Origin of the sequence: Type-D symbiont of Plautia stali (assembly GCF_001485335.1) — a bacterium.
GTDB lineage: Bacteria > Pseudomonadota > Gammaproteobacteria > Enterobacterales > Enterobacteriaceae > Pantoea > Pantoea vagans_C.
The window spans coordinates 1-56,860 of record NZ_BBOC01000019.1 but is presented as its reverse complement, the minus strand read 5'-3'; the positions used below and the strand labels follow the sequence as shown (position 1 = coordinate 56,860).

Here is a 56,860-nt window from a genome sequence, read left to right as displayed (position 1 = left end):
AAATTCAGGCACAGAAAGAAGAGTTGCAGGAAAATACGTTTTATCAGGTTTACGCAAAAGCGGCGTTAGCCAAATTGCCAAAATTAACGCGTGCGAGCGTTGATTACGCTGTAAATGAGATGGAAGAAAACGGATATCCGTTCGACAAGCGCGCGGCAGGCAGTTCAACCAAGTATGCGATGTCGATTCAAAACATCATCGATATCTACCATCACCGTGGTGTGCCTAAGTATCGCGATCGCCATCAGGATGCGTTCACGCTATTTGTGGGTAACTTGAAAGGCGGCGTGTCCAAAACGGTATCGACCGTGTCGCTGGCTCATGCTTTGCGAGCCCACCCGCATCTGCTCTATGAAGACTTGCGAATTCTGGTTATCGACCTCGATCCACAGTCTTCCGCCACCATGTTCCTTAATCACGAACGCTCGGTTGGGCTGGTAGAAGCGACCGCTGCTCAGGCGATGCTGCAAAATGTCGGGCGTGAGGAATTGCTGAACGAATTTATTGTTCCGTCAATCATCCCAGGCGTGGATGTCCTGCCTGCTTCCATTGACGATGCCTTCATTGCGTCCCGTTGGGAAGAGCTTTGCAGCGAGCATTTACCGGATCAGAACGTCCATGCCGTGTTGTATGAGAACGTTGTGGCCAAACTGAAGAAAGATTATGACTTTATTTTCATCGACAGTGGTCCGCATCTGGATGCCTTCCTTAAGAACGCGATTGCCGCTTCTGATCTGTTGATGACGCCGGTTCCACCTGCACAAGTGGATTTCCACTCTACTCTGAAGTATTTGACTCGTTTACCAGAGCTGATTGGCATTATTGAGGAATCGGGCGCAACCTGCCGCTTGCAGGGCAATATTGGTTTTATGTCTAAGCTCTCCAATAAAGCCGACCACAAGCTGTGTCACAGCCTGGCGAAGGAGATCTTTGGTGGCGACATGTTGGATGCCGCATTACCCCGTCTGGATGGCTTTGAGCGCTGCGGAGAGTCGTTTGATACGGTCATTTCCGCTAACCCATCCACCTACGTGGGCAGCACCGAAGCCTTGAAGAATGCCCGTTCGGCTGCGGAAGATTTCGCTAAAGCCGTGTTTGATCGTATTGAATTTATCCGCCTGAACTGAGGTTACTATGAGCGCAAAACGAATCACGATTGGCCGAACCTTCAGCCAAACACCTTTGCAAACTGAGGATGCTTCAGAAGGCCATTCTCAGACGTTTATCCTCTCGACCGGTAAACGTGCCCTCTTCACGCTTGAGCACATTGCGGCGAAAGAAATTGAAGAAAAAACCTATGTGGTGATGGAGACCAATGGTCGCGACCAGTCTGGTCTGACGCCTGAATCGCTACGCGATATTATTCGCACTATCAAATTGCAGCAATTTTTCCCTGCCATTGGCGTTCAGCGTGGCGACCGCATCGAAATTCTTGACGGTTCACGTCGCCGTGCAGCAGCCCTACACTGCAAAACCGGGTTGGATGTGCTGGTCACAGAAGTGGCTATCTCTGCTGAAGAAGCGCGTCGTTTGGCGCAAGATATTCAGACTGCTCGTGAGCATAATCTGCGTGAAGTGGGCATGCGCTTGTTGTCGCTAAAAGAGAGTGGCCTTTCGCAGAAAGACATCGCACAGAGTGAAGGGCTCTCACAGGCCAAGGTGACGCGCGCACTGCAAGCTGCCAGCGTTCCGCTGGAGTTGGTCACACTCTTCCCCAATCACTCTGAGTTGACCTATCCCGATTATAAAACGCTGCTGCAGGCTTATGAGAAGTTGCAGGAGACGGGTCAGACAGTCGATGCTTTGATTGATACCATCGGGATGGATGTTGATTCTGTTTGCGCGCGTGATGGTCTGGCTGAAGATGAAGTGAAAAACGGTATTTTACGTCTGGTGCGCAATGGTAGTCAGACGCTGATTCAGTCTCCCGCCAAAGATAAAGTCGTGGCTACACCATTGTGGACTTTTGCGGACAAAGACCGTTACGCACGTAAGAAGACGCGTGGCCGCATGTTCAGTTACGAGTTTAACCGTCAGTCGAAAGAGTTGCAGGAAGAGTTGGATCGGGTCATCAACGAAACACTCAGCAAGTACCTTAATCAATAATCGAAATGCCGCCTCAGGGCGGTTTTTTTCGTCCTTAACGGGCACTTCGCCAGCCTAATTTCATCGCTAACTGTATGAAAATTAACTGGCATGCGTTGAAATTTCAGGCTGAAATCGCCACTAATTTCATCATCCAAGTTTGTCACTGCCGCCTTCAATCGCTTCCAGCCAGATCGGTTGCAGCTAAAGTAACCAGCTGAAAATCAAATCGCCTAAACAGCATTCAAGCGGAAATCCAGATGAAAATACGCCTGCAATTCACACTGTTCGCCGTACTGATTTCACGCATAACGATATGAATTTAAAGTGTTTGTTTTTAAAATTTCAGGGTGAAATCGCCAGATTTCACTAAGACTACAACGTCTGCCAGAAGATACAAAAGTGGTTTAGTCAGATGATATTCAATGATTTATCCACAGAAAAGGTGGATAACTCTCAAGGTTGACTAAGCCGTTAGCGTCAGCGAAGTAGAAAACTGCCAGACAGCATCCCGAACCCTAACAGGCTTATTAATCAAACCCAAAGCATAGAAACGATCGGCGATAATCTGCTGCTCTTTAATCACTTCAAATGCCATGGCCCGGGTTCTGTGGCTACGGCGGCTTAGCGCTCTTTCTACAGATGCTAATTCCAGTCCCAACTCCTCAGCGAGCAAGCCCGCCGCCTCCTCTCGATGGCTATCAATGAAGAGCCCGGTTTGCTGTAAGCTTTCCACCAGTTGCTGTACCACATCATCATGCTGAAGTACGTAATCACGGCGAGCAAGATAGAACTGGTGGTTACGCACACGTCCTTCGCCATTTGCTAAAACTCGCAGTTCAGCATTGTACTCAGCTGCACTCAAAAGTGGATCCCACATCATCCAGGCATCCACCGCCAGATAATCACTGGCGGTTAAAGGGTATTTGGGCGGCGCATAAACGACTTTGACCTCATCCAGCGCGATGCCGGCTTCTTCAAGCAGTTGCAGCAGAAGCCAGTGAACGTTTGAGCCTTTATTAATTGAAATGCGCTTACCGCGTAAATCCGCAAGGGTTTGAATATCACTGTCATACGGCACCACCAGACCCACGCTGTTCGGTGCGGGAGGTTCCCAGGCAATATAGGTCACGGCATTGCCCCCAACCTGAGCAAATATCGGCGGGACTTCACCGGTGGTACCAAAGTCAATTTCGTTGTTTTGCAGCGCATGGAGTAATTGTGGTCCGGCTGGATATTCACTCCACAACACGCTGACGCCTTGCTGAGAAAAGCACTGCTCAAGGCTTTGGCGGGCTTTTAACACCCCCAGGTTGCCAAATTTCTGATAACCAATACGCAGTTCACGTTCCTTACCGTTCGCAGACACAGATGTGACTGGAGCGCTGCTGGTGGTTTTTCGACGGCCTTTAATCATGCCCTGATGGGCAAGTTGAGTACGTAAGGTGTGACGACTGATGCCGAGTAAAGCCGCAGCCTGAGTCTGATTCTGATCCGTAAGTTCAAGCGCATTATTAATCAAGCTGGCAACCACACGATCAAACAGTTGATGCGGTTCTGACGAAAGTTGCTGACGCAGAAAACTGTCCAGCGTTGAATCTGACGAAGAGATAAACCGATGTTCACTGTAACCTGCAAGCCGCAGTTCTGCCGGGGTCAGCGTTTCATCACGGCTGAGCAGTACCGCGTTATGCAGGGTGTTTTCAAGTTCACGGATATTGCCCGGCCAGCTGTATTCGTGCAATGCCTCAAGCGCGTCGGGCGAAAGCCGCCGTGCAGGACGCCCCAAACGTCGTGCGTACAACGTCAGAAAATGTTGTGCCAGAAGAGGAATATCATCCCGGCGCTGCCGCAAAGGCGGCAATGGCACCACGGCGATATTGAGTCGATAAAAGAGATCTTCCCTGAATCGACGTTCGCGGATCGCCTGAGCTAAGTCCACATGTGTCGCTGCAATGACGCGCACATCCACTTTAATCGCTTTACGCGAGCCGACGCGGTTAATTTCTCGCTCCTGCAGCACACGCAATAATTTAACCTGCAATGGCGGGCTAAGTTCACCGATTTCATCGAGGAGCAGCGTGCCGCCCTGTGCGGATTCAAACCAACCTGGATGTGCCTGCGTCGCACCGGTGAAAGCTCCTTTCTCATGACCAAAGAGCTCAGCCTCCGCCAGACTCTCGGTCAGCGCTCCACAGTTCACGGCCAGAAAGGGGCCATGGCGGCGCGCGCTATGGTGATGTAGATAGCGGGCGACAACTTCCTTGCCGGTGCCGGTTTCACCCACTATCAACACGGTGGCATCCGTGGGGGCAAATTTATCGAGCAGTGATTGAAAAGCAAGAGAAGCCGGGTCGACTAAACGAGGCGAATCGGTATGGTTGGCGTAGGTGTTGAGCATGGTTTGATTTCCTTTCAGGAGCATCATCACACGCTAACCATTCAGGTTCACTGTGAACAGCAGGAAAAAAGCATAAGCAGTTGCATTTGCAGCAATAGCTGTTGACGTGAAGTTGTGAATGCAACAACGCTTAACGGAGTAATTAGAGCTAAATGGCTGAAATCCCGTAATTAAGGGCAAATACCAAGCTGGCACGCTTTTCGCTAATAGCCATATAACTAAATAAACAGTCAGAAATGACCTATTTCGAATAAAGTTATATAGGAAAAGCATAATGGCCGATTCCGCAAACAACGCTATCAATGTCTTCTGGTTTCTCCCTACTCACGGCGATGGCCGCTATCTGGGCACCACCGAAGGAGGTCGCCCGGTTGATTTAGCCTACTTACAGCAGGTGGCTTTGGCTGCCGACAATCTCGGATTCTACGGTGTGCTGATTCCAACCGGTAAAAGCTGTGAGGATTCATGGCTGGTTGCGTCAGCGCTGGCACCGATTACGCGTCGGCTGCGCTATCTGGTTGCGGTGCGCCCAGGCTTACAGCCTCCCACGCTGGCGGCGCGCATGGCCACCACGCTAGACCGTTTGTCTGAAGGGCGTCTGTTAATCAACGTGGTGACGGGCGGCGATCCGGTTGAGAACAAGGGCGACGGCATCTTCCTGAGTCACAGTGAACGTTATCAGGTGACCAAAGAGTTCCTTGACGTCTACAGCCGCTTAATGCGGGGTGAGAAAGTAGACTATCAAGGAGAGCACATTCATGTGGAAGGAGCCGAAGTTCTGTTCCCGCCGGTACAAGAAAATGGCCCACCGCTCTACTTTGGTGGATCTTCTGAGGCAGCGATAGACGTTGCGGCACAACAAATTGATACCTATCTGACGTGGGGCGAGCCACCGGAGCAGGTGGCGGAAAAAATCGCGGTCGTGCGTGAACGTGCCGCCGCACGCGGACGTAAGCTTGAGTATGGCATTCGCTTGCACGTCATCGTGCGGGAGACAGAGGAGGAAGCTAAAGCCGCTGCAGACAAGTTGATTGGTCAACTGGATGAAGAGACCATCGCGCAGGCGCAAAAGATCTTTGCCCGCATGGACTCGGCAGGGCAGGCGCGTATGAGCGCGTTGCACAAGGGGTCACGCGATAATCTCTACATTTCGCCAAACTTATGGGCGGGCGTGGGGCTGGTGCGCGGCGGTGCCGGAACGGCACTGGTGGGCAGCCCGCAGCAAGTGGCAGAACGCATCCGAGAATATCAGGCGTTGGGTGTGACCAACTTCATCTTGTCAGGCTATCCACATCTGGAAGAAGCCCATCGTGTGGCAGAATTGTTATTACCGCTGCTGCCGTTGGCGCACGGACAACAGCAGCGAGCGCGCACGTTCAATACCGGGCCTTTTGGCGAAACCATCGGTGGCGATAAGCGTCCATCGAAGCAAACGAGCGCCAGCTAATGCAGGAGAAGGCAATGGCGATAGCACATGTGATGATTGTCGGTGGCGGCTTTAGCGGCACGGCGCTGGCTATTCATCTTGCGCGTACCGCAGCCAGCCGATTACTGATTACAGTGGTCGAGCCGCGCGATCGCCTTGGCGGCGGTGTTGCCTACTCGACGCAGGAGCCTGCGCATCGTATTAACGTGCCCGCATCGCGTATGCAATTAAGCGGCGATGAGCAGGGTGCATTTGACCGCTGGTATCGCCAGCAGCCGGAATGTTCACTGGACTCAGCAGCCCATTGCACCGACGGGTCGGTCTATCCTCAGCGCGGGTTGTTTGGACGCTATCTGGCGGAACAGTTTGCGCTCGCCGCACAAGCGCATCCACTTGTGACGCTACGACACATTAAGGCCAGCGCCATCGCATGGGAGGGGCAGCAGTTGCTACTCAGTGATGGTGAAACCCTGAAGGGCGATGTGCTGGCTTTGGCGATTAGCCATCCACCGCCTTCATTGCCAAATTCATTACAGCCCCTGGCACAGCATCCGGCCTTGATCGCCAATCCCTGGCAGCAAGGCGCACTGGATGCTATCGATCCTGACGCATCGGTGGCGATTATGGGCACCGGGCTGAGTATGGCTGATGTGGTTGCCTCACTGGCCACCCGTCACCATCGTGGCCCGTTGACCGCTTTCTCACGCCGTGGGCAGCTTTCACGCGCTAATCTGACAGGAGAGTGGCCTGAATGGACGTTAGCGCCGCAGAACGCCGCAGAGACGCGTTTGTGGCTACACCATATTCGTGCCGAGGTGGATCGTGCCGCGCAGCAGCAATTGCCCTGGCAGCGCGTACTGGATGAAGTCCGTGTGCAGGGGCAGCGTATCTGGCAATCATTGCCGTTACGCGAACAGCAACGCTTTGTGCGTCATCTGCGCTCCTGGTGGGATGTACACCGTTACCGCATTGCACCCCAGGTGTCGGCGGTCATCACTGAGCGTCAGCAGCAGGGCAGTTTGCAGGTGCTGGCGGCCAGATTGCACGCTATCACTGCGCGCGGTCATCAGCTGGAAATCACACTACACACTCGGCAAGGTGAAACACAGACGCAGCTACTGGACCATCTGATCGTCACTACCGGTCCAGGTCACGATGCTTTGACCCATAGCCAGCCGCTATTACATTCGTTGAGTGAGCAAGGTTTGATACGTGCCGATGCACTCGGTTTCGGTCTGGATGTGGATGAACAATCCCATGCCCTTAATCATCAAAGCCAGCCTAATGCCCGGTTGCTGGTGGTTGGCCCCGCTGCACGCGCACGCTTTGGTGAGCTGATGGGATTGCCGCAAGTCGCCGACCATGCCGCTGCCGTGGCGCAGCAAATCTTGAAAGAACTGCATATCGCTCATGCCGAGCGATGTCCCCCTTCTGATTCTTAATCTCTCAACATCTTAAAAATTAACTGACGAACGCCGGGTCGTAGCACGGTCACGGCCTCGCTATGGAGATTGCTATGCCATCGCAACGTGAAATTCGCTTGAATGCATTTGATATGAACTGTGTCGGACACCAGTCACCCGGCCTGTGGGCCCACCCGCGCGACCGCTCCTGGCAGTACAAAGATCTGGAGTATTGGGTCGATTTGGCGCGCCTGTTGGAGCGGGGGAAATTCGATGGGCTGTTTATTGCCGATGTGCTGGGCATCTATGATGTGCTGAATGGTAACGGCGATGCCGCCATCCGCCAGGCAACGCAGGTGCCGGTCAACGATCCGCTGGCATTGATTACGCCGATGGCGCTGGTGACCGAACATCTCGGTTTTGGCCTCACCGCATCGCTGTCATTTGAGCATCCTTATCCTTTTGCGCGCCGCCTCTCCACCCTCGATCACCTCACCAAGGGACGCATTGGCTGGAACATTGTCACCTCGTATCTGGAGAGCGGCGCTCGCAATATTGGTCACCAGGCACAGACCGATCACGACAGCCGTTATGACTATGCCGATGAGTATCTGCAAGTGGTCTATAAACTGCTGGAGGGGAGCTGGGAACAGGATGCGGTTCTACGCGATCGCGAACGTCGCATCTTCAGTGACCCTCGCAAAATCCATCCGATTAATCATCAAGGCACCTTCTTCAATGTGCCCGGTATCCACCTGTGCGAACCCTCGCCGCAACGGACACCGGTGTTGTATCAGGCAGGAGCTTCAAGCCGCGGTAAGCAGTTTGCCGCTGAGCATGCAGAGTGCGTGTTTGTGGCGGCACCGTCTAAGGTGCTGTTGAAGAAAACCGTGGCCGATATTCGCCGCCGTGCAGAAGAAGCAGGACGCGATCCGCGCAGCATTCTGATCTTCAACCTGCAAACGGTGATTGTCGGGGAAACCGATGCGGCGGCGCAGGCAAAGTGGAGAGATTACCAAAGTTGGGTCAGCTACGAAGGTGCGTTGGCGCTGGTGTCCGGCTGGACCGGTATCGACTTCGGACAGTATCAGCCGGATCAAGTGTTGAAGTACCTGCACACCAATGCCATTCAATCTGCCGTGGAAACTTTCTCGACTGCCGATCCTGATCGTCAATGGACGGTCAAAGCGTTGGCGGATTGGGTGGGTATTGGTGGCTTTGGCCCGCTGATTGTCGGCAGCGCCGCAACCGTGGCGGATGAACTGCAAAGTTGGGTCGAAGACACCGATGTGGATGGCTTCAACCTGGCCTATGCATTAACACATGAAACTTTTGAGGACGTGGTTGAACTGCTGATCCCTGAACTGCAAAAGCGCGGCGTCTACAAAAAGGACTACGCACAAGGCACGCTGCGCGAGAAGCTGTTTGATGCCGGACCTCAGCTAACCGCACCGCATCCGGGCGCAGGCTATCGCGTGAAAAGCCGTGTGCAGCAGGAGGTCTCATGATCGAGATTGAACAGCTGAGCAAGCAGTATCGCAGCACTGATGGCCGCGTGACAGAGGTGCTGAAAGCGATAAACCTGCAGGTGCCGCAGGCCAATATCACTGCCGTGGTAGGTCCAAGCGGAGCCGGTAAATCGACGCTGGCAAAATGCATCAGCCTGTTGGAACAGCCCAGCTCCGGTAGCATTCGCGTGAACGGCAGCGATCTTTCCAGACTGGATGGTGAGGAACTGCGCCGCGCACGTCGATCGATTGGTACGGTGTTTCAGTCATCTGCGCTGCTGCAACGCAAAAGTGCGTGGGAAAATATCGCGTTGCCATTGCGCTATCTCGGCGTGGTAGAGCGTGATATTGCCGCGCGCGTCGGTGAGTTACTGGAGAGTGTCGGCCTGAGCCACAAAGCCAACGCCTACCCTGGGCAGCTTTCCGGTGGTCAGCGCCAACGGATCGGTATCGCGCGCGCACTGGCATTGCGTCCTTCGGTGCTGTTGGCCGATGAAGCGACCTCAGGACTCGATCCTGAGGCAACGCTAACCGTGCTCGATCTGCTTAAAAAACTGCGTGACGACTATAAGTTGGCGATTGTGTTGATCACCCATGAAATGGATGCGGTGCGCCAGGCAGCCGATGCGGTGGCCGAAATTCGCAATGGGGAAATTGTGCAGTACGGCGTGGTGAAAGACTTACTGGCTGAACCGGATTCTGCGCTGGGGCAACGCCTGTTCCCGCTGGTGGCTAAGCCGGGTGTCGCAGAACTGATCCTGCAACTTAGCTATCGCACCGATGTGCCGGTCGCCAGCGACTGGATTTCGCGGCTTAGCCAGCAGTTTGCGATGCGCATTGATCTGCTCGGCGCGCATATCGAACAGGTCAATGGCATTCAGGCCGGACGCTTGCAGGTCGGTATTCACTTCCAACAAGAGCGCGTGCCGCTTACACGGTTACTGGCGCAACTAGAACAATTCGGGTTAGTCGCCAGTGTCTCTGGCAGCGTGCTGCCATTACGGGAGGCGGTATGAGCGTCTCCGTGATGAGTCAAGACACGCCATGGCTGGAAATCCCAACCTTGATGCTGCCTGCGTTGGGCGAAACCGCGTTAATGGTGGCAATCGTGATGCTGTTTGTCGTGACCTTCGGCGGCATGGTCGGTGTGGTGCTGTTCAACACCTCGGCTCGCGGGCTGTTTCCCCATCGCGGCGTGCATCGGGTGTTGAGTTGGATCGTTAACATGGGGCGCTCACTGCCGTTTCTGGTGCTGATGGCCGCGATCATTCCGTTCACCTTCTGGCTAACCGGCACCACCATCGGTATTCCTGCCGCGGTGGTGCCGATGATTGCCGCTGGCATCCCGTTCTTTGGTCGGCTGGTGGATAACGCCTTGCGCGAGCTGCCTGGCGAGGTCACTGCGGTGGGGCTGGTGTGTGGTGGCTCGCGTTGGCAAATCATCCGCTCGGCGCAACTCAGTGAAGCCTTGCCCGCCATCGTTGCCGCTATCACGCTCAACCTGATTTCGATGATTGAGTATTCGGCGATTGCCGGCACCATCGGCGCGGGCGGCATTGGCTATCTGGCCGTGGTGTACGGCTACCAGCGCTTCGACAACCACATCATGATCGGCACCATCGTGGTGTTAATCGCTCTCATCCAAACCATCCAATTTCTCGGTGACCGACTGGTTACCGCATTGCGCCATCCTCAGGGGACATCCATATGACAACACAAGAGTTTGAATTACGTAAAACCCGCCGCTGGCCATGGCTGCTACTGATTATAGTGGTCATTGCACTGGCCGCTGCGGCTTGGTTCTGGCGCAGCCAGCAGGCACAAACGGTGGTCTTTGGCAGCACCTTGCAGGTGCACTTTGAGCCAGCAATGGCCGGTGAACAGAAGTTGATTGAGTATGTCGGCGAGCATATCGCACCTGACTACGGCCTGAAGCTGCAAGCTGTGGGTGTGCAGGACCCGGTGCAAGCTGACCGTGCCGTCGCCGAAGGACAGTATGCGGCCACGGTTTATCAACATCAGTGGTGGCTGAAGCAGGTGGTCGATGCCAACGGCTTTAAACTCACTTCTGCTCTACCGCTGTTCCAGTGGGCATTTGGTATCTACTCGGACCGCTATAAATCGGTGGCCGATCTACCGCAGGGCGCTACCATCGTGGTTCCCGATGACGGCGCCAACCAAGGTCAGGCACTTTGGTTACTGGCACGTCAGGGATTGATCACGCTTGACCCCAACGTTGAACCGCGTACCGCCAAACTCAAGAATATTGTGGGCAATCCGCACGGCTTCGTTTTTAAAGAACTCGACTTGTTAACGATGCCGCGTGCGCTCAATTCTGTCGATGCCGCGATTGGCTACGTCTCACAGTTTGATGCCGGCAAAGTCCCGCGTGATAAAGGCATCCTCTTCCCGCCAGCACCGCGTACCTTTGCATCGCAGTTGGTGATTGGCACACCGTATCTGGAGCAAGAAAATATCGTCAAACTCAAGCAGGCGTTCTCCGATCCGCGCGTTCAACAGTGGTTAAAAACCACCGATGACCCGCTGGTAAAAGGTGTGCTGGTGCCTGTCTCTGCTGAGTAATCCCCTCGCTTTTAATACGCTCCCCGGACTCGCGCTGTGCGTCCGGGTTTTTGTGCTTGTTTTGATTTTATCTTATTGATATATAACACATTAATATCACTATTTGTTGTTTTGGTCCTGTCAGTTAAACGTTTATAACAACCTCACCTGCATAACTAAAAATAACGTGAGGCGTTATGAGTACTCTTCCTTTAGAAAACACCTTGCCGGCTTCCGAGCCGGTGCGTTCGGTCAGTGATGTGGCAAGGCTGATCAACACCCGCAGTGACAAAAATAACTATGCGCGCATGATTGTGTTCCTCGCGCTCGGTGGCGTCTTCCTTGATGCTTACGATCTCACCACGCTCTCCTACGGCATTGATGACGTGGTACGCGAATTCCAGCTAAGCCCTTTCATTACCGGGCTGGTGACCTCTTCGATTATGGTCGGCACTATCGTCGGCAACCTGATTGGTGGCTGGCTCACCGACAAATATGGCCGCTACTCGGTGTTCATGGCCGATATGTTGTTCTTCGTCGTCTCCGCTATTGCCGCCGGATTAGCGCCCAATGTCTGGGTACTGATTGGCGCACGCTTCCTGATGGGGATTGGCGTCGGCATCGATTTGCCGGTGGCGATGTCCTATCTGGCGGAGTTTTCTAAGTTTGCGGGCAAAGGTAACAAAGCGGCGCGTCTGGCTGCCTGGTGCCCGATGTGGTACGCCGCTTCAACGGTGTGCTTCCTGCTGATCTTCGGCCTCTATTTCCTGTTACCGAAAGAACATCTCGATTGGTTATGGCGCGCTTCGCTGCTGTTCGGGGCGGTGCCTGCGTTGCTGATCATCGCCGTGCGCAGCAAGTTTATGAACGAATCGCCATTGTGGGCCGCCAATCAGGGGGATCTGAAATCAGCGGTGCGCATCCTGCGGGATTCTTATGGCATTCATGCGCATGAGGCAGAGCCGGAAGCGTCACCAGCAGAAGCCGCGCCGAAGGTGAGTTTCCGCGTGCTGTTCCAGAAACCCTGGCGTGAGCGCACTATCGTCGCCGGTGTGATGAACATCTGCATCTCATTTGAATACACGGCCATCGCGTTCTTCCTGCCCTCAATTCTGGCGCAATTCCTCGGCGCTGGCGTGTTTGAAACCATCTCTGCTTCGCTGGGCCTCAACGCCTTGTTCGCCTTTACCGGCGGTTTGTTAGGCATGCGTCTGGCATGGAAATATCCGTCACGCCACGTGGCTATCGCCGGTTTTGCCTTGCAATTCTTTGCCCTGATCGCGCTGGCGCTGATTGGGCATCCTGAAGCCATCGCCGGGATTGTATTCGCGATACTGATGCTGGGCTTGTGGCTGTTTGCTGAAGGTTTTGGTCCTGGCGCACAACTGATGGTCTATCCGGCGCTCTCGTATCCCACCTCCATTCGTGCCACCGGCGTGGGCTTTAGCCGCGCGCTTTCCGGTATTGGCAGTGCGCTGGCGCTGTTTATTCTGCCGATTTTGCAGTCTGCACTGGGCACCAACATGTTCTGGGTGGTGTCACTGGCCGCCATCATCCCGATCTTTTTCCTGCTGGCGGTCCGTCACGAACCGACTCGCCATGACATCGACGATCTTTCTCATCAGGAGTGACCATGAGCTTACTTTCAACAGGTACTGATTACGCTGCGCTGGCAGCCCATTTCCGTCCGTTGTTTGCCCGTATTGCCGAAGGCGCAGTGGCGCGCGAACGCAGCCGCACCTTGCCGCATGAAGCCCTGACGTGGCTGAAAGAGGCTGGCTTTGGCACTGTGCGTATCCCCAAAGAGAAGGGCGGTTGGGGCGCATCACTGCCGCAACTGTTCCAACTGCTGACTGAACTGGCGGAAGCGGATTCTAATCTGCCGCAGGCGCTGCGTGCGCACTTCGCTTTCGTCGAAGACCGCCTGAACCAACCTGACAGTGCAGAGCGCGATCGCTGGTTCGGCCGTTTTATCGACGGAGAGCTGGTGGGCAGCGGCTGGACGGAGACTGGCGTGGTGAAACTCGGTGATGTGATCACGCGCGTCACGCCGGGGGCAAACGGATGGACCCTAAGCGGCGAGAAGTTTTACAGCACTGGCACGCTATTTGCTGACTGGATTGACGTCTATGCGCGTCGCAACGACAACCAGGGTGACGTGATCGCTCTGGTGAGCACTCACCAACCGGGTGTAACGCGTGAAGATGACTGGGATGGTTTCGGCCAGCGCTTAACCGGGAGTGGTACCACGCGCTTCGATAATGCGCATGTTGAACAAACGCATGTGTTCGATTTCGCCACGCGCTTCCGCTATCAAACGGCGTTCTATCAGCATGTGTTACTGGCTACGCTGGCGGGGATTGGCCGTGCGGTGGCACGAGACGGCGCGCAGGCGGTTGCGGCTCGCAACCGCATTTACAGCCACAGTAACGGTGGTGCGTCACGCGACGATGTGCAGGTATTACAGGTGATAGGCGAGATCACCAGCCTGGCATTTGCTGTTGAAGCCACGGTGATCCGTGCAGCACATTCACTGCAGTCAGCGTATGAAGCCCACTTAAGCCACGATGAAGCACAGCTTCTCGCCGTGAATGCGTTGGCGGAAGCGGAAGCCGGGCAGGCACAGGTGATCGCCAGTGAACTGGTGCCGCGTGCTGCTACTGAGCTGTTTAATGCGCTCGGTGCGTCGGACACGCGTATCAGCAAAGCGCTGGACCGCCACTGGCGTAATGCGCGTACGGTGTCATCACACAATCCGGTGATCTATAAAGCGCGTGATATCGGTGGCTGGAAGGTGAACGGCACGCCGCCAACCGGGATTTGGCAGATTGGCCGCGGAGGCGAATAAAAGCCTGTAGGGAGAGGCGGCCTTCAGGCCGCCCATTATGAAAAAAGCAATCTACTTCTTATCCAGCGACCAGGTCGCACTGCGCACATCCACTTTCACCGGCAGCAGTCCTACGCGGGTAAACGTATCTGCCAACGCTTGTTGCTCGTCGAATACCTGCGGAGTCATGCGCGTGGCACCGTAAGGCAGCCGTTTTAAGGTGGTTTGCCAGATGGTTTTATCCAGCCCGGTGGATTTTGATAAAATCGCGGCTGCCTCATCCTGATGCTGGTTCGCCCAGTCACTCAGTTTGCTTAACTCATCCACCACCTGTTTAGCCGTATCCGGGTGGCCCTCCGCAAACGGGCGGCTGGCGAGATAGAAGGTGTAATGCGGCACTAACCCTTCGGCATTGCGAATTTCACGGGCATCGGCGTTGGCTTCCACTTCAGCCAGGAACGGATCCCAAATCACCCAGGCATCAATCGCCCCTTTCTGGAAGGCGGCACGCGCATCGGCGGGTGGCAGATAAACGGGTTTCACATCTTTGTAGTGTAAACCGGCATCTTCCAGCGCCTTCACCAGCAGATAGTTAACGTCAGATCCTTTATTCAGGCCAACGCGTTTACCTTTCAAATCTGCCACGCTTTTAATCGGGGAATCTTTAGGCACCACAATCGCTTCGGTTTTTGGGTTAGCAGGGGAGTGGCCAAGGTAGATCAAATCGGCTTTGGCGGCTTGCGCGAATGCTGGAGGGGCATCGCCAGTGGCGGCCAAATCAATGCTGCCGACGTTCAGCCCTTCCAGCATCTGCGGACCGGCGGGGAACTCCACCCAACGCACATTGATGCCTTCTTTTTTGAAGGTTTCATCCAGCGTGCCGCGATACTTTAGTAGTGCGAAGATATTGGCTTTCTGATAACCAATGGTGACGGTTTCTGGGTTGGCGGCAAAGGCATGCGCAGAGAGCAGGCCGATGCTAAGGGCCAGAGCGCTCAGAACAGGAATTTGAGTTTGCATGATGAGTCTCTCGTGGTTTTTTCTCACCATAACAAAGCGCTTATATAACCAATAAATAACTAATTTCGATCGCTTATAACCTAATTTTTGTGATCGCGATCATTCACTGTAATCAGTATGTCATCTCAATTTGCATAGATGCCCAGATAATTAGCACGGTAATAATTTGTATAACAAATCAAAATGTCATATCGATAGTCTTCTGTCAGGATAGGCACTTACGTTGCCTGCTATGGGTTGCTTTCGCTCTATGAAGTGGTTTTCACAAAGTGCAGTGTTGTTCTCTGCCAAAACATGTATTGCTGCCTTTCTGGCTTTTTACATCGCTCTGGAACTCAATTTAGACAAACCGGCCTGGTCACTGACTACAGTGTACGTTGCCTCGCAACTCTATTCGGGGTCCACCGTTTCGAAATCGATATTTCGCTTCTTTGGCACCGTGCTCGGCGGCTTGTTTACCTTGCTGATTTATCCCACCACCGTCGAGTCACCGATGCTGTTTAGCCTGTGCATTTCACTGTGGGTGGCGGTGTGTCTTTATCTGTCCCTGCACGATCGCACACCGAAAAGCTATGTGTTTATGCTGGCAGGTTACAGCGCGGCCATCATGGGTTTCCCCGATGTCACTGCGCCCACAGAAATCACTTATACGGTGATTTCACGCATTGAGGAGATCACGGTTGCCATCATCTGCAGTAGCCTGGTACACCGCTTGATCATGCCAGTGTCGATGCGGAATCTGCTGGAGCAGAGTGTCAGTCAGTGGTACCAAAACGCGCGCAAACTGTGCAGCGAATTAGTGACGGCAATGCCTGCTGAGAAATCGCTGGAGCGCGAAGATATCCTGGTGCAGATGGCTAACTATCCGCTCAATGTCGAGACGCTGATTACCCACTGCGTGTACGAAGGCGATGCGGCGCGCCGCCTGGTGCGACTGGTCAGCGTGCAGTATCAGCATCTCTCTTATCTTATTCCTACGCTGACAGCCATTGAGTCGCGACTCAACCTACTTGCACAGCAGCAAATCCGCTTTCCTGAGCATGTTGCAGAGGCTTTCCAACAGTTTTTGTTATGGCTGAATGGCGATGATAGCGTGCCGGTGCGCGATATTCTGACTGTGTCACAAGCGCAGTTAAAACAAGCCTGGCAGGAAGGGCGCTTAAACAGCGAAGAGAGTATTTTGCTGATTGGTTTACTGGAGCGTTTGCTTAATTTCGTGCGCATCGCGGATGCCTATCAAAGCGTCAGCGAGCGCGTGAGTGAGTGGACACCCACCGTGAAGGCGGGCAAACCTGCACGCGCGCACAAGCACGTTGATAAGGGATTACTGCTGCTCTCTTGTTTCACGGCCTTCTTTGCCACCTTCGCCACCTGCCTGTTCTGGATTGGCAGCGGCTGGAAAGATGGCTCGACGGCACCGATGATGGCCGCAGTGCTCTGTTCCTTCTTCGCGGGAATGGATAGCCCAATAGCGCCGATGAAACTGTTCCTGAAAGGGGTGCTAATCTCCATGGCGATTAGCCTCCTCTACGTCACGGTGTTGATTCCGCAAGCGGTGACATTTGAGGCAATGGTGATATGTCTGGCTCCCGGTTTGTTTGCTTTGGGATTAGTGATTGCTAATCCTTCGACCAATCTGATTGGTTTGATCGTGGCGACACAGATTCCCGGTTTGATCGGCATGAGCCATCACTTTAAGCCAGATCTTCTGCTTATAGTGAACGCGATGATTTCGACGCTGGTGGGCATTGTTATCGCCCTGGTGCTCACGCTGCTGATCCGCAACAAGCGCCCATCCTGGACGGCGAAACGCGCGGTACGTAAAGGGATTCGCGATTTACTGCAGTTCATCGCGGTGCTGCGACTGAATACCGTCACCATGACGGCCCGCCAGCAGTTTGTCGCGCGGACGCTGGATAAGGTCAACATCATCTTGCCGCGCAAACGCGTTGATCCTTCACCCGACCTGATATCTGGCGGGAATCTGATTGCCGAAGCCTGGTTAGGGGCTAACTGTTATGACTACTACACCCGACACAAGGCGCTGTTGACCGCAAATGGAATTGAAAGTGCGGCTATGTTCCATGAGCTAAGTGTGTTTCTAAAACAGCGTCTGAAGTCATTGCACACGCAGCCTCAGCCCGCGCTTTTAGAGGAGCTGAATCGTCTGTTACTGCGTCTGGATGCGGGTGCTCGCCAGGAGCAGGCCCTGTTCGCGCCGATGTTCCATCTGTTTAATGTTCGCTTATCGCTGTTTCCTTCAGCGCGCTGGCCAGAAATCCCGTACAGTGCAGAACAAGCTCTATAAAGGATGATGACAAATGAAAATGATTGGCTTAATCGGTGGTATGAGTTGGGAATCAACGGCGCTCTATTACCGCATTATCAATGAACAGGTAAAGCAGCAGCTCGGCGGATTGCACTCGGCGCGTAGCCTGATGTACAGCGTCGACTTTCAGGAAATTGAAAAGTTGCAGGTTGCGGGTGAGTGGCAGCAAGCCGGTGAGATTCTGGCGGATGCGGCGCGCAGTCTGGAGAAGGGTGGGGCAGATTTTATCGTGCTCTGTACCAACACCATGCACAAAGTCGCCAGTCAGATTACCGATGCGGTGGGTATTCCGCTGCTGCACATTGCGGATGCCACGGCGCAGCGCATCCACCAGGCAGGCGTTAAACGCGTAGGGCTGCTGGCGACCGCGTTTACCATGGAGCAGGATTTCTACAAAGGTCGTCTGGCGCAGTCTGACATTGAGGTGCTGGTGCCTGCTGCCGAAGGGCGCAAAGCAGTGCACGACATCATTTATCAAGAGCTTTGCCTCGGTATTATCCGGGAGGAATCGCGAGCACGTTACCGTGAGATTATTGCTGAGCTGGTGGACCAGGGTGCCGAAGCCATCATTCTGGGCTGCACGGAAATTACTTTGCTGGTGAAGGCTGAAGATGCCAGCGTGCCGCTGTTTGATACCACATTGATCCACGCCGAAGACGCGGTGAAACTGGCTCTGGCAGGAAAATAACTAGCCTGCTAATTATAATTTGTGTTATTATTTATTCATTGAAGGCACAACGTCTGACCCCACATGGTCGTACAGGGATGTGCCAGAACTGGCTGCCAGTGTTGGCAGCCTTTTTTGTGGTCAGAATGCTGTTTCCAGTGAATCTGTGACGCAATATTGGTCATCCACCAGCGGCAAATAACGCCATTTATCGAATGCCGTGCAGGGATGTGAGATACCGCATCCTACCCAATCCCCCGGTTGCAGCGTTTCATCATCAGGCAACAGTAAATAAGCGTGCTGATCATTCACGTCACTGATCCTCAGGTGGGTTGCGTTGCGTGCTGCACTCCCATCAGCGTTGCGAATCCATAATGGATTAGGCAAGTCCTGATCAAAAGGCACATCACGGCGACCAAAATCAACAAATGCCAGTCCCGGTTCAGGGCGGGATAACACGCGTCCCCAAATCTCCAGCGCCGCTTCAAAATGGTGATGAGCGCCAGGTTGCGCGAACGGCGCGATACGCGCATACAAACCGCTGTCGTGCGCCATGTAGGCGCCGGAGCGAATCAGTGGTGTCATCGGCAACGGCAATGCAGCTGCGGTAAAACACTCCGTCACCACATCAAACCACGCGCCGCCGCCAGCACTCAGAATGATGTGTTTACTGCTGAACAACTGTTTCTCCGCCAGCAGGGCGGCCGTGTTCACCATCATCTGGCAGTAATCTTTGACCTTTTGCATTCCCGCCGCATCGCGGCCCGCCCCGAGCGCGCCTTCGTAACCGGCTACACCCACCAGATTCAGCGAGGTGCTGGCCTGGATTGCCTTGGCAATCGCCAGCGCTTCCGACTGTGAACGGCATCCTGTGCGCCCACCGCTGACCGATATTTCCAGTAGCACGGAAATGCTCGCGCCACCAAGATGCTGCTCCAGCAGTTTGACGCCCTGCAGTGAATCGACGTAGCACAGGAATCCGTGATCGGGATGCTGCTGTTGCCATTGGCCTATCCAGCGTATGCCTGCCGGATCGACCAGCTCGTTGGCGAGAAACACGTTACGAATGCCGAACTGGCGCAGCGCTCGCACTTGCGCTGGCGTCGCGGCACCTAATCCCCATGCGCCACCTTCAGCAATGGCGCGGCGTAAAATGGCGGGAGACATCGAGGTTTTGCCGTGTGCCGCTAACATAACCCCCTTTTCCCGACAAAAAGCTGCCAGTTGGTGCAGGTTATTCTCCAGCGCTGACTGCTTCATGATCATCAACGGTGAGAACACCTCATCACTGCTGAAAATGTCGGTGCCCTGCGCTAATGGCGCGTTACCTGTCCCCGCGACAGATTTAAAACGCGGTGCGGATTGCGGGGCATCCAGCAATCCGTCCGCGTGCAGTGGAAATTGAATCGACATGCTCTCTCCTGTTAGTGCTCAAGCACGCGCGATAAAAATTGCTGGGTACGCGGGTTCTGCGGATTAACAAAGATCTGCTCCGGGGAACCCTGTTCAGCGATGACACCCTGATCCATAAACACCACGCGGTCAGCGGTTTTGCGCGCAAAGCCCATCTCGTGAGTTACCACGACCATGGTCATCCCCTCGCGTGCCAGGCTGCGCATCACTTCCATCACCTCACCGACCAGTTCCGGGTCCAGCGCTGAGGTGGCTTCATCAAAGAACATAATTTTGGGTTCTACCGCCAACGCACGCGCAATGGCCACGCGCTGTTGCTGACCGCCGGAAAGCTGCGCTGGATAGTGATGCGCGCGCTCGGCGAGTCCAACACGCGTCAGGGCAGCCATGCCGCGTTTGTTGGCTTCGGCTTCAGACAGTTTTTGCGCTTTAATCAACGCCAGCGTGACGTTACCTAACGCGGTTTTGTGTGGGAACAGATTGAACTGCTGGAACACCATGCCCACGTGGCCGCAAATCTCGCTGCTGCGTTTACGGTCATGCAGCGGCACTTTATTCACCCAGATTTCACCGCCGTCGGCCGTCTCCAGGCCACTCATGATGCGCAGCACGGTACTTTTACCGGAACCGGAAGCACCAATCAGCACCAGCACTTCGCCGGGTGAAACATCGAGGCTGATCTCTTTCAGTACTTGGGTCGAGCCAAAGGATTTGGTAACGCGGCTCAGCGTAATCGCGGATTGGCTCATGATAACTGGCTCCTGGTTTGATGATGTTGAACCCAACGTGACAGTGGGAAGCAAATGGCGAAGTAGAGCAGGGCCACCAGACCGTAAATCACCACCGGCTGCCCGATGCGATCGACAATCGCCTGGCCTTGATGCATCAGTTCGGACATGCCGATCATGCTGACGATCGAGGTGTCCTTAATCAGCGAAAGATACTGACCTGCCAGCGGCGGTAACACGATGCCACGTGTTTGCGGCAGCACTACACTCATAAAGGTTTGACGTTTGGAAAGGCCAAGAATCCACGACACTTCCCACTGACCTTTTGGTACGGCTTCAATCCCGGCACGGAACACTTCGGCGATATAAGCGCCTTGATAAATACTCAGTCCCAGGATCCCGGCGGCAAACAGGTTAATCTCGTAACCGAAGTAAGCGACACCGAAGTAGATAAACATCAGGGTGATCAGCACCGGCGTGCCACGAAACAGCTCGGTGTAGAGCACAGCAATCTGTTTAGCGACCGGCAGCCGACTGGTGCGCAGCACCGCAGCCAGCAAACCGAGCAAGGTACTGCCGATGATCGCAGCGATGGACAGCAACAGCGTGATACCCAACCCCTTGAGCAGGATGGGGAAAGAGCTGATGATTAATTCGCTCATAACGCATTCTCCCGTTTCACTGGACTAGTCAGCCATTTTTTTGCCCACCACCAGGCGGACTTTTTTACCGGTGTCACCAGCGGCGGATGGAACATGCGCCGTCCTGCTACCGTGCCCAGCCAGGAGAACAGATTGCTCAGCACCAGATACACCAGTGCGACGACGCTAAAGGTCTGGATATAAAGCAGAGTACGGGCATTGATCACCGTCGCGGTCCCGGTCAACTCTGGCAGCGCAATGGCTGAAAGCAGCGAAGTGCCGAGCAGCAATTGAATCAGGTTATTGATAATCGCGGGCCACACCGCACGTGCTGCCTGAGGTAACACCACGCTGATAAAGATCTGCCGACGCGGAATGCCGAGAATATAGGCGGCTTCCAGCTGTCCTTTTGGCACCGACTGAATCCCCGCGCGGAAGGTTTCGGACAGGTAGGCCCCGACGTTGATCCCTAGCGCCAATATGCCCGCTGTAAAAGCACTCATGGTGATACCGAGAGAGGGCAGGCCGAAGAAGATGATGAAAATCTGCAACAGCACAGGCGTATTACGGATAAATTCGACGTAGCAGTGGCTGATCCAGCGTAGTGGGGCAACAGGCGACGACTTCGCGAGTGCCGACAACAAACCCAGTGCCACCGCCAAAATGAAGGCCAGCAGCGTCACCTGTAATGTCAGCCAGGCGGCTGCCAGAAAGGTGTCAGCGTAACGCCACAGGGTTAGCCATTGATAATTCATGGTTTGACTCCTTCGAGCGGCGCGATAGCAGCTATCGCGCCGGGGCAATCAATTAAAACTGCGGGTTCAGCGGGTAACGTGGTTTGCTGCCAAACCATTTCTGATACAGCTGGGCGTTCTCACCTGATGCGTTGATTTCAAACAGGAACTCATTGAGGTAGTTGGTCCACACCTGATCACCCTGTTTCACGCCAAAGGCGTTATATTCCAGCGGTACCAAGGCTTCGTTGGTCACCGTCAGAGTGGGGTCGAGTTTGGCCTGATAGGCGAGGAAGTTGTTATCTTCGATCATCGCATCAGCCTGGCCTTGTTTAACGGCGAGGATGGCGGCCTGCGATGAGTCGTACTCTTGAATTTTCACATCAATGCCGAGGTTGCGGACTTCATCACCATTGGTGGAGCCTTTCACGGTGGCAATCGTCTTACCTGCCATATCGTGTGCAGATTGAATGCCGCTGTTTTTACGCACCAGCATCGCTTCACTCGCCACCACATACGGGTTGGTGAAACCGATCTCTTTGGCACGTTCCAGATTGCGCGTGAAGTTACAGAACACCACATCAACTTTGTTAGTTTGCAGGTTAGGAATGCGGTTCGCGCTGGTGGTGTTCACCATCTCCAGCTTCACGCCCATCTCTTTAGCCAGTGCTTTCGCGAGATCCACGTCATAACCATCCGGGTTGCCGTCTTTATCGTAAAAGCCAAACGGGGCAAAGCTCAGGCAGTCACCCACACGCAGCGTGCCGCGTTGTAGTACGTTCTGCAAAGCAGATTGCGGCGCGGCTCCCGCCTCTTTTTTCTCTTCAGTCGGGGTGCAGCCTGCTAAAACCAGTAACGCCAGCGCAGCCGCGCCGAATTTAAGCGATGTTGTGTTCATTTCATGCTCTCTTATAAAATTTAGACGAGACGGCTTACACCGATATTTCACAGAAAAATGAAAAGCATCAATTAATAACAGGCTGTCCTGGTGTGGGCGAAGAAATAAAAAATACGCCAGCCTGTTTTAACCGTAATAATTATTTACGATCGGCGCGGAAGCACTTCATGTCGACTTCCACTTTGCAGTCGACCACTAAATCCTGCACGCTACAAATACGTGCGGGTGGGTTTCCGCTAAATATCTCACTGAATACTTTATTAAAGGAGCTGAAATAGCGCGCGTCGGTTAATACGGCTGTGACGTGCACTACATCTTCCACGCGATAGCCCGCCTCGCGCATGATGTTCAGGCAGTTATCGAACGCCAACTGCGTTTGTTCAATGATGCCGCCTTCTACTACTTCACCGTCGAGCATGGGGGTCTGACCCGAGATATACAGCCAGCCATCGGCTTCTACGGCGCGCGCGAAGGGCAATTTTTGCCCACCGGTGCCGGTTCCGCCTTCAATGCCATAACGTTTAATCGCCATGCAATTCTGCCTCTGTTTCCGTGTTGATTGGTTGTCCGGTATATCAGACTGCAATCTGCAATACCGGATAGGGCAAGATTTGCACAGGAAATTGGCTTTTGCAATATGTGACGCGCTATTTAATTTTTTGTGATGTCGGCGGGATCGCAAAATAAATCTCTTTGCATAATTTTGCTTAACAGGAATGTGACCGTTGTCGTGATTTCCCATTTATAAAAAATAAGGCGTGCGCCAAAATGAGGCCCCATAATAGGTCGTCATAATATAACGGGCGTGACGACTTTTTATTTTTACGGGGATGGGTAATTGTTGCATTGGGGTGTATGATGCATCTCTTTTTTAGCGTATTCCATTCGCAGACATGCAACAGGGGAGTGAGCGTATGCCGGATGAAAAACCGTCCCGGGCGCGCGGCGTTGACCGGGTTATTGATATTTTTCGTCAACTGCATATTGCCCGTCAGCCGATGGCGATGCGGGATCTGATTGATGCCACCGGCGCACCGCGTTCCAGCGTGTATGAGCTGGTAAGCTTATTGAGTGAAGCGGGTCTGGTGGAGTTAGATGCTGAAGGCGCGGTGTTCTTTGGTCGTGAAATGCACTATTACGGTGCGGATTATATGGCGCATAACGATCTGATCCGGCGCGCACATCAACTGATGGTTGAGATAGTGGCACGTCACGGCGAAACCATTCAGCTTTGCATGCTGGAAGGGGATAAATACACGGTGGTGCTGTCTGAAAGCAACGCTCACCCGTTCAAGATCAGCTCCGATATTGGTGTGCGAGTGCCGATCACCTGGACGGCAACGGGACGTTTACTACTGAGTAACTGGTCGGACAGCGCCATTCTCGATCTGATCCCAGAAGAGGATTATCGTCTTGCCAGCGGCCAGATTCTCGATAAACAGGCCTTTCTTGATGAGATCCACCATGCGGGCAAACTGGGCTACTGCATGACGGAAGGGTTATCCGAGAGTTTTACCTGCTGCATGGCGGCACCAATCCGTTCGCGTAGTGGTCAAGCGGTGGCCGCAATCTGCTTTATGGTCAGCCGCGATACCCCGCAAGAGCGTCGCCAGATGTTGTTGCAGGAGCTGATCACCTCTGGGCAGAAGCTGTCCGATTTTACGTGATGCTGTTTTCCGGTGCGCATCAATGCGCACCCTACGAAAACCGCGATCGATCGTCGTAGGGTTGCCATTTATGGCAACCGAAAAGCGCTTAGCCGACACGCCTTACGCCATTGATGGCGACCCTTATCATTCCCACTCTTTGTCGCATTCCGTTACTACCCATTGCCCTGACGTTTATTTTCACTGCTTAAGGTTGTGTTAAGGTAATTGATAATAATAACTATTCTTTTTACCACGGAGTTTTAGGATGAAAACGCGCCTGCTACTGGCAATGGGGTTACTGGCTTCCACCGCGGCTTCGGCCACGACTTACCCGCTCACCGTCACCGACATGGACGGTCATACGCAAACCATCAATAAAGAGCCGCAACATATCATCCTGCAGGATGGTCGCGATATTCTGACGCTGGCACTGCTGGACCGCGATGATCCTTTTAAACGCGTCGTCGCGTGGAATAACCTGCCGAAAAAACAGGACACCCAAACCTGGGATCTGCTGAAGGGCAAATGGCCGGAAGCGACCAAAATTGTTGATATGGGCTTTAGCGATCAAGGCCAGGTGAATCTGGAAAGCGTGTTGGCGCAAAAACCCGACATGATGATTGCTCAGCTGCGCGCAAAACCGGCACTGGAGCAGTCTGGCGTGCTGAATACGCTGAACAACCTGCATATCCCGGTGGTGTTCGTGGATTACGAACTGCATCCTGCGCAGAATACGGCACCCAGCGTAACGCTGCTGGGTAAGATCCTGAACCGCGAAAGCCAGGCCAAAGCCTACACCGACTTCTACCAGCAGAAGTATGATCACATCATGAAAGGCGTGGCTGAGGTAAAGAACAAGCCGACCGTCTTTATTGAGCCGATTGCAGGTAACAGCGATAACTGCTGCTTCACGCACAGTCACAACGGCTGGGGTGGGTTAGTAGAAGCGGTAGGTGGCAAGAATATTGGTTCTGAGCTGCTACCGGGCAATGCCGGATTTGTAGCACTGGAAAAAATCATCGCGATGAAACCTGATGTTTACATCATGTCAGGCTCTAAGCGTCCAAACACCAATGTGCTGCCATTCGGTTATGGCGTGCAGCCGAAAGAGATCAACGCCACTTTCCAGACGCTGCTGAAACGCACGGGTCTGGCGCAGATTGAGCCAGTAAAAAATGGTCGTGTATATGGCGTGTACCATCATTTCTATAACCATCCGTACAACATCATCGGAATGGAAATTTTGGCGAAAGACCTCTATCCGCAGCAGTTCGCCGATCTCACGCCTACCGCTGATTTCCATACTATTGTGAAAACCTTCACCAAGTTGCCAGACCAAGCCATTGACCTGAGCTACCCTGACAACAAGTGATTCTGTTGAGTGGGAGGCTGAGGGCTCAAGGCTTCTCATCTCTGCCTTTGTGGTCGCCATTATTGGCGACCCAACCACCAATAAAAAATCTCTGACAACATGACATTCGATATTGTTATGTTATAACATAACAATAAACAGGGTTGCGATCAGCTCGCTGACGCAACTGGATTGGTCATTTTGAAGGAGTTGCAATGTCATCACTACCCCCAGACTTTAAAAAATTGCCCGTCACGGTGCTCTCGGGTTTTCTTGGCGCAGGAAAAACCACGCTGCTCAACCACATTCTTAATAATCGCGAAGGTCGCCGCGTGGCGGTGATCGTCAACGATATGTCGGAAGTCAACATTGATGCAGCGCTGGTGCGAGAGGGCGGGGCAGAGTTGTCACGCACCGATGAGAAGCTGGTTGAGATGAGCAACGGCTGCATCTGCTGCACACTGCGGGAAGACTTATTACTCGAAGTGGATCGTCTGGCAAAAGATGGTCGCTTCGACAATCTGGTCATTGAATCCACCGGGATTTCTGAACCTCTGCCGGTGGCGGAAACCTTCACCTTTGCCGACGAAGAAGGGCAGAGCCTGTCAGAGGTCGCGGCGCTCGACACCATGGTGACCGTGGTGGATGGATTCAATTTCCTGCGTGATTATGAATCCAGTGAGAGCATTCAGTCACGTGGCGAATCCATGGGTGAAGAAGACGCGCGTACCGTGGTGGATCTGCTGGTGGATCAGATTGAGTTCTGTGACGTGCTGATCCTGAATAAAACCGATCTGATTGATGAGGCGGAAAAAGCGCGCCTGATGGCGATTCTGCGTTCGCTAAATCCTCGTGCGCGCATTGTCACTTCTGAATTTGGCAAAGTGCCGCTCGATCAGGTGCTCGATACCGGTTTATTTGATTTCGAAGCGGCTTCGCTCGCGCCCGGTTGGTTGCAAGAGCTGCGCGGTGCACACACGCCAGAAACCGAAGAGTACGGGATTCGCAACTTCGTATTTCGTGCGCGTCGGCCATTTCACCCCCTGCGTTTTGCTAAGGTCATCGAAGGTGATCTGCAAGGGGTGGTGCGCTCGAAAGGCTACTTCTGGCTCGCCAGCCGCCCACACCATGCCGGTTCCTGGTCGCAGGCGGGCGGTGTGTCGCGTCAGGGGTTAGCGGGTTTGTGGTGGGTAAGTGCGCCAAAAGAGCGCTGGCCGCAAGACGCCGAAACGCTGGAATACATCATGGAAAACTGGGTGGAAGGCAGTGGTGATGCGCGCCAGGAGTTGGTGTTTATCGGTATTGAGATGGATGAATTGGCTCTGCGCAGCAAGCTGGAACAGGCGCTACTCACCGACGAGGAGATGGCACAAGGAAAAGAAAAGTGGGCAGAGTATCTGGACCCGTTTGAGCCTTGGTTTCAGTGAATAAAAGCCGCTTCGGTCGCCATAAATGGCGACCCTACAATGATTGTGCGCTGTTTTCGTAGGGTGCGCATTCATGCGCACCGACATTAATATTCACTTTTTGCACTGATTACTGTGAACGTCCCAACCACATTGATACTTCTACACCGTCATTAAAGGGCAGAGACATATAGCCGCGTCCGCTCTGCACACGCTCCAGATACTCGGGGCTGAAATCGGCATCATCGGCGATAACCAGCGCGCCTGGGCGGAGATGTGGCTCGACCAGCGCCAGTATTTCTGGGTAAATCGCCTTCGCGCCATCCAGCACCAACATATCGATCACATCAGGCAGATCGCGGCTCAAGGTGTCGAGCGCATCACCAACGCGTACTTCAATCAAATCACTCACACCGGCATCGGCGAAATGGTTACGTGCCAGCGCGACTTTTCCCGGTTCGAATTCACTGGTGATGATCTGACCGCCGCCGTTATCGCGCACAGCGGCTGCCAGGTGCAGCGTCGAAATACCAAATGAGGTGCCAAATTCCACGATGGTTTGCGCGTTGCTGCTGCGCGCCAGCATGTACAGCAGTTTGCCGGTTTCACGCGATACCGCCAGCGGCACATTTTTCAGATGACCATAAAGTTCGAGGTAGTCCGTTTTACTCTGCATCAGGCGATTTTGCTCTTCATCAGACATGACGCGAAAAGCTTCATTGGTCGGATGCGCCATGTTGTCAGCCAGCTCGAACAGATAGTTGAGCAAAGGGGCTAAGGGCGCAGACGTTAAGGTATTCATGATGTTTCTCCGTGGATTTCTCTGTGCGAACAGAATACGATGAATCATTCGCATTTCACTATTCGTGTTCAGGAGCGAGCGATGGCTGAGCGTCGTAACACTAAGATTTCAGAGAGAAAAAGGCCGCAACAGGCACGCTCCAGCGAGCTGGTTTCTGCCATTTTGCAAGCCGCTACTCAGGTTCTGGAGCTGGAAGGTGCTATACGATTCACCACGGCACGTGTCGCGGAGCGTGCGGGCGTCAGTATTGGATCGCTCTATCAATATTTCCCCAATAAAGCGGCTATCCTGTTCAGACTTCAAAGCGAGGAATGGCAGCGAACCGGCGATCTGTTGGGATCGATTTTGCGCGATCGCAGCGTTCCGGTGCGTGAACGGTTGCACCAACTCACACGTGCTTTTTTGCACTCAGAGTGTGAAGAAGCGGCGATGCGCACCGCGCTCAACGATGCAGCTCCCCTGTATCGTGATGCGCCGGAAGTGGCGGCGGCGCGTGCGGCGGGCGAAAGTGTAGTGGGTGATTTCCTGCAGGAGTTGTTGCCAAATCTGGATGAACATGCGCGCCTCAGGGCGGCAGATTTGATCAGCAGCACTCTGGGTAATGTCGGTAAACATTTTTCCGAAACGCCGCGCTCTGATGCCGAAATTCAAGCCTATGCCAGCGATATGGCAGACATGTTCTGTGCCTGGATCAGGGAATTGGGGGCAGAATTGCAGTAAAACATGGGCCTGGAAATCTCTGAAAGCAGTAAACAATCTGATTATTCGCATTCTCATTAATCCACACCGCGAGTAAGCTTTATGAAAACCTTTTCACAGCCGGATGGAAACACGGCCAGCAGATACGGGAGAGCAAAATGGCAGTAAAAATGATTGCAGTGGATATGGATGGCACTTTTCTCGACGATAACAAGCAATACAACGCACAGCGCTTTTCGCGTCAGTATGCGTTGCTGAAAGAGAAAGGCATCCGTTTCGTGGTCGCGAGTGGCAATCAGTATTACCAGTTACAACGCTATTTCCCTGAGATCAAAGATGAGATCGCCTTTGTTGCCGAAAATGGCGCATGGGTCTCTGACAGCAATGAAGAAATTTTCTGCGGCCAACTGGCACCCGAGCGTGTGCATCAAATTCTCGATATCCTCGCTAAAGAGCCGGACATCAGCACCGTAGTATGTGGCCGTAACGGCGCGTATGTGCATACCTCGATGCCTGAAGAGGTCATTGCGATGTTAGCCAATCACTACCATCGCTTGGAAAAACGCGACAATCTGTATGACATCGATGACACCATCTTTAAGTTTTCGCTTAACCTAGCGCACGAAGGGGTGGATGCGTTACTTGAGCGCCTGCACGCTGAGCTGGGTGCGATTGAAAACATCATGCATCCGGTCTCCAGTGGCTTTGGCTTTGTTGATTTGATCATTCCCGGCTGCCATAAGGCGCACGGCATTGCGCTGCTGCAGGAAAAATGGGGCATCGATGACTGTGAAGTGCTGGCGATCGGTGACAGCGCCAACGACCTCGAAATGCTGCGCCAGGCCTGCTACAGCTTTGCGATGGCCAACGCCGCCGAAGCCGTCACCGCTGTGTCGCGCTATAAAACCGACAGCAACAATGACGAAGGCGCACTGAACGTGATTGCCCGTTTGCTGGCCCGCGAAGAGCCGTTTGGGTAAATATTCCAGGTGCGCATTAATGCGCACCTTACGAAAACCGCGTTCGATCGTCGTTGGGTTGCCATTTATGGCGACCGGAAAGTGCTTAACTGACATGCATGGCAGTTTTACCTCAGGAAAAATAACCCGCTTCGCGCATATCCTGCAGCAGACCTGGCCCTGTCGGCTGCCAGTCAAAGGTTTGGCGCGTCCATTCACTGGAAGCTGGGTTATCCACGGAGGCAAAGAAGGCCATCCAGCCGAGCCACGTTTTAGCCTCTTCCTGCGTCAGGCTTTTGACCGGCAAGGATAAGCCGGTGCCAATGGTTTCGGCGATTTGGCGAAACGCGATGCCTTCCTCCTGAATCGCATGCAGAATTGTCCCGGCTTCTGCTTTCTCCGCCGCCAGACAAAACAGCTCAGCAGCATCATCACGATGCACCGCGGGCCAGCGATTGCTGCCATCACCGATATAGACCGCCGCCCCTTTCTCCTTCGCCATATTGATGATCATCGGCACAAATCCGTGGTCTCCCGCGCCATGCACGGTAGGTGGCAAGCGTACCAGCGACACGCGAACCCCTTTGTCGGCCATCGCCAGTGCAGCGATATTAGAGTCAGAGCGGGGATGACCGCCGGAAACCGGTTGGGTCTGTTCAACGGCGAGACGGCCGGGCGACACCAGTGCGGTGCCGGTGGTGACGACCAGTGGGCGGTTAGATCCGGCGAGCACCTCGCCCATGGCCAGAATCGCTTGTTGATCGATCGCCGCCGCATGATCCATGCGGCTGAAGTCATGGATGTAGCCGGCATGAATCACGCCGTCACTCTGTTCAACGGCGCTGCGTAAGCTGGCAATATCCTCTAAATCCCCGCGTATCACCTGTACACCCTGGTGTTGCAGTTTTTCGGCGGACGCGTCACTGCGCGCTAACCCGAGTACGTCCACGCCACGCGCCTGTAATTTTTTCACAATGGCAGAACCGATAAATCCGCTCGCGCCGGTCACAAAAAGTCGCATATTGGTACTCCTCTTTCTGGCTGTTGAAGCACTATGATAAAAGTCTGCGGCGCGGCGAAAAGTCGTGAGCTTATACAGGTATATGCACTAACAGGATAACGCCATGTCTCTGCAAGACGACAATCTGCTCGGAAACTATCTGCGTGAACGCCGCCAGCGGCTGGATGCCGGCAAACTCGGTTACCCGCTGCTGCGACGTCGCACGCCCGGATTACGCCGTGAAGAAGTGGCGGTGCGCGCGTGCGTCAGTACCACCTGGTACACCTGGCTGGAACAGGGGAGAGGAGGCGCGCCCTCAGAGGAGGTGTTGGAGCGTTTAGCCAAAGCGCTGGAGTTGAGCGCCGCCGAGCGTGACCACCTGTTCCTGTTGGCACAAAATCGGTTGCCGGGCGTGACCTGGCAGGCGGGTGTGGATGTCTCACCCTCGTTACAGCGGGTGCTGGATAGTATGACGCACACTCCTGCGCTGGTGAAAACCGCAGAATGGCAGGTGGTGGCCTGGAACCATGCGGCAACCAAAGTGTTTGTGGATTACGCGCAACTGCCGCCGGAGCAGCGCAACATTCTGCTGATGATGTTCAGCAATGAAGAGATGAAAAAGCGGCTGCCGGATTGGCATCAAGTCACGCGTGGCATGGTGGCAAACTTTCGCGCTGACGTCGCCCGTACCGGCGCAAGTGAACATGTGCGGGCGCTGGTGGACGAACTCTGTGAAATGAGTGAGACCTTCCGCCAACTGTGGCAATCGCAGGAGGTGAGCCAGCACGGTGAAGGGATCAAACAATTGTGGTTACCCGACGAAGGCGTGCTGGAGTTGGAGTACAGCACCTTCGCCGTTGAGGGTAAACCCGGGTTAAGTATGGTGGTGTTCAATCCTCGCTTGCAGAGGGATGGTGAGACGGTTGCACGCTTGATGGCGCGTCCGTAGCGGCGCGTAAGTTGGCTTCCATGGCATCCAATGCGACCTGATTTTCCAGCCCCCACTGATACATCTGCTCAATAGGTTGCGCGAAGGTCAGCCCCAGCGGCGTTAAGCGATAATCCACTTTGGGGGGGATCACATCATAAACGTGGCGCGCAATCAGGCCACGCTGCTCCAGCTCTTTCAACGTTTGAAACAGCATTTTCTTGGAGATGCCCTGCAAGCTACGCTGCAGTTCGCCGGTGCGCGCTCGCCCATCGGGCCAGTGATAAAGCGCATGAAGTACCATGCTGCTCCACTTCAGCGAGAACAGATCCATCAGGCGGCGCGGCGGCGAATCCGCGAAAAAAAACAGCTTTCCATCGACCCATGCTGGCATGGAAATCTCCTCTTATGGTTACCATTTGGTAACTACTATCATTATCGAACCAGGTTGACTATAGTCTGCCGCCTTCCATTCAATAACGCCAGCTCATGGCGGAGGCAGCATGAAAATCAACGCATTAGTCGCACAAGACGCAGCTAAACCTCTGGTATCCAGCCAGATAGCGTTGCGCCCACTGCAACCCCAGGATGTCAAAATCGATATCCTTTACTGCGGCGTATGCCACTCCGACCTGCATATGGCGCGCAATGAGTGGGCGGTCAGCCGCTATCCGCTGGTACCTGGTCACGAGATTGTGGGTCGGGTAAGGGAAACCGGTGCTGCGGTAACTAACTTCAAAGTCGGTGATGTGGTGGGTGTCGGGGTAATGGTCGATTCCTGCCGTGAATGTCACTTCTGTCAGCTGCAGGAAGAGCAATACTGCGAAGCCGGTTTTACTGCCACCTACAACGGCATTGATAAACACACGGGCGACAGCACCTGGGGCGGCTACGCGCAGAATGTGGTGGTCGATCAACATTTTGTGGTGTCAGTCCCACAGAACTTGCCGCTGGCAGGCGTCGCGCCATTACTGTGTGCGGGCGTCACCGTTTGGTCGCCGCTGCGTCATTTTAAGGTTCAGGCGGGTGATAAAGTTGGCGTGGTGGGCTTGGGTGGTTTGGGCCATATGGCGGTGAAGCTGGCGAGCGCGATGGGTGCGGAAGTCACGTTATTTACCACTTCACCACAAAAGGGTGCGGATGCGAAACGTCTGGGCGCCAGCCGTGTGGTGGTATCGCGGGATGCAGAGCAGATGGCGGCAGCACAAACCTCACTCGATTTCATCATCGACTGTGTTTCAGCACCACACGATCTCGATCCTTATCTTGCCACGTTGAAAACCAATGGTCGTTTAGTGCTGGTCGGTATCCCCGATCAACCCCATCAATCCCCTGACGTGACGCCGATGGTCTTCCGTCGCCTGAGCATCAGTGGCTCTTCAATTGGCAGCATTAAAGAGACGCAGGAGATGTTGGATTTCTGTGGCGAACATAACATCACGGCGGATATCGAATTAATCGCTGGCGAAGCGGTAGAAGATGCCTTTGCACGTATGCTGAAAGGCGATGTGAAGTATCGTTTTGTGATTGATGTAGCGGCCACGCGCTGGTGATAAATGTTGGCGATTTCAGCCTGAAATCGCCATCAAAAAGCTAGCTCAGCTGCATTCCATCATGCAGTGAAAAGTGCTGCACCAGTTGCGCCGCACTGAAATTGTCGTGATGCGATAACCCCGCCGCGACAATCTCCAGTACATTCTCACCGCAGGCGATATAAAGCGGCTCTGTAGAGAGAATCGTGCCCGGCGCATGCTGATGCGGCTGGGTAATGACGCGGCTTTTCCACACGATAAAGCGCTGATCGTCTACCTCGCTGTAAGCGCCTGGCCATGGGTAGGCGACTCCCCGAATAAGCCGATGAATATCGTCCGCCGATTGCTGCCAGTGAATGTGGCCATCTTGAGGTTTTCTTTGACCAGGCTCACTGGCCAGCGCTTCATCTTGTGCGCGCTCCACCAGACTCCCGGCCTGCAAGCCACGCAGCCACGCTGGTAGCTGTTCACGCGTGGTGCGCACCAGTTTGCGATGCAGTGACAGTGCATCATCTTCGTCGGTAATGACAACACGGCTTTGCGCCAGGATCGGCCCGCCGTCAGGGATCGGGCTGATGCGATGCAATGTCACGCCGGTTTCGCGTTCGTTACGAATAATCACCCAGTTGAGATGCGCTCTGCCGCGATAGGCCGGCAAGAGGGAAGCGTGAACATTGAACGCGCCTTTTTTTGCCGTAGCGATCAACGCAGGTGAGAGCATTTGCCGATACGATAAGGTGAGAATCGCGTCGGGCTGCAAGGAGGCGACCATCGCGACCCATTCCGGCGTGTTGATATCCTCGGGGCAATACACTGGAATCTGTTGCTGGTGGGCCAGCGCTTCAACCGATGCAAAGAAGCTATTCTCTTGCTGGGCTCCGGCGTGGGTGAACACGCCAGCCACATCAAATCCCACTTCCTGCACACTCTCTAGCGCCGCGCATCCCATTTCGTGATACGCACATAAAACGACTCTCATTTTACTGCCTGCTCATGCTGATTAACGTCTGCTGCCAAGCATAGCAGGAGAAGATTATGCCTGGCTTAAACCGCTTCGATTGAAATGCGCCGATTTTCTGAGCACTACTTTGCTTGTGGCGGGAACTGGCCAATCTGCTGGAACATCGCCATCCAGTCTTCCATATGCCAGGTGGTCGTCACGCGCTCGCCGTTAAGCAGGTGAAATTCATGTAGCCGCACGCTGATGCGCTTGCCGGTGGGCGCGATGCCCATAAATTCCCCCTGGTGCGTGCCGGTAATTTCAGCGCGTACCGCTATTTTTCCTGGTTCCTGTAGCATGTCGTGCACGATGATGTTGATATCGGGGAAGGCCGCGAAAAAGCCTGCCAGCAACGGCTTGAAACCTTCAGGACCGGGCCCTTGTCCAGGCGCCAGCGGAATATCTTGCCAGTCGGGTGTGACCGCCAGATCCAGCAGATTCGGGTTTTTATCACTGAAAGCACGATACAGATTTTCTACCGCTGCACGTTCAGCTTGCAGGCGAAAAGTGGGTTGAGTCGCAGACATGTTAGACACCTTTTGATGAGTTAGCGGTGCAGTTCACCGGCTTGTGCAGTATTCCCGAAGCTGCCACTATCAATCCAACAAATGAACGGTATAGAGCATTATACAAAAAATGAATTTTGATGGTTTCGATCTCAATCTGCTGGCAGCATTCAATGCGCTCATGCTGGAACGTAACGTCACTAAAGCGGCCGCACTGGCCGGGGTGAGCCAACCGGCGATGAGTGCCGCTTTGGGTCGCTTGCGTCGTGCGTTTGATGATCCGCTCTTTATACGCAGCGCCGAGGGGTTGCTGCCGACCGCGAAAGCACAGGAGATCGCCATTCCGATTGCTGAGGCGTTAGGGCAGGTACGTCAACTGATGAAACCCGCTGAGGTATTTGATCCCAACGCGAAACCGCGCACTTTCACCTTGGGATTGACGGAATACCCACTGCATGTGCTGTTACCGGCATTAACACAAAAGCTCGCGGTACTCGCGCCCAACTGCACGATCCACGTGCGTTATTTTATTGACCGCGATGAAGTGGTGGCGCTGCTGGACGCCGGCAAGATTGATATGGCTGTCGGCGTCCCGCCGACCAAAGCAGAAAACCGTATTCTTTCCCAACCGCTGTTACGTGATGATTTTGTCACCATGGTGGGACGCGATCATGCGATCGCGGGTGAGAAAATGAGCCTGCAGGCATTTTTGTCGATGCGGCATATTCTGGTGTCACCCGAGGGCCAGCATTATGGATTGGTGGATCAGAAACTGCGCGAGCAGGGGCTGGCAAGAACCATCAGCCTGACGCTGCCCACCATGTTTACCGTCCCCGATCTTCTGCGAGGCACGGATTATGTGGCGACGGTGCTACGCCGAGTTGGCACCACATATGCTCACCAGCAAGATATCATCATGTTCGAACCACCGCTGACGCTGCCTTATGTTCCCTTTGATCTGCTGTGGCATCGCCGCACTCAGGATAGCGCGGCGCACCGTTGGTTGCGGCAGGCGATCCAGGACGTGGGAAGTGGCGTATAGTGGCATCATAAAAATAATGTTTCAGGCCGTTCTAACCATACAACATCAGACCAGGAGTCCACTTTTCATGCTGGGGATTATTCGTGTATTAACCCATCCGGATCAGCACTTTGTCGAAGAACATGCTCGGCTGATCCATCAGGAATACGGTATCAATGCCATCAGTCGGGCGATCCCCGACCAGCACAAAGGCATTTACGATGACGCCAGTGAAGCGCTGGCAGTGCCAAAAATTGTTGCGCTGGGCCAGCAGTTAGAAGCCGATGGCTGCAACGCGCTGTTTCTCAGCTGTGCGGCCGATCCGGGCCTGGCATCATTGCGTGAAGCGGTATCGATTCCGGTGATCAGCGCCGGTTCGGCATCGGCCAGCATTGCACGCATGCTCAAGCGTCCGGTAGCGGTGATGGGCATTGGCGCGGCGGCCCCTGCGCCATTTCGTCAGCTATTAGGTGAAGACGTGCGTTATGCCCGTCCTGAAGGGGTATTGAACACCACCGATCTCCTGAGCGCAGAGGGGCGGGCAAGTGCCTTGGCCTGCGCAGATAGTCTATATCGTGAAGGCATCGAAGTGATTGCTTTCTCCTGCACCGGTTTCTCCACCATTGCGTTGGGCGATAGCATTCGCCAACAGCTGGGCAAAGTGGCGGTGGATGCCGTCAGTGCGGCCGGTTTGTTTATCAGCCAACTCGCGCCTGCCACATCAAGATAAAAGCGTTGCGCCGTTGATGAACGGCGCACATCAATCCAAAAAATATTTGTACTACGGGCAATAAACAATTCCTGCCGCGTTCCGATAACTCCTCTCGCAAGCTCAACAAAAATAACAATCGCAGGGGAAGAAACATGGGACTGGTTTCACGATTACGCAATGTGCGCATTACCCGCAAATTGTCGGCAGGGTTCGGGATTGTGCTGTTGCTGGTGGCACTCGCGACGGGAATAAGCGTGCAGCGCTTCACCGCCATTCACGATATTTATCAGAAAACCAATCTGATATATGACATCAATATTGAGGTGTTTCAGGCCAAGATTAACCGCCTTAAATATCTCTATGGCGATGATAAATCGGGCAAAGTCATGGCCGATTACGTGACGCATGCACAGCAGCTAAACCGTGAAGCTAAACAGCTTAGCTGGACTGACAGCGCCCGTGCGCTGGTTGATGAGCTGGATACCCACCTCGCCAGCTTCCAGAACAGCATCGGCGCGATGACGCAGGCGACCCAACAATTAAACAGTCTGCGCACACAGCTTGATTCCCTGAGTCAGCAGGACATGACCTCACGCTACACTCAGCTGATCCGCACGCCGGTGACCAATCCCGAGCTCACCAATCAGATTTATGAGCAGCTGTTTGCCATTAGCAACGTGCGTGAAGAGGCATGGGCGCTGCGCTTCAATGTGACTGACACGCTGCGCAAAACGCTGCAAACCCATTACCAGCAGGCCGATCAAGGCATGAAAGCGCTGCTGGCTCAGCTGCCGCCGGAACAACAGGGCGGATTTACCGCGCTGTGGCAGGATACCGAACGCTTTAAAGATCTCAGTCTGCAAGCCGCCGACAGCTACGGACAATTGCGTCGTGCGGAAGACACCGTCAAAGTGGCGGGTGATAAGAGCAGTGCGGTGATCAAAAAGATCATCACCATAGTGAAAGAGCGTAACGATGAGCTGGCGAACGGTTCTGCTACGCTGTCGCTGCTGATTGGTGGTCTGGCGATTCTGTTTGGCGTGTTGGTGGCGTGGTACATCATTCGCCAGATTACGCGTCCGGTGTTCCATAATCTGGAGCTGGCGGAGCGCATCGCCAGCGGCGATCTCAGCTCGCAATTCACCACTGACCGTCACGATGAACTGGGCAAACTGACATCCGCAATGGGCCGTATGAACGATCGTCTGCGCAGTATGATTGGCGATGTCCTGAGCAGCGTCAGCAGCGTGTCGCAGGCCGCCAGTGAGATCAATCAGGGCAACCTGGATTTGTCATCGCGTACTGAGCAGCAGGCGGCAGCGGTAGTGGAAACCGCTGCGAGCATGGAGCAGTTAACGGCAACGGTGAAAAATAACGCCGCGAACGCCCGTCAGGCCAGTCAGATCGCCGCAGAAGCCTCGCAAAATGCTAATAAAGGCGGTATTGCTGTGCGTGATGTCGTGAGCACCATGGGCGAAATCTCGGATAGTTCGAAGAAGATTGCTGATATCACGGCGGTGATTAATAGCATTGCCTTCCAGACCAACATTCTGGCGCTGAATGCTGCGGTTGAAGCGGCGCGTGCCGGTGAACAAGGGCGTGGATTTGCAGTCGTTGCCAGCGAAGTACGTAACCTGGCACAGCGCAGTGCGGGCGCCGCGAAAGATATTGAACAGCTGATCAGCGAATCGGTCAGCCGTATCAGCAACGGTCACCAACAGGTGGCGCGTGCCGGTGAAACCATGGATCAAATTCTCGGCAGCATTGCGCGCGTGAACGAGATTATGGAAGAGATCTCCGCCGCATCCGACGAGCAGAGCCGTGGTATTGAACAGATTGCCCGCGCGGTCGGTGAACTCGATACCACCACACAGCAAAACGCCACGCTGGTGAGCGCCTCGTCGCATTCGGCAAACTCGCTGGAAGAGCAGGCAATGATGCTGGAGCGGCTGGTGGCGCAATTCCGCTTACAGGGCGCGGGGCGGTAATTTTCCGACGATTGCAAAGGCGGCCATCAGGCTTAATGCTTGTCAGTTAAGCGATGATGACAACGCCGTCTGGGGCCGCACCGGGGCTGGCGGTCCTCGCGCCGCTTCGCGGTGCCTTCACTTCACTCGTCTGCCTTACGGACCGGTGCCGATGGAACATCCATGTTCCAGCGCCACCTTTCGCCCGCGTCCTGCGGGCTCTCCTGGCATACTCGCTCAGCTCAGCGCTGCGGAATGCCAGCCCCGGTGCGGCCCCAGCCAGCTCATGAGCTTCAGTGCGACTTGTCAAAAAGGGCACATTGCCTGAGGCTATGACGCCGCCATTGTTATTTATAACGGCTTGAGGTGAGCGTCTTTTTTTAACGTCAGCAGTGCGACAAAACTCATCAGTGCGGTGAGCGATTGAAAATCGCTGTGGGTTCATAGTTTTAACTGATGAAAAGTCGCGTGATGCGGGCCATATTGCTGTTCTTTGCAGCGTTACGATAAGCTTTTGCACTATTAGTTAAGCGCAAGGTAAATATTCTTAAAATAAAGCGCTGCGCTTGTCCCTTTTGCCGTTAAACTGCTTTTCTTGTCGATCAGATTTTTCCTGTGAATGAATTATTACTCGCCTGATGATAGCCACCTGAAGCGGCGTTCGGAGCGCTTCGTTCGTCGTATGTTTATCATGCGCCAGCTTGGCACAATTTTATGTTTCTTCCCGATTCTCTCTGTATTGATGGAGATGAATCGAGGCGTTGCCTTCAGCGCCTTACTGTTTGTGAATGCCTTTATCTGGCCGTGGCTGGCCTATCAGCGAGCATTACGTGCTGAAGACCCAACCGGTACTGAGCGCCATAACCTGACCCTTGATGCTGCATTCGGGGGAATTTGGGTGGCGCTCATGGCGCTGAGTCCGCTGCCTTCATTTGTCATTATGGCGGTGCTGGCTTCAGATCGTTATGCTGCGGGCGGTGCAGCGCAGTTGATCGCCGCTATGCAGGCGTTTCTCTGCGCCTTTGTGATGGTGTGGCTGGTGGATGGCGCAGCGGTGAATCTAACATTCAGCACACAAACCGTGTGGCTGACGTTGCCGCTGGCAACCTGCTACATGTTGGTACTCAGCGTGACCTCATACAATCTGACCTGGCATCTGCGTAAACGAAATCGCGAATTAGAACGTATAGCACTGATGGATCCGGGTCTGGAAATCCCTAACCGTCGTCTTTTTGAACGCCGTCTGGAGAGTGAGTTTCTCAGCACCCGTCGCGGCGACAGTGCAGGCTATCTGTTGCTGATGGATCTGGATTACTTCAAATCGGTCAATGATACCTGGGGCCATGAAGCAGGGGATTTCCTGTTGGCCGAGATCTCAGCGTTGCTGCGCAACGTGGTGGGTTTGCAGGATATACCCGCGCGCTTCGGCGGTGATGAGCTGGGGGTGATTGTGCACCATGCCACGGATGAATCGGTGGTGGCACTGGCGGAGTTGCTTAAGGATAAAATTGCTCAGGTGCGGTTACCGGCATCGGCTGATTTTCGCTGCTCGGTCAGCATTGGCATTGCGCCCGCCTCAAATGCTGAGTCTTTACGTCATTGGTTGCGGCATGCGGATGAAGCGCTGTATGAAGTGAAACGCGCCGGGCGTAATGGGGTGCGTCTGTGGCAATCACCCCTCGCCGGCGCGGCGTAACTATGCGAAGGTGGGTTCGCAATCTACCGGGAAATTGAGTGAATTGGCGATGAAACAAGCTTCATGCGCCTGATGATGTAATGCGCTTGCGCGGTCCGCATCTGCCGGATTGCGCAGCGTAATATGTGGCTTCAGAGTGATCTGGGTGAAACGCCCGCGCGTACCTTCCTGCATCGTCCCCTCTGCGGCATCTTCGTAGGCTTCCACAATAATGCCCGCAACCGCACACAGATGCAGATACCACAATTTATGGCACGCCGATGCGGAGGCCAGCAATAACTCTTCAGGATTCCAGCGTGAATCATCCCCCAGAAATGCAGGGTCCGCACTGAGTGCAACGGTGGCTTTGCCGTCTGCCAGCAGCTCGCCATTGCGATCGTAAGCCGTATAAGATGAAGTGCCCTTACCGCGATTGCCGGTCCAACGTACTGTGACCTGATAATGGTGTTCCTGTGCCATGCCGAAGTTCCTTTCATTACGTAACAGGCGGACAGTCTATATCAAACAGACCGAATATCGCGGCGCATTTTATTGCGACAGCCTGGCTAACAAACGTGATAAATCACGCCGCTTCGAATCAAAAGCTGTTGATATGCCTTAACTTCCGCGCGCTAAATCCTCAATATCCAATTTTTCTGTCTGGCAGATGGAAATCAGGCTGGCGGGTGCCTCGCTCAGACGGACAAAGGTATGCCGCATGGTGCTGTCGATATAGGCGCTGTCACCTTGGGCCAACCGTAATGGCGCATACAACTGCGTATGCAGCATCACTTCGCCCGCCAACACATAAATAAACTCTTCACCGGCATGCTGCGACCAGGCTTCGGGTGGCGGCAGTTCACGCGTTTCAATCTCCATCACCACCGGAATCATCCCTTTTACCAGCAGTTCAGCGGCGTGGACTTCATAGCGAAAATAGGGATTGGTGAACGCTAAGCCTTTCCCGGCCAGCGTGTAGGTGCGACGTCCCTGGATTGCCGCACTCGCCACCGGTTGGTGGGGGAGTTCATCGGCAAACAACTCCGCCAGAGAGTATTCAAAGGCGCTGGCAATCTTCGCGATGGTATCGAACGACGCTGAGACCTGTCCTTTCTCAATCTTCGAAAGCGAGGAGATTGAGACGCTGCTCAACTCAGCCACCTGCTCCAGCGTTAATTCACGCGCCTGTCGTATCGTCTTGATACGTAATCCAAAATCCTGCTCGCCGGTTAAGGCGGCACCCAACCCAGAGGTTTCATGTTGTCGGGTGGTTTTCATCGGATACTCTCCTCCACTGAGTGAACTGGAAAGCTAATTTCTCACATATGATAAAAATTTTCACATAAGAAAATTGTATTGGTCTAAATGTGAGCGACATAGCAGTTTAGGGAAAAAATCTCTGGGAGCGGCTATGAACACCACCACCATTGCAACCATCACCCTGCCCGCGTTCTACGACAAAACGCGCAATCTCAATAATCTGCTCGACTGGATGACGCGTGCCGCGTCTGCCGGGGCAGAGTTGGTGGTATTCCCCGAGCAGGTTTTACAGGGCTATTTGCCCGATACGCTTAACTGGAGTGGGGAAGCGGTAAGCTGGCAAGTGGCGCAGGCCGAAGTGGTGCCAGAGGGCGAAAGCGTGCAGGCACTGCAAAACCTCGCCACTCAGCTCGGATTGCATGTGGTGTTTGGCATGACGGAACGTCATCCCGAACGTGCCGAAGTGCTGTTCAACAGTGCAGTGCTGCTGGGCCCATCGGGGTTGGTCGGCGTGTATCGCAAAGTGCATCAGCCTGGCGATGAAAAGCATGTCTACTATCCCGGCAGCGACTTTCCGGTGTTCAACACGTCGTTGGGGCGCATTGGCATGCTGATCTGCTACGACAAAGTTTTCCCTGAGAGTACCCGCGAACTGGCGCTGAAAGGGGCTGACATCATGATCATGCCCACCGCCTGGGGCTACGCCGGTGACGGCAGTGCGGGGGACGCCGATCCGATGGTGGATTGCTACACCCTGTTTGGCCGTGTACGCGCGCTGGAAAATCAGTGCTGGATGATTGAATCCAACCTGTGCGGTCATCACGGCAATCTGCACTATCACGGTCACAGCCGCATTATCGATCCGCTGGGCAATATTGTCGCGGACAGTGGCACCAGCGAAGGCATGGCGCTGGCCACCATCGACACGCAACCGGCGATTCTGCGCGCCCGCAGCACCGACTATATCGGCTATCACTTCCTGAAAGATTACGTTCCGGTGCAGGCTCCGCCTTCACCGCTGACGGTTCACAATCGCCACGCGCGACCTTTGGGAGAAAACCATGAATAAAGTTCTGGAAGCCACTGGCATCCATAAAAGTTATCCCACGCCGGAGGGGGAGGTGACGGTGCTGCGTAACCTGAACTTCCACGCCAATCGCAACGAGTTTGTCTCCTTTGTCGGACCGAGCGGCTGCGGTAAATCCACATTGTTCAACATCATCACCGGCCTGTTGATGCCGGACAGCGGCAGCATCCTGCTGAAAAACCGTGAAACTACCGGCACGCCGTCACCGGAACTGGGTTATGTGCTGCAAAAAGACCTGTTATTCCCGTGGCGCACGGTGATCGACAACGTGATTCTCGGGCTGGAAGTGCGCGGCATGCCGAAAGCGGAAGCGCGGGCTAAAGCGCGTGAACTGTTTGAACTCTACAAAATGACCGGCTACGAGCAGAAGTATCCCTCACAGCTTTCTGGTGGGATGAAACAACGTGTCGCCCTGATGCGCACCATGGTGACCAACCCGGAAATCATTCTGATGGATGAAGCCTACAAGGCGCTGGATTACCCGCTCAAAATCTCACTCGAAAGCGAACTGTTGAGCGTGGTGAAACAGCAGCACAAGACGGTGATCTTTATTACGCACGATATCGAAGAGGCGGTCACGCTGTCCGATCGCGTCTATGTGATGAAAGCGCGCCCCGGCGAAATTGTGCAGGAGATTGAGGTGGATCTCGGTACGGACAGTTTGTCGATTCCTGAACGTCGCCTGTCACCGCGCTTCAACGAGTATTACGAGCACATCTGGCGCAGCATTGGCATCCAGCCTGAGCCGGTCAACTAACGAGAGGACAAGATGGTAATGAATACAGTGTCTACGCGTCCAACCGTGAGTGCCACCGCGAACCGCAGCGTCCGCGAAACCTTTTTCCGCTCGGCTAACGCCCGCCGCTATACGTTGCTGTTCTTGCAGGTGGCGATTGTGGTGGTGTTGCTCGGTGGCTGGGAGTTAGGCGTGCGCAGCGGCAATATCAATGCGTTTCTGTTCTCCAGCCCGTCTCAGGTGTGGGATGTGCTGGTACAACGTTTTCAGTCTGGTGAGATGCTGACCGACATCCGCGTTACTGCTATTGAAACCCTGGTGGGGTTTGCGGTGGGCGCGATCGGTGGCTCGATTCTTGGGCTGCTGCTGTGGTACTCACGTTTTATTTCCGACCTCGCTGCGCCCTTTATCGCCGCCATTGGCTCCATTCCGGTACTGGCGATCGCGCCGATGACCATCATCTGGTTCGGCACAGAGATGCTCTCCAAAGTGGTGATCGTGGCGTTTTCCTGCGTGGTGGTTTCGCTCACTACCTCCTACAAAGGCGCGATGCGCACCGATCCTGACTTAATTAACCTGTTGCGCTCTTTCAACGCGGGGCGCGGCACCATTTTCTTCAAGCTGGTGGTGCCGTCGGCGATGTTATGGGTGCTGTCGGGTTTACGCCTTAACGTCGGGTTTGCGCTGGTGGGGGCCATCGTAGGCGAGTACATCTCTTCGGATAACGGTGTGGGTCACATGATCCTGCTGGGCAGTTCCAACTTCGGTATGAACATTGTGCTGGCTGGCATCGTGCTGGTCATGCTGATGATGCTGTGTTTTAACGCGCTGGTGGCATTTCTTGAACGCCTCATTCTCTCCTGGGACAGGAAATAATCATGAAAAAATTCCGTTTAGCTACGATCTCTGCCGTTGTTTCTTTGGCTTCACTGGTGAGTGCGCAGGCGGCTGACACGCCAGTGCGCATCAACCAGGCATTTCAGTCGCTGCTTTATCTGCCACTTTACGTGGCGCAGGAGCAGGGCTTTTTCAAACAGCAGGGCGTTGATGTAAAAATCAGTACCGGCGGCGGCGGGGCGCAATCCTGGGCGGCGGTGATTGGCGGTTCCGCTGATTTCTCGATTCAGGACCCGGTTTTCGTGCCGAAAACCCGTGAAAACGGCGGCAAAGGTGTGGTGGTGGCGGGGGTGCAAAATGCGCCCACCATCTTTGTGTTCGGCAAAGAAGCCGCATCATTGCAGGATAACTTGTCGCTGTTAGCGGGCAAGCGCGTGGTCACCAGCCCACAGCCGGACACCACCTGGGCGTTTATGAGTTATCTGATCAAACAAAACAACCTCAAAGACGTGAAACTGGTGCATGTGGCGATCGGTAACGAGATCCCAGCCGTAGCGGCGGGTCGCGCGGATTATGCGTTGGCGGCAGAACCGCAGGTGACCATGGCGGAAGAGCAAAACGGCCTGCATGTGGTTTACTCCTTCTCAGCCGCGCAGTCCTGGTATCCGTTTGCCTTCTCCAGCCTGACCACCACTCAGCAGTACATCGATAAAAATCCGCAGGCGGCACAAGCGGTGGTCACCGCATTTGAGCAGGCATCGCGCTTTATTTATAAGCACCCGGATGAGTCGGTGACCATCGCACGTAAATACTTCCCGGCATTGCCAGAAGCGGTGGTGAAGAAAGCGGTACAGCGTGAAATTGATGCCAAAGGCTATCCAGAGAATGTATTGGTGTCGCAGAAAGCCTGGGACAACAACATGAACATCGCGCTCTATGCCAAGAACATCAAAGCCTATCCGTCGGAAGCGACCTCTTATCAAAACAACGTGAACACCGTACTGGCGACCAAAGCCAAAGAGGTGGTGGATGCGATGGGTGATAAATAAACCCTTACTGCGTCTCGATATCCGTTGGGGCGGCCTTCAGGCCGCCTGTGAGCCAAATGATCAGGAGTTATTATGGATGCCATTGCCCTTCGCCTGGCGCTGATTCAGCGCCACTGTGCGGCCGAGGCCGCTGAACTTGAACATCTACTCACCGATTGTGAAGCGCGTGCGGCGGGTATATCAGCCTTCGCCCTGCAACATTTTGCACCGACATTGTTGCCCGCCAACGCCTGGGTTTCCGCATTGCAACCGCCACTGGAGTTACCGCATGAGTGAGTTAATTGACACCTCAATGCTGACCCTGGCGCAGCAGCTACGTACGCGCCAGACCAGCGTGCCGGAACTGGTTGAAGCGTGCCTGGCGCGCGAAGAAACCACGCGTGATCTTAACGCGTTCAATGAAGTCTATGTGTCTCAAGTGCGACAAACCGCCAAGGCCAGCCAGCGCTTGCTGGAGCAGGGCTACGACCTCGGCCCGCTACACGGTATGCCGATTGCCATCAAAGCCAATATCGATTTGGCGGGTGAAGAAATGCATGCAGGCAGTGAGATTCTGCGTGGCAACATCGCCAGCCGCGATGCCGTGGTGGTACAGCGGCTGAAACAAGCGGGTGCGCTGATTATTGGCAGCACCAACATGCATGAGTTCGCATGGGGCGGCACCACCAACAATCCGCATTACGGTGCCAGCAGCAACCCGTGGGATGACAGCCGTATCCCGGCGGGATCCAGTGGTGGTTCAGGTGTCGCGGCATCGGTTCGTAGCGCATTAGCAACGTTGGGTACTGATACGGGCGGATCGATCCGCTTGCCTGCCTCGATGAATGGCATTACCGGTTTACGTCCTGGCGTGGGGAGACTCTCTACAGAGGGCATCTTCCCGCTGGCGACCAGTCTGGATACCGTTGGGCCGTTGGCACGTTACGCCGAAGAGTGCGAAGTGTTGTTTAACGTGCTGGACGGTAAGACGCAGCCGCTGACCACGCTGCCGGAGTTAGCGGGCTTGCGCATCGGCCTGTTACAGGATGTGCATCAGCAGGTTCAACCGGATGTGGCTGCCGCCTATGATCAAATGGTGCAGTGGTTTAGTGCAGCGGGCGCGCGTTGCCAGACGCTGAGCATTACCGGGCTTGATCAGGCGGTTAATGCGCTGGTGCTGATCAACCTCGCTGAACCTGCCTCGCTGCATGCAGCGTGGCTGGCAGAACGCCCGCAGGAGTACGGCGCGGACGTGCGAAAACTGCTGCAAGCAGGTCTGGCAATCTCGGCGGTGGAGTATTTGCAGGCGCAGCGCTTCCGCACCGGCTTACGTATGCAGCTGTTACAGCATCTCAATCAGGTGGATGTGATTCTGGTGCCGACCTTGCCCTTCACCGCGCCGCACAAAGGTCTGGAAGCGATTCAGATGGGCGATCGTGAAGAGAGCGTGTTGACAGGCAACATGCGTTACAACGCGTTGGCCAGTTTATCGGCGCTGCCCGCCATCAGCCACCCAGCAGGTTTTGACCGCGACGGTATGCCGATAGGTATGCAGATGATTGGCCGGGATGGTGCCGAGCGTCAGTTATTGGCATTGGCGCGCGCCTTCCAGCGCGAACATGATTATCACGTGCACACGCCTACCCGGCTGCGCGCGTGAAAGCGGTCTCGTTACGCGATGTGCTGATTCTGCTGCTGGTGGTCAATGGCTGGGCGTTTAATGTCATCGCGATGAAGTTTGGTCTGATGGAGTTACCGCCGCTGTTTATGCTGACGCTGCGATTTGTGCTGGTCGCGGCGATTTTACTGCCGTTCCATCGCCTGACGTGGCGTCAATTGCCGGGCATGGTGCTGCTGGCCTTCACCTTTGGTTTTGTGCATTTCGGTCTGATGGTGATTGGCATGCAGACCGCAGATGCAGGCACCACGGCGGTATTTATTCAGATGGGTACGCCGATTGCTATGTTGCTGGCCGCCGTGTGGCTGAAAGAGCGGCTCAACTATCGGCAAATCGCTGGGGTGGTGGTGGCGTTTCTCGGCGTGATTATTCTGGCAGGCAGCCCGGCGCTGGAACACTGGCAAGGCATGCTGTGGCTACTGATCAGTGCCTGCGGCTGGGCGTGTAGCACGGTGATCATCAAGCGTCTCCCGCCTGTCGCACCGCTGGCGATGACCGGTTGGTTGTCGCTGTTTGCCATTCCGTTGGTGGGTGTCAGTTCACTGCTGACGGAACAGCATCAGTTGGCATTGCTGATGTCGGCGGGCTGGCGCGGTTGGCTCGGAGTGATTTACAGCGCGCTGGGTTCGTCAATATTTGCCTATTCGTTGTGGTACGGCCTGCTTAAACGCTATCCCGCCAGCCAGATACTGCCGTGGTCACTGCTCAGTCCCGCGCTGGCGTTACTGATGGGCGTGGCGATCCTGCATGAAACCCTGGACCACAGCAAAGTGCTGGGCACCTTATTGATCGTCGGCGGGATTTTATTGGCGGTGGTGAGGGGCACGGCGATCAGGAAGAGGGTGATGGCGTGAGGGCCGCTTCACCCTGAGCGATTATTGGTTGAGTTCCTGTAGTAGCCGAGTATTCATATACAGTTTCTCGCGCCCGTAGCTTTTCTCTTCTAATACACCAATCTCGACCAGCTGTTTTAAGTAGCTGGATGCCGTCTGGCGTTTCGCGATATTGCTTTCAACCAGATTTTCAATGCGGCAGTAGGGCTGTGCGAACAGCACCTGCATCAGTTCATGGGAGTAAATTTTGGGCAACGTCTCACGGACGTACGCTGTGACTTCAGCAATCAGCGCACGAACGATGGCAATTTTCTGCGTTGTCCAGATTGCGGTATTTTCTACGGCTTCCAGCATGAACAGAATCCAGGCTTCCCAGTCACCCTGTGCCGTTACGCCACGCAGCAGAGTGTAATAGTCGTCCCGATTTTCCAGAATGAATCGGGAGAGGTAGAGAATCGGTAACGAGAGCAAACCGGTTTGAATCAAATAAAGAATGTTCAGGATACGGCCAGTACGGCCATTGCCGTCAGGGAAGGGGTGAATGCATTCAAACTGGTAATGCGAGATGGCCATTTTAACCAGCGGATCGATATCATCTTCTGCATGGATGAAACGCTCCCAGTTTGCCATCAAATCGCGAATAGCCGCTTCCCCAACGGGTGGTGTGTAGACCGTATTATTATGTTGGTCACGCAGTACCGTGCCGGGCGTTTTTCGAATATCGCTTTGCACCGCGCGCAGCTTAGTACAAAGCGCGATCGCAGTATTGGTGCACAGCGGATAAGCGTCAAGATGCGTGAACCCTTCGAACAGCGCCGTGCGGTAACGCAGCGCCTCTTTTGTCGCAGGATCCGCATTCTCTTCATGGTCGGCGTACTGGAAGAGTTGATCGCTGGTGGTCACGATGTTCTCTATACGTGACGAGTCCTTCGCTTCTAACATGGGAAGGATATTAATCAGCAACCCTTGGTCGGGAATCAGTTCTCCGGCAGTTTTCAGCTCTGCCACCGCGGCGCGAGCCGTGATGCAGGCTTTCAATACCTTACGTGTCTCTATCTTTTCAAGATCAGGCGGCAGCAAAGGCAAGGCGTTATAGGGCGTTTCTGGATTCCAGACCATATGTTTAAAAAATCCGATTTTATCGACATATGGCCATAATATGTCGATGCCATAAACATGTCACGGCCATATGTTTAAAAAAATGGATTTTATCGACATATCGCCAAAACGTGTCGATGCCATAAACATGTCACGACCATATGTTTAAAAAAATGGATTTTATCGACATATCATCAAAACGTGTCGATGCCATCAACAGGTTCACGTCTTTACATCACCCAATAGCAAATCCAGATCGTTGTCAAAAAACGGTCAACACCTGGTTGCACTGATGTCATGCTGATGTCATTAGTGTTGCACCTCTATGGCACTTTAATTCTTTCAAGCGCCACGCCTTCTTGGTTTGAATATTCACCATCTCAATGAATTAACGATGAATTTTATAAATTCTTAAACATGGCATGCATCCTGCTTTGTTAGTTACATGTCAAAACGTAGTGCAATGACAGCTCAATAACATTGAATCCACTATGAATGCGAAAACAGACTTTTTTAATGCCATCGAAGCGGCCTATTGCCATCAGACGCCCAGCGAAAAACGGGTCAGTGCCTGGCTGCTGAGCCATCGGGAGCAGATCCCGTTTGAAACAGCGGACAGCATCGCGCAGGCCACCGGGACCAGCGGTATTACCGTCGGCCGCTATCTGCGCAAGCTGGGGTTTCGCAATCTGGACGACGTCAAAAATGCGCTGCGTGAGCTGCCCAACACGCCTTACAAGCACTGGGGCGTCATTGATCGTCTGGATGCGTGGGATCAGCAACAGTCGCTGCCCGATCGGGCCAACCAGTCACTGCAAATGGAGTTGGATGCGATTCGTTACGTCTACCAACTGGCGCAGAGCGACACCTTTGCCCGCGTCAGCCAGCACATTGCGCAAGCTGATGCGGTGATCATCCTGGGGATTCAATCGACCCGCGGCATCGCCCATACCTTTTTCAGTCATCTGGAGTATCTGCGCCCGCGAGTGAGCTACGCCGATGGCAGTTCTGGCAGTTGGCTCGAATCGCTCAACTCTGAGTATGAAAAACCCTATGTGGTGCTGACTGATACGCGCGCCTACTCCACGGTGGCACGCCAGTTCTGTCGGGTGGCAAGCGAACGTCAGCTCCCCATGGCACTGGTAACCGATATCTGGTGCCCATGGGCGCGGGACTACCCGCTGGATTTACTGCAAGTGAAAACCGATACCGCCAACTTCTGGGACTCACTGGCCCCGGTGAGTTGCTTGTTTAACTTACTGCTCTCTGCAGTGGTTGAACGCCTGGGGCCGCAACTGTCTGTGCGCCTTGCAAAGAATCGCGCGCTACAGCAGGAATTTGGCCAGTTTGAGCGCTAAACAAACAGGAAATTGAACATGAATCAGGATACGCACCTTGTCGATCTCGCTGAGCAATTCCCTCAGCTCAACATCGATATGAAATATGCCACCGCGGACAACATCACCGGCCAGCCGATCTACAGCGTGGCGCGCTGCTTATTGCACGTCGATGCCGCCAACGCACTGGAAAAGAGCATTGAGATCGCACGGGTAGCCGGTTTCACGCTTCAGGTACTGGACGCCTATCGGCCACAAAAAGCGCAGGCTTTGCTCTGGCTGGCCTGCCCCGATCAAAACTATGTGGTGCCACTCTCTCAAGGTTCCAACCACAGCCGGGGCACCGCCATCGACGTCACGCTGATCGATGCCGACGGCAACGCACTGGATATGGGAACCGGCTTTGATGAGATGACCGAACTTTCCCATCCGTACCATCCCGAACTGGCGGCCTCTTTCCAGCGCAACCGACTGCTGCTCAATGCCGTGATGTTCGGTGGCGGATTCTGCGGTATTGCGACGGAGTGGTGGCATTTCGAATTACCGGGAGCGGCGGCCTATCCGCTCATTGACGATGTTTTCACTTGTATTTCCCCAGCACAGACTGACGGAGTATTACCATGAAAATGAAGTTCAGCGCCTCCAAAGGCTTTCTCTCTCTTTTGATTGCAGCAGCAGTAACCACCGCCAGTGCACCCGCCTGGTCAGCCGTACCCAAAGATATGTTAGTGATTGGCAAAGCGGCCGATCCGCAGACGCTGGACCCAGCGGTGACCATTGATAACAACGACTGGACGGTGACCTATCCGGCCTATCAGCGTTTGGTGAAGTACAAAACCGAAAACGGTAAAGGTGCTACCGATGTGGAAGGCGACCTCGCCGAGAGCTGGCAGAGTGAGGATGAGGGTAAAGTGTGGACCTTCAAACTGCGCAAGGGTGAGTTTTTCGATGACGGTTCGCCGGTGACAGCGGATGCGGTAAAACTCTCTTTTGAACGCCTGATGCGCATCAAGCAAGGCCCATCAGAAGCCTATCCCGCAGGACTGAAAGTTGAGGCCGTGGACCCGCAAACGGTTCGCTTCACCCTCGATACACCTTTTGCGCCTTTCCTTTATACCCTGGCAAATGACGGTGCCTCGATCATCAACCCCGCTGTGTTGAAAGCCCATGCCACCGATGATGCACGCGCTTACCTCGCTGAGCACACGGCCGGTTCCGGCGCCTATATGTTGCAACGCTGGCAGAAGGGACAACAGTTGGTGTTGGTGCCGAACCCGCATTTTGCGGGGAACAAGCCGGCGTTTAAGCGTGTTTCGGTCAAAATCATCAGCGAAAGTTCTGCACGTCGCCTGCAACTGGAGAAGGGTGACCTGGATGTGGCGGATTCACTGCCGGTCAATCAATTTGCGGCGTTGAAGAAGCAGGGCGACGTAGCGGTGTATGACTATCCTGCCTTGCGCGTGACCTACCTCTATCTGAACAACAGCAAAGCACCATTGAACCAACCCGATTTACGCCGCGCGGTCTCCTGGGCCACAGATTACAAAGGGATGGTCTCCGGGATTCTGGGCGGCAATGGCAAGCAGATGCGCGGTCCGATCCCTGAGGGCATGTGGGGCTATGACGCAGGTGCCATGCAATACAGCTTAGATTTAGCGAAAGCGAAAGAAGCCTTCAGCAAAGTCGCAGACAAGCCGAAAACCCTGTCATTCCTTTATTCGGATAATGACCCTAACTGGGAGCCGATTGCGCTGTCGATGCAGGCCAATCTGCAAACGCTGGGCATTAACGTCAAACTGGAAAAACTGGCGAACGCCACTATGCGTGAGCGCATTGGCAAAGGCGACTATGACATCGCGATCGGCAACTGGAGTCCAGATTTCGCTGACCCGTACATGTTCATGAACTACTGGTTTGAATCCGACAAAAAAGGGCTGCCGGGCAACCGATCCTTCTACGCCAATCCGCAGGTGGATAGCTTGCTGAAGCAGGCCGTCTCTACACCGGACCAGGCGCAACGCACTCAATATTATCAGCAGGCGCAGAAGGTGGTTATCGACGAAGCCGCCTACGTCTATTTGTTCCAGAAGAACTATCAGGTAGGGATGAATAAAGCGGTTAAGGGTTATGTGTTTAACCCGATGCTGGAGCAGATCTTCAATCTTTCTGAGATGAGCAAATAGCGATTGATATTAATCCTTAATCAGCAGGGTCAATTCTGACCCTGCTAAGGCAGGCAATATGAGTTTCTGGAGTTTGATCAGACAGCGCAGCTGGGGACTGATATTGGTGGTCGCTGGCGTCTGCGTGATTACGTTTATTATTTCGCATCTGATTCCCGGCGATCCCGCGCGATTGCTGGCAGGTGACCGCGCCAGTGATGAAATTGTGCAGCATATCCGGCAGCAGCTGGGGCTGGATTTACCGCTGTGGCAACAGTTTATTCGCTATGTCGAACAACTGCTGCATGGTGATCTCGGCATATCTATTCGCACTGGCCGCCCTGTGCTGGAAGACCTGAAGAACTTCTTCCCGGCTACGCTGGAGCTGGCTTTTTTCGCGCTCTTGATTGCTTTAGTGGTTGGCGTGCCGCTTGGCGTATTGTCGGCGGTGTACAAAAACCGCTGGCTTGACCATCTGGTGAGACTGCTGGCGCTGACCGGTATCTCAACTCCGGCCTTCTGGCTTGGTCTGGGCGTGATTGTGTTGTTCTACGGCAAACTCAATTTGCTGCCCGGCGGTGGTCGTCTGGATGACTGGCTGGATCCGCCGGCGCGGGTGACGGGTTTCTACCTGATTGATTCCTTGCTCAGTGGCGATCTGGAGGTGTTCTTCAACGCCTTGACCCACTTGATATTGCCCGCTACCACCCTGGCGTTTGTACACCTTGGGATTGTGGCGCGCCAGATCCGTTCCGCAATGCTGGAGCAGCTCAGTGAGGACTATGTGCGTACCGCGCTCGCTAGCGGGCTGAGCAAGTTCACTATCGTGGTGCGCTATGCCCTGCCTAACGCGCTGATCCCGTCTGTCACGGTGTTGGGGTTGGCATTGGGTGACCTGCTGTATGGCGCCGTGCTGACCGAAACGGTGTTTGCCTGGCCGGGGATGGGCGCGTATGTGGTCTCTTCCATCCAGGCGCTGGATTTCCCCGCGGTGATGGGCTTCGCCATTGTGGTGTCGTTTGCTTACGTGCTGGTGAACCTGTTTGTTGACCTGCTGTATCTCTGGATCGATCCGCGTATGGGTCGGGGAGCGGAGAAATGATGCTGACACAGGAACAGTCGGTAAACCCCCGCGGACGTCCGTGGCTGCAGGCGTGGAAACGTCGATGCTGGTTGATCAGCCGAAGCCCGCTAACCGTAATTGGCGCGGCCATCATCGTGCTGATGATGTTATTGATGATTTTTGCTCCGTGGATTGTGCCGCAGGATCCTAATGCCATCAATCTGGCCGAACGCTTACAGGCCCCGAGCGCGCTGCATTGGTTTGGTACCGATGAAGTGGGACGCGATCTCTTCAGCCGCGTGATTGTTGGCTCACAGCAATCGGTGGTGGCGGGTCTTGCGGTTGTGTTGCTGGCAGGCGTGAGCGGTTCACTGTTGGGCTGCTTGTCGGGCGTGTTAGGCGGACGCAGCGATGCGGTGATCATGCGCTTGATGGACATCATGCTGTCGATTCCTTCACTGGTACTGACCATGGCGCTGGCCGCCGCGCTGGGACCGAGCCTGTTCAATGCGATGCTGGCGATTGCCATTGTGCGTATTCCGTTTTATGTGCGTCTGGCGCGCGGTCAAACGCTGGTGGTGAAGCAGCACACTTTTGTTGAAGCCTCTCGCACATTTGGCGCGTCGCGTTGGCACCTCATTAGCTGGCATATCCTGCGCAACGCCATGCCACCGCTGGTGGTGCAGGCGTCGTTAGATATCGGCAGCGCGATCTTAATGGCGGCAACGTTAGGATTTATTGGCCTGGGCGCGCAACAGCCCACGGCTGAATGGGGCGCAATGGTCGCGGTAGGACGTAACTATGTGCTGGACCAGTGGTGGTATTGCGCATTTCCCGGTGCTGCCATTTTAATCACCGCCGTAGGATTCAATCTGTTTGGCGACGGCGTGCAGGATTTGCTTGATCCGAAAGCGGGAGGACGCAACTGATGAGCGACAGCATCCTGACCATCGAAAATTTACGGCTGAGTTTCCCGATTTATCAGGGCGAAGTGAAAGTGCTGAATGGCGTCTCTTTACACATCAACCGCGGCGAGATTGTCGGCGTGGTTGGGGAGTCGGGTTCGGGGAAATCAGTCACGGCGATGCTGGCGATGCGCCTGATCGCGCCAGGCAGTTACCGTGTGCAGGGCGGGTCACTGGAGATACTGGGTAAAAACGTACTCACGGCCAGCGAAGCAGAGATGCGCCAACTTCGAGGTAGCAAGGTGGCGATGATATTTCAGGAACCGATGACGGCCCTCAATCCCACACGCCGCATTGGGAAGCAGATGGTGGACGTGATCCGTCAGCACCAGCCGTTATCCACGAAACAGGCTAAAGCACGCGCCATCGAACTGTTGAGCGAGATGCAGATTGCAGATCCGCAAAGCGTACTGGAGCGTTATCCCTTTGAGTTGTCCGGCGGGATGCGTCAACGCGTAATGATTGCACTGGCCTTCTCCTGCGAGCCGGATTTACTGATCGCGGATGAACCTACCACGGCGCTGGATGTGACGGTACAACGCCAGGTGTTGCGTTTACTAAAACAAAAGGCGCTCTCAACCGGCACCGCCGTCCTGTTCATCAGTCACGATATGGCGGTGGTCTCGCAGGTTTGCGATCGTCTTTATGTGATGTATGCCGGTGCGGTGATTGAGAGCGGGGCCACCGATAGCGTGCTAACGACGCCCTGTCACCCTTATTCGGCGGGGTTGCTGGCGTGTTCCCCGGACGGTAGCGAGCCACGCGCCGAGCTGACTTCGATTCCTGGTACCGTGCCGAATCTCGCCAAACTGCCCACCGGCTGTGCTTTCCGCGAACGCTGCTTCGCGGCAGGTGAAGCCTGTGGTATCACGCCCGAACTGCACACCGCAGGGCAATCCAATCGTCAGGTGGCGTGCTGGTATCCGCAACAGGAGCGCATCCATGTCTGAAGCACTGCTTGAAATCAGTAATGTGCACGTCAATTTCCCCGCCAAAACCAACTGGCGCGGCAAAGTGACCGAACGGGTGCATGCGTTGAATGGGCTCGACTTACGAGTTGAACGCGGTGAGACACTGGGCATTGTTGGCGAGTCTGGCTGTGGGAAAAGTACCTTAGCCAAACTGCTGATGGGCATGCTCAAACCCAGCACCGGCCAGCTTGAATTAACGCGCTCCCCGAATTCATGGCTGGGACGTGGCATGCAGATGGTGTTTCAGGATCCGCTCTCCTCGCTGGACCCCCGTTTACCGGTCTGGCGTTCCATCACCGAACCGGTATGGATTCAGTCCCGCAGTTCGGAAAAAGAGCGGCGCGCGTTGGCGGCAACACTTGCAGCACAGGTGGGGATTCGCCCGGAATACCTTGACCGCCCGCCGCATGCTTTTTCTGGCGGGCAGCGCCAGCGTATTGCCATTGCCCGCGCACTCTCCGGTCAACCCGACATTATGGTGCTGGATGAGCCGACTTCCGCCCTGGATATTTCGGTACAGGCGCAGATTTTGAATTTGCTGGTGGAATTGCAACGGCAGCGCAATCTCACCTATGTGTTGATCTCACACAACGTGTCCGTGGTGCGCCATATGAGCGACCGCGTGGCTGTGATGTATCTCGGGCAGATCGTTGAGTTGGGTGAAGCAAAGCAGGTATTAGATTCGCCAAAACACCCTTATACGCAATTGTTGATGGAGTCTGTGCCGCGCATTGGTGCAGCGCTGGACGGTGCGCCGACCAATACGGAACTGCCAGGAAATCGGGTGTTGCCGCAGGGGTGCTATTTCAGAGATCGCTGCCCGCATGCGGGTACGGGGTGTGAAAAACCTCAGGGGCTGCGGGAGGTGGGGAGTGGGGGGATGGTGAGGTGCTGGCGGGTGGATTAATGGGTTTTTATCCGCTCGCAAGAACGTAAAATTTCACATCCCTCTGATTTTGTTTAATAGTGGCGTTTCACCAATATGGCGTTTAATTAAGGATGAATCATGGAGTTAGAGACTGAGCGTCTGAAATTAGAACCCTTCCAGGCCGCACATTATGATGGCTTACGGGCGATGGAAAGCGATCCTGACATCATGCGTTACATCAGCAATGGTGTAGTGAAAACGCCGGAAGAGACATGGGAAAGTATTACGCGTGTTCAGCAACGCTGGGAGAAGTATGGATTTTCCTGGTGGGCAATCAGGGAAAAAGTGTCTGGGCAGGTGGTTGGCGCGACATGCTTGCAGCACTTAGCCAATATTGAGGGTGCGCCTTTAGAAATTGGCTGGCGGCTGATCGCCGAGTACCATGGAAAGGGCTACGCGTCTGAAGCGGCTCAGGCCGTCATTGCGTTTGCTAAACAGCAAATTGGTACAAGTTATCTGGTGGCCGTTGCCGTTCCGGAAAACCACGCCTCACAACGCGTGATGCAGCGTATCGGTATGACGTACAAAGCGATTGAGCAGCATTATGATGTGCCTTGTGTGGTTTACGAACTGACAATCCCGCACACCCAATGAGACCATTAAGTGTGTTCACTTTCGGCATAAAGCCGCACTTGAGCATCGTAGTGTTGCCATTTAAGGCGTAGTGCTTGTCAGTTAAGCGGCCGGCGATAACGCCGTCTGGAGCCGCACCGGGGCAGGCGGGGTGTGAAAAACCTCAAACGTTGCAAAAGTTGGAGAATGGCACATCGGTTCGGTGCATTCGTGTGGAATAATTTTTAAAGAATGACATTTTAAAGTGAAATACTTATTTGCAGTGGATTGATTTTTTGAGGTAATAACTATTTAATTTATTTAATAAATTTGGCCATTAAAAGCATTGCTCTCTTTAGTGCTACTAGTGTTGTCATTTTTAAAGAAGACGATTGTGCATGTCGTCTCTAACCTCACTTTCTCTCATTTATATCGATAAAATCATTACTTTCAATGTGACCTTGCTATCCTTGCAA

Annotated in this window: 54 protein-coding genes (1 of these 54 cut by a window edge); 38 read left to right on the top strand and 16 right to left on the bottom strand. The window is 54.3% G+C overall.

Annotated elements, in window-relative coordinates:
- Positions 1-1,127, top strand: the 3' portion of a protein-coding gene (locus PSSD_RS08455) for an AAA family ATPase (protein ID WP_058970555.1). Its footprint begins 73 nt before the window's first position; the window shows 1,127 of its 1,200 coding nt (coding positions 74-1,200); its start codon lies off the left edge, out of view; its stop codon occupies positions 1,125-1,127.
- Between the two features lie 7 nt (positions 1,128-1,134).
- Entirely contained in the window at positions 1,135-2,106 is a 972-nt protein-coding gene (locus tag PSSD_RS08450) for a ParB family protein (RefSeq protein ID WP_039330223.1), read from the top strand.
- Positions 2,107-2,551: 445 nt separating this feature from the next.
- On the opposite strand, the gene PSSD_RS08445 is transcribed toward PSSD_RS08450, so the two are convergent.
- A complete protein-coding gene (locus PSSD_RS08445; RefSeq protein ID WP_058970552.1) occupies positions 2,552-4,486 on the bottom strand; it encodes an aliphatic sulfonate ABC transporter substrate-binding protein in 1,935 nt (644 codons plus the stop codon).
- Positions 4,487-4,760: 274 nt separating this feature from the next.
- Here PSSD_RS08445 and ssuD point away from each other — a divergent pair, with 274 nt between their 5' ends.
- From ssuD to PSSD_RS08405, 8 genes are all read left to right on the top strand, one after another.
- Complete coding sequence (ssuD, locus tag PSSD_RS08440) at positions 4,761-5,933, top strand: FMNH2-dependent alkanesulfonate monooxygenase (protein WP_058970549.1); 1,173 nt, start codon at positions 4,761-4,763, stop codon at positions 5,931-5,933.
- A gap of 14 nt (positions 5,934-5,947) precedes the next feature.
- Positions 5,948-7,354 (top strand): FAD/NAD(P)-binding protein, encoded by a 1,407-nt coding sequence (locus PSSD_RS08435; RefSeq protein WP_058970546.1) that lies wholly within the window; start codon positions 5,948-5,950, stop codon positions 7,352-7,354.
- A gap of 74 nt (positions 7,355-7,428) precedes the next feature.
- Positions 7,429-8,823: an LLM class flavin-dependent oxidoreductase gene (locus tag PSSD_RS08430; RefSeq protein ID WP_058970543.1), complete on the top strand. Its 1,395-nt coding sequence runs from the start codon at positions 7,429-7,431 to the stop codon at positions 8,821-8,823.
- Positions 8,820-9,839, top strand: a complete 1,020-nt coding sequence (locus tag PSSD_RS08425) for a methionine ABC transporter ATP-binding protein (RefSeq protein WP_058970540.1) — start codon at positions 8,820-8,822, stop codon at positions 9,837-9,839. The genes PSSD_RS08430 and PSSD_RS08425 overlap by 4 nt, the downstream gene beginning before the upstream one ends.
- On the top strand, positions 9,836-10,534 hold the full coding sequence (locus PSSD_RS08420; protein WP_058970537.1) for a methionine ABC transporter permease: 699 nt from the start codon (positions 9,836-9,838) through the stop codon (positions 10,532-10,534). Before PSSD_RS08425 ends, PSSD_RS08420 begins: the two co-directional genes overlap by 4 nt.
- On the top strand, positions 10,531-11,406 hold the full coding sequence (locus PSSD_RS08415; RefSeq protein WP_039330212.1) for a MetQ/NlpA family ABC transporter substrate-binding protein: 876 nt from the start codon (positions 10,531-10,533) through the stop codon (positions 11,404-11,406). The genes PSSD_RS08420 and PSSD_RS08415 overlap by 4 nt, the downstream gene beginning before the upstream one ends.
- A gap of 176 nt (positions 11,407-11,582) precedes the next feature.
- Positions 11,583-13,016 (top strand): MFS transporter, encoded by a 1,434-nt coding sequence (locus tag PSSD_RS08410; protein WP_058970534.1) that lies wholly within the window; start codon positions 11,583-11,585, stop codon positions 13,014-13,016.
- 2 nt (positions 13,017-13,018) lie between these two features.
- Positions 13,019-14,233 (top strand): acyl-CoA dehydrogenase family protein, encoded by a 1,215-nt coding sequence (locus PSSD_RS08405; protein WP_058970531.1) that lies wholly within the window; start codon positions 13,019-13,021, stop codon positions 14,231-14,233.
- Positions 14,234-14,284: 51 nt separating this feature from the next.
- Here the strand turns inward: PSSD_RS08405 and PSSD_RS08400 are convergent, their stop codons facing one another.
- A complete protein-coding gene (locus PSSD_RS08400) occupies positions 14,285-15,232 on the bottom strand; it encodes a sulfonate ABC transporter substrate-binding protein (RefSeq protein ID WP_058970528.1) in 948 nt (315 codons plus the stop codon).
- A 250-nt stretch (positions 15,233-15,482) separates the two neighbouring features.
- Here PSSD_RS08400 and PSSD_RS08395 point away from each other — a divergent pair, with 250 nt between their 5' ends.
- Together PSSD_RS08395 and PSSD_RS08390 are read left to right on the top strand one after the other, a co-directional pair.
- Positions 15,483-17,540 carry an FUSC family protein gene (locus tag PSSD_RS08395; RefSeq protein ID WP_058970582.1) on the top strand — a complete coding sequence of 686 codons (2,058 nt, stop codon included), beginning with the start codon at positions 15,483-15,485 and terminating at the stop codon, positions 17,538-17,540.
- A gap of 13 nt (positions 17,541-17,553) precedes the next feature.
- Positions 17,554-18,249 (top strand): aspartate/glutamate racemase family protein, encoded by a 696-nt coding sequence (locus tag PSSD_RS08390; protein WP_039330210.1) that lies wholly within the window; start codon positions 17,554-17,556, stop codon positions 18,247-18,249.
- A gap of 120 nt (positions 18,250-18,369) precedes the next feature.
- Here PSSD_RS08390 and PSSD_RS08385 read toward each other — a convergent pair whose 3' ends face one another.
- The 6 genes from PSSD_RS08385 to PSSD_RS08360 form a co-directional block, all read right to left on the bottom strand.
- Positions 18,370-19,641, bottom strand: a complete 1,272-nt coding sequence (locus PSSD_RS08385) for an alanine racemase (protein WP_058970525.1) — start codon at positions 19,639-19,641, stop codon at positions 18,370-18,372.
- An 11-nt stretch (positions 19,642-19,652) separates the two neighbouring features.
- A complete protein-coding gene (locus PSSD_RS08380) occupies positions 19,653-20,390 on the bottom strand; it encodes an amino acid ABC transporter ATP-binding protein (RefSeq protein ID WP_058970522.1) in 738 nt (245 codons plus the stop codon).
- Positions 20,387-21,031, bottom strand: coding sequence for an amino acid ABC transporter permease (locus PSSD_RS08375; RefSeq protein ID WP_039330205.1), 645 nt, complete (start codon positions 21,029-21,031; stop codon positions 20,387-20,389). The genes PSSD_RS08380 and PSSD_RS08375 overlap by 4 nt, the downstream gene beginning before the upstream one ends.
- Positions 21,028-21,765: an amino acid ABC transporter permease gene (locus PSSD_RS08370; RefSeq protein ID WP_058970519.1), complete on the bottom strand. Its 738-nt coding sequence runs from the start codon at positions 21,763-21,765 to the stop codon at positions 21,028-21,030. Before PSSD_RS08370 ends, PSSD_RS08375 begins: the two co-directional genes overlap by 4 nt.
- A gap of 52 nt (positions 21,766-21,817) precedes the next feature.
- Positions 21,818-22,642, bottom strand: a complete 825-nt coding sequence (locus PSSD_RS08365) for an ABC transporter substrate-binding protein (RefSeq protein WP_039330201.1) — start codon at positions 22,640-22,642, stop codon at positions 21,818-21,820.
- Between the two features lie 139 nt (positions 22,643-22,781).
- Positions 22,782-23,174 (bottom strand): RidA family protein, encoded by a 393-nt coding sequence (locus PSSD_RS08360; RefSeq protein WP_039330199.1) that lies wholly within the window; start codon positions 23,172-23,174, stop codon positions 22,782-22,784.
- Between the two features lie 382 nt (positions 23,175-23,556).
- Here PSSD_RS08360 and PSSD_RS08355 point away from each other — a divergent pair, with 382 nt between their 5' ends.
- From PSSD_RS08355 to zigA, 3 genes are all read left to right on the top strand, one after another.
- Positions 23,557-24,309 carry an IclR family transcriptional regulator gene (locus PSSD_RS08355; RefSeq protein ID WP_039330197.1) on the top strand — a complete coding sequence of 251 codons (753 nt, stop codon included), beginning with the start codon at positions 23,557-23,559 and terminating at the stop codon, positions 24,307-24,309.
- Positions 24,310-24,556: 247 nt separating this feature from the next.
- On the top strand, positions 24,557-25,663 hold the full coding sequence (locus tag PSSD_RS08350; RefSeq protein WP_058970516.1) for an ABC transporter substrate-binding protein: 1,107 nt from the start codon (positions 24,557-24,559) through the stop codon (positions 25,661-25,663).
- 194 nt (positions 25,664-25,857) lie between these two features.
- Positions 25,858-27,069, top strand: a complete 1,212-nt coding sequence (gene zigA, locus PSSD_RS08345) for a zinc metallochaperone GTPase ZigA (RefSeq protein ID WP_058970513.1) — start codon at positions 25,858-25,860, stop codon at positions 27,067-27,069.
- Positions 27,070-27,178: 109 nt separating this feature from the next.
- Here the strand turns inward: zigA and PSSD_RS08340 are convergent, their stop codons facing one another.
- Positions 27,179-27,850 (bottom strand): O-methyltransferase, encoded by a 672-nt coding sequence (locus PSSD_RS08340; RefSeq protein WP_058970510.1) that lies wholly within the window; start codon positions 27,848-27,850, stop codon positions 27,179-27,181.
- A gap of 81 nt (positions 27,851-27,931) precedes the next feature.
- Between PSSD_RS08340 and PSSD_RS08335 the strand changes: the two genes are divergently transcribed.
- Positions 27,932-28,570, top strand: a complete 639-nt coding sequence (locus tag PSSD_RS08335) for a TetR/AcrR family transcriptional regulator (protein WP_058970507.1) — start codon at positions 27,932-27,934, stop codon at positions 28,568-28,570.
- A 137-nt stretch (positions 28,571-28,707) separates the two neighbouring features.
- Positions 28,708-29,529 carry a Cof-type HAD-IIB family hydrolase gene (locus PSSD_RS08330; protein WP_058970504.1) on the top strand — a complete coding sequence of 274 codons (822 nt, stop codon included), beginning with the start codon at positions 28,708-28,710 and terminating at the stop codon, positions 29,527-29,529.
- A gap of 112 nt (positions 29,530-29,641) precedes the next feature.
- Here the strand turns inward: PSSD_RS08330 and PSSD_RS08325 are convergent, their stop codons facing one another.
- A complete protein-coding gene (locus tag PSSD_RS08325) occupies positions 29,642-30,529 on the bottom strand; it encodes an SDR family oxidoreductase (RefSeq protein ID WP_058970501.1) in 888 nt (295 codons plus the stop codon).
- A gap of 103 nt (positions 30,530-30,632) precedes the next feature.
- Between PSSD_RS08325 and PSSD_RS08320 the strand changes: the two genes are divergently transcribed.
- Positions 30,633-31,457 (top strand): helix-turn-helix transcriptional regulator, encoded by an 825-nt coding sequence (locus PSSD_RS08320; protein WP_058970497.1) that lies wholly within the window; start codon positions 30,633-30,635, stop codon positions 31,455-31,457.
- Here the strand turns inward: PSSD_RS08320 and PSSD_RS08315 are convergent.
- Positions 31,399-31,830: a winged helix-turn-helix transcriptional regulator gene (locus tag PSSD_RS08315; protein ID WP_058970495.1), complete on the bottom strand. Its 432-nt coding sequence runs from the start codon at positions 31,828-31,830 to the stop codon at positions 31,399-31,401. The genes PSSD_RS08320 and PSSD_RS08315 overlap by 59 nt on opposite strands.
- Before the next feature lie 109 nt (positions 31,831-31,939).
- Between PSSD_RS08315 and PSSD_RS08310 the strand changes: the two genes are divergently transcribed.
- Entirely contained in the window at positions 31,940-32,989 is a 1,050-nt protein-coding gene (locus PSSD_RS08310) for an NAD(P)-dependent alcohol dehydrogenase (protein WP_058970493.1), read from the top strand.
- A gap of 40 nt (positions 32,990-33,029) precedes the next feature.
- Here PSSD_RS08310 and PSSD_RS08305 read toward each other — a convergent pair whose 3' ends face one another.
- Both PSSD_RS08305 and PSSD_RS08300 read right to left on the bottom strand, forming a co-directional pair.
- Positions 33,030-33,947 (bottom strand): formyltransferase family protein, encoded by a 918-nt coding sequence (locus tag PSSD_RS08305; RefSeq protein WP_082672293.1) that lies wholly within the window; start codon positions 33,945-33,947, stop codon positions 33,030-33,032.
- Positions 33,948-34,051: 104 nt separating this feature from the next.
- On the bottom strand, positions 34,052-34,495 hold the full coding sequence (locus PSSD_RS08300; RefSeq protein ID WP_058970489.1) for an ester cyclase: 444 nt from the start codon (positions 34,493-34,495) through the stop codon (positions 34,052-34,054).
- A 109-nt stretch (positions 34,496-34,604) separates the two neighbouring features.
- On the opposite strand from PSSD_RS08300, the gene PSSD_RS08295 reads away from it, so the two are divergent.
- From PSSD_RS08295 to PSSD_RS08280, 4 genes are all read left to right on the top strand, one after another.
- Positions 34,605-35,516, top strand: a complete 912-nt coding sequence (locus tag PSSD_RS08295) for a LysR family transcriptional regulator (RefSeq protein ID WP_058970487.1) — start codon at positions 34,605-34,607, stop codon at positions 35,514-35,516.
- A 67-nt stretch (positions 35,517-35,583) separates the two neighbouring features.
- On the top strand, positions 35,584-36,225 hold the full coding sequence (locus tag PSSD_RS08290) for an aspartate/glutamate racemase family protein (protein WP_058970485.1): 642 nt from the start codon (positions 35,584-35,586) through the stop codon (positions 36,223-36,225).
- Positions 36,226-36,359: 134 nt separating this feature from the next.
- Positions 36,360-38,195: a methyl-accepting chemotaxis protein gene (locus tag PSSD_RS08285; protein ID WP_058970483.1), complete on the top strand. Its 1,836-nt coding sequence runs from the start codon at positions 36,360-36,362 to the stop codon at positions 38,193-38,195.
- Between the two features lie 598 nt (positions 38,196-38,793).
- The gene (locus PSSD_RS08280) at positions 38,794-39,870 is read left to right on the top strand and encodes a diguanylate cyclase (RefSeq protein ID WP_058970481.1); all 1,077 of its coding nucleotides are present in this window, start codon (positions 38,794-38,796) and stop codon (positions 39,868-39,870) included.
- Here PSSD_RS08280 and PSSD_RS08275 read toward each other — a convergent pair whose 3' ends face one another.
- Complete coding sequence (locus tag PSSD_RS08275; RefSeq protein WP_058970479.1) at positions 39,871-40,329, bottom strand: OsmC family protein; 459 nt, start codon at positions 40,327-40,329, stop codon at positions 39,871-39,873.
- A 138-nt stretch (positions 40,330-40,467) separates the two neighbouring features.
- The gene (locus tag PSSD_RS08270) at positions 40,468-41,127 is read right to left on the bottom strand and encodes a helix-turn-helix domain-containing protein (protein ID WP_058970478.1); all 660 of its coding nucleotides are present in this window, start codon (positions 41,125-41,127) and stop codon (positions 40,468-40,470) included.
- Positions 41,128-41,260: 133 nt separating this feature from the next.
- On the opposite strand from PSSD_RS08270, the gene PSSD_RS08265 reads away from it, so the two are divergent.
- From PSSD_RS08265 to PSSD_RS08235, 7 genes are all read left to right on the top strand, one after another.
- Positions 41,261-42,178: a carbon-nitrogen hydrolase family protein gene (locus PSSD_RS08265; RefSeq protein ID WP_058970476.1), complete on the top strand. Its 918-nt coding sequence runs from the start codon at positions 41,261-41,263 to the stop codon at positions 42,176-42,178.
- The gene (locus tag PSSD_RS08260; RefSeq protein ID WP_058970474.1) at positions 42,171-42,953 is read left to right on the top strand and encodes an ABC transporter ATP-binding protein; all 783 of its coding nucleotides are present in this window, start codon (positions 42,171-42,173) and stop codon (positions 42,951-42,953) included. The genes PSSD_RS08265 and PSSD_RS08260 overlap by 8 nt, the downstream gene beginning before the upstream one ends.
- Positions 42,954-42,971: 18 nt before the next feature.
- Positions 42,972-43,808, top strand: a complete 837-nt coding sequence (locus PSSD_RS08255) for an ABC transporter permease (protein ID WP_235589201.1) — start codon at positions 42,972-42,974, stop codon at positions 43,806-43,808.
- Positions 43,809-43,810: 2 nt separating this feature from the next.
- Positions 43,811-44,818, top strand: a complete 1,008-nt coding sequence (locus tag PSSD_RS08250; RefSeq protein ID WP_058970470.1) for an ABC transporter substrate-binding protein — start codon at positions 43,811-43,813, stop codon at positions 44,816-44,818.
- A 72-nt stretch (positions 44,819-44,890) separates the two neighbouring features.
- A complete protein-coding gene (locus PSSD_RS08245) occupies positions 44,891-45,094 on the top strand; it encodes a hypothetical protein (RefSeq protein WP_058970468.1) in 204 nt (67 codons plus the stop codon).
- Entirely contained in the window at positions 45,087-46,457 is a 1,371-nt protein-coding gene (locus tag PSSD_RS08240; protein WP_058970466.1) for an amidase, read from the top strand. The genes PSSD_RS08245 and PSSD_RS08240 overlap by 8 nt, the downstream gene beginning before the upstream one ends.
- Positions 46,454-47,329: a DMT family transporter gene (locus PSSD_RS08235; protein ID WP_064511449.1), complete on the top strand. Its 876-nt coding sequence runs from the start codon at positions 46,454-46,456 to the stop codon at positions 47,327-47,329. The genes PSSD_RS08240 and PSSD_RS08235 overlap by 4 nt, the downstream gene beginning before the upstream one ends.
- A gap of 21 nt (positions 47,330-47,350) precedes the next feature.
- Here PSSD_RS08235 and fic read toward each other — a convergent pair whose 3' ends face one another.
- The gene (gene fic / locus PSSD_RS08230; protein WP_058970464.1) at positions 47,351-48,427 is read right to left on the bottom strand and encodes a protein adenylyltransferase Fic; all 1,077 of its coding nucleotides are present in this window, start codon (positions 48,425-48,427) and stop codon (positions 47,351-47,353) included.
- Between the two features lie 470 nt (positions 48,428-48,897).
- On the opposite strand from fic, the gene PSSD_RS08225 reads away from it, so the two are divergent.
- The 8 genes from PSSD_RS08225 to PSSD_RS08190 all read left to right on the top strand — a co-directional run bounded on the left by PSSD_RS08225 (position 48,898) and on the right by PSSD_RS08190 (position 56,426).
- Positions 48,898-49,764 (top strand): MurR/RpiR family transcriptional regulator, encoded by an 867-nt coding sequence (locus tag PSSD_RS08225; protein WP_039330163.1) that lies wholly within the window; start codon positions 48,898-48,900, stop codon positions 49,762-49,764.
- Positions 49,765-49,782: 18 nt separating this feature from the next.
- Positions 49,783-50,367 (top strand): D-alanyl-D-alanine dipeptidase, encoded by a 585-nt coding sequence (gene ddpX / locus PSSD_RS08220; RefSeq protein ID WP_058970462.1) that lies wholly within the window; start codon positions 49,783-49,785, stop codon positions 50,365-50,367.
- Positions 50,364-51,926 carry an ABC transporter substrate-binding protein gene (locus tag PSSD_RS08215; protein WP_058970460.1) on the top strand — a complete coding sequence of 521 codons (1,563 nt, stop codon included), beginning with the start codon at positions 50,364-50,366 and terminating at the stop codon, positions 51,924-51,926. Before ddpX ends, PSSD_RS08215 begins: the two co-directional genes overlap by 4 nt.
- A gap of 58 nt (positions 51,927-51,984) precedes the next feature.
- Positions 51,985-53,007, top strand: a complete 1,023-nt coding sequence (locus tag PSSD_RS08210) for an ABC transporter permease (RefSeq protein WP_058970458.1) — start codon at positions 51,985-51,987, stop codon at positions 53,005-53,007.
- Positions 53,004-53,897 (top strand): D,D-dipeptide ABC transporter permease, encoded by an 894-nt coding sequence (ddpC, locus tag PSSD_RS08205; protein ID WP_058970456.1) that lies wholly within the window; start codon positions 53,004-53,006, stop codon positions 53,895-53,897. The genes PSSD_RS08210 and ddpC overlap by 4 nt, the downstream gene beginning before the upstream one ends.
- Positions 53,897-54,883: an ABC transporter ATP-binding protein gene (locus PSSD_RS08200; protein WP_039330154.1), complete on the top strand. Its 987-nt coding sequence runs from the start codon at positions 53,897-53,899 to the stop codon at positions 54,881-54,883. Before ddpC ends, PSSD_RS08200 begins: the two co-directional genes overlap by 1 nt.
- Complete coding sequence (locus tag PSSD_RS08195; RefSeq protein ID WP_058970454.1) at positions 54,876-55,811, top strand: oligopeptide/dipeptide ABC transporter ATP-binding protein; 936 nt, start codon at positions 54,876-54,878, stop codon at positions 55,809-55,811. The genes PSSD_RS08200 and PSSD_RS08195 overlap by 8 nt, the downstream gene beginning before the upstream one ends.
- A gap of 99 nt (positions 55,812-55,910) precedes the next feature.
- Complete coding sequence (locus PSSD_RS08190; protein WP_058970452.1) at positions 55,911-56,426, top strand: GNAT family N-acetyltransferase; 516 nt, start codon at positions 55,911-55,913, stop codon at positions 56,424-56,426.
- Positions 56,427-56,860: the final 434 nt, after the last annotated feature.

What these genes read in the sequence shown, in the direction of transcription:
- PSSD_RS08450 (WP_039330223.1), top strand. Translation starts at nt 1,135, where the DNA reads ATGAGCGCAAAACGAATCACGATTGGCCGAACCTTCAGCCAAACACCT.
- PSSD_RS08445 (WP_058970552.1), bottom strand. Translation starts at nt 4,486, where the DNA reads ATGCTCAACACCTACGCCAACCATACCGATTCGCCTCGTTTAGTCGAC.
- ssuD (WP_058970549.1), top strand. Translation starts at nt 4,761, where the DNA reads ATGGCCGATTCCGCAAACAACGCTATCAATGTCTTCTGGTTTCTCCCT.
- PSSD_RS08435 (WP_058970546.1), top strand. Translation starts at nt 5,948, where the DNA reads ATGGCGATAGCACATGTGATGATTGTCGGTGGCGGCTTTAGCGGCACG.
- PSSD_RS08430 (WP_058970543.1), top strand. Translation starts at nt 7,429, where the DNA reads ATGCCATCGCAACGTGAAATTCGCTTGAATGCATTTGATATGAACTGT.
- PSSD_RS08425 (WP_058970540.1), top strand. Translation starts at nt 8,820, where the DNA reads ATGATCGAGATTGAACAGCTGAGCAAGCAGTATCGCAGCACTGATGGC.
- PSSD_RS08420 (WP_058970537.1), top strand. Translation starts at nt 9,836, where the DNA reads ATGAGCGTCTCCGTGATGAGTCAAGACACGCCATGGCTGGAAATCCCA.
- PSSD_RS08415 (WP_039330212.1), top strand. Translation starts at nt 10,531, where the DNA reads ATGACAACACAAGAGTTTGAATTACGTAAAACCCGCCGCTGGCCATGG.
- PSSD_RS08410 (WP_058970534.1), top strand. Translation starts at nt 11,583, where the DNA reads ATGAGTACTCTTCCTTTAGAAAACACCTTGCCGGCTTCCGAGCCGGTG.
- PSSD_RS08405 (WP_058970531.1), top strand. Translation starts at nt 13,019, where the DNA reads ATGAGCTTACTTTCAACAGGTACTGATTACGCTGCGCTGGCAGCCCAT.
- PSSD_RS08400 (WP_058970528.1), bottom strand. Translation starts at nt 15,232, where the DNA reads ATGCAAACTCAAATTCCTGTTCTGAGCGCTCTGGCCCTTAGCATCGGC.
- PSSD_RS08395 (WP_058970582.1), top strand. Translation starts at nt 15,483, where the DNA reads ATGAAGTGGTTTTCACAAAGTGCAGTGTTGTTCTCTGCCAAAACATGT.
- PSSD_RS08390 (WP_039330210.1), top strand. Translation starts at nt 17,554, where the DNA reads ATGAAAATGATTGGCTTAATCGGTGGTATGAGTTGGGAATCAACGGCG.
- PSSD_RS08385 (WP_058970525.1), bottom strand. Translation starts at nt 19,641, where the DNA reads ATGTCGATTCAATTTCCACTGCACGCGGACGGATTGCTGGATGCCCCG.
- PSSD_RS08380 (WP_058970522.1), bottom strand. Translation starts at nt 20,390, where the DNA reads ATGAGCCAATCCGCGATTACGCTGAGCCGCGTTACCAAATCCTTTGGC.
- PSSD_RS08375 (WP_039330205.1), bottom strand. Translation starts at nt 21,031, where the DNA reads ATGAGCGAATTAATCATCAGCTCTTTCCCCATCCTGCTCAAGGGGTTG.
- PSSD_RS08370 (WP_058970519.1), bottom strand. Translation starts at nt 21,765, where the DNA reads ATGAATTATCAATGGCTAACCCTGTGGCGTTACGCTGACACCTTTCTG.
- PSSD_RS08365 (WP_039330201.1), bottom strand. Translation starts at nt 22,642, where the DNA reads ATGAACACAACATCGCTTAAATTCGGCGCGGCTGCGCTGGCGTTACTG.
- PSSD_RS08360 (WP_039330199.1), bottom strand. Translation starts at nt 23,174, where the DNA reads ATGGCGATTAAACGTTATGGCATTGAAGGCGGAACCGGCACCGGTGGG.
- PSSD_RS08355 (WP_039330197.1), top strand. Translation starts at nt 23,557, where the DNA reads ATGCCGGATGAAAAACCGTCCCGGGCGCGCGGCGTTGACCGGGTTATT.
- PSSD_RS08350 (WP_058970516.1), top strand. Translation starts at nt 24,557, where the DNA reads ATGAAAACGCGCCTGCTACTGGCAATGGGGTTACTGGCTTCCACCGCG.
- zigA (WP_058970513.1), top strand. Translation starts at nt 25,858, where the DNA reads ATGTCATCACTACCCCCAGACTTTAAAAAATTGCCCGTCACGGTGCTC.
- PSSD_RS08340 (WP_058970510.1), bottom strand. Translation starts at nt 27,850, where the DNA reads ATGAATACCTTAACGTCTGCGCCCTTAGCCCCTTTGCTCAACTATCTG.
- PSSD_RS08335 (WP_058970507.1), top strand. Translation starts at nt 27,932, where the DNA reads ATGGCTGAGCGTCGTAACACTAAGATTTCAGAGAGAAAAAGGCCGCAA.
- PSSD_RS08330 (WP_058970504.1), top strand. Translation starts at nt 28,708, where the DNA reads ATGGCAGTAAAAATGATTGCAGTGGATATGGATGGCACTTTTCTCGAC.
- PSSD_RS08325 (WP_058970501.1), bottom strand. Translation starts at nt 30,529, where the DNA reads ATGCGACTTTTTGTGACCGGCGCGAGCGGATTTATCGGTTCTGCCATT.
- PSSD_RS08320 (WP_058970497.1), top strand. Translation starts at nt 30,633, where the DNA reads ATGTCTCTGCAAGACGACAATCTGCTCGGAAACTATCTGCGTGAACGC.
- PSSD_RS08315 (WP_058970495.1), bottom strand. Translation starts at nt 31,830, where the DNA reads ATGCCAGCATGGGTCGATGGAAAGCTGTTTTTTTTCGCGGATTCGCCG.
- PSSD_RS08310 (WP_058970493.1), top strand. Translation starts at nt 31,940, where the DNA reads ATGAAAATCAACGCATTAGTCGCACAAGACGCAGCTAAACCTCTGGTA.
- PSSD_RS08305 (WP_082672293.1), bottom strand. Translation starts at nt 33,947, where the DNA reads ATGAGAGTCGTTTTATGTGCGTATCACGAAATGGGATGCGCGGCGCTA.
- PSSD_RS08300 (WP_058970489.1), bottom strand. Translation starts at nt 34,495, where the DNA reads ATGTCTGCGACTCAACCCACTTTTCGCCTGCAAGCTGAACGTGCAGCG.
- PSSD_RS08295 (WP_058970487.1), top strand. Translation starts at nt 34,605, where the DNA reads ATGAATTTTGATGGTTTCGATCTCAATCTGCTGGCAGCATTCAATGCG.
- PSSD_RS08290 (WP_058970485.1), top strand. Translation starts at nt 35,584, where the DNA reads ATGCTGGGGATTATTCGTGTATTAACCCATCCGGATCAGCACTTTGTC.
- PSSD_RS08285 (WP_058970483.1), top strand. Translation starts at nt 36,360, where the DNA reads ATGGGACTGGTTTCACGATTACGCAATGTGCGCATTACCCGCAAATTG.
- PSSD_RS08280 (WP_058970481.1), top strand. Translation starts at nt 38,794, where the DNA reads ATGAATTATTACTCGCCTGATGATAGCCACCTGAAGCGGCGTTCGGAG.
- PSSD_RS08275 (WP_058970479.1), bottom strand. Translation starts at nt 40,329, where the DNA reads ATGGCACAGGAACACCATTATCAGGTCACAGTACGTTGGACCGGCAAT.
- PSSD_RS08270 (WP_058970478.1), bottom strand. Translation starts at nt 41,127, where the DNA reads ATGAAAACCACCCGACAACATGAAACCTCTGGGTTGGGTGCCGCCTTA.
- PSSD_RS08265 (WP_058970476.1), top strand. Translation starts at nt 41,261, where the DNA reads ATGAACACCACCACCATTGCAACCATCACCCTGCCCGCGTTCTACGAC.
- PSSD_RS08260 (WP_058970474.1), top strand. Translation starts at nt 42,171, where the DNA reads ATGAATAAAGTTCTGGAAGCCACTGGCATCCATAAAAGTTATCCCACG.
- PSSD_RS08255 (WP_235589201.1), top strand. Translation starts at nt 42,972, where the DNA reads ATGAATACAGTGTCTACGCGTCCAACCGTGAGTGCCACCGCGAACCGC.
- PSSD_RS08250 (WP_058970470.1), top strand. Translation starts at nt 43,811, where the DNA reads ATGAAAAAATTCCGTTTAGCTACGATCTCTGCCGTTGTTTCTTTGGCT.
- PSSD_RS08245 (WP_058970468.1), top strand. Translation starts at nt 44,891, where the DNA reads ATGGATGCCATTGCCCTTCGCCTGGCGCTGATTCAGCGCCACTGTGCG.
- PSSD_RS08240 (WP_058970466.1), top strand. Translation starts at nt 45,087, where the DNA reads ATGAGTGAGTTAATTGACACCTCAATGCTGACCCTGGCGCAGCAGCTA.
- fic (WP_058970464.1), bottom strand. Translation starts at nt 48,427, where the DNA reads ATGGTCTGGAATCCAGAAACGCCCTATAACGCCTTGCCTTTGCTGCCG.
- PSSD_RS08225 (WP_039330163.1), top strand. Translation starts at nt 48,898, where the DNA reads ATGAATGCGAAAACAGACTTTTTTAATGCCATCGAAGCGGCCTATTGC.
- ddpX (WP_058970462.1), top strand. Translation starts at nt 49,783, where the DNA reads ATGAATCAGGATACGCACCTTGTCGATCTCGCTGAGCAATTCCCTCAG.
- PSSD_RS08215 (WP_058970460.1), top strand. Translation starts at nt 50,364, where the DNA reads ATGAAAATGAAGTTCAGCGCCTCCAAAGGCTTTCTCTCTCTTTTGATT.
- PSSD_RS08210 (WP_058970458.1), top strand. Translation starts at nt 51,985, where the DNA reads ATGAGTTTCTGGAGTTTGATCAGACAGCGCAGCTGGGGACTGATATTG.
- ddpC (WP_058970456.1), top strand. Translation starts at nt 53,004, where the DNA reads ATGATGCTGACACAGGAACAGTCGGTAAACCCCCGCGGACGTCCGTGG.
- PSSD_RS08200 (WP_039330154.1), top strand. Translation starts at nt 53,897, where the DNA reads ATGAGCGACAGCATCCTGACCATCGAAAATTTACGGCTGAGTTTCCCG.
- PSSD_RS08195 (WP_058970454.1), top strand. Translation starts at nt 54,876, where the DNA reads ATGTCTGAAGCACTGCTTGAAATCAGTAATGTGCACGTCAATTTCCCC.
- PSSD_RS08190 (WP_058970452.1), top strand. Translation starts at nt 55,911, where the DNA reads ATGGAGTTAGAGACTGAGCGTCTGAAATTAGAACCCTTCCAGGCCGCA.